Origin of the sequence: Jiangella asiatica (genome assembly GCF_004349065.1) — a bacterium.
In the GTDB taxonomy this organism is placed as follows: Bacteria; Actinomycetota; Actinomycetes; order Jiangellales; family Jiangellaceae; genus Jiangella; species Jiangella asiatica.
Window position 1 is genome coordinate 1 of the sequence record NZ_SMKZ01000036.1, and the last position, 57,671, is coordinate 57,671.

A 57,671-nucleotide genomic window follows, 5' to 3' on the forward strand; every position below is an offset into this window, starting at 1 on the left:
GGAGATGGGTATAAGAGACACCACCCGAACGTCCCCACGTGCCCGCGCCCGCCCGACCCGGGGCGGGGCCGCCCTCCTCCTGGCCGGCGTGCTCGCCGCCGCCGTCGTCGGCTGCGGCTCGGACGACGACGGCGGTTCAGACGGCGACGCGGACCCGGCCGCGGCCAGCGGCGACCCCTCGTCCGGCGCGCTGACCGAACCGGTCACCGTCGACAACTGCGGCGTCGAGGTCAGCGTCGACGCCCCGCCGGAGCGCGTGGTGACCATCAAGTCGACCTCGACGGAGATGATGCTCGCGCTCGGCCTGGGCGACCTGCTGGTCGGAACGGCCTTCGCCGACGGCCCCCTGCCCGACGAGTACGCCGGCCAGCTCGACGCCGTCCCCGTGCTCTCGGACAACGTGCCCGGTCAGGAGGCGCTGCTCGACGTCGAACCGGACTTCGTCTACGGCGGCTGGGAGAGCAACTTCGCCGCCGACACCGCGGGCGAGCGTTCCTCGCTGGCCGACTTCGGCATCGACACCTACGTGTCGCCGGCGGCCTGCCAGGACCCGGCCTACCAGCCGGACCCGATGACGTTCGACGAGCTGTTCGCCGAGATCCACGAGGTCGCGTCCTTCTTCGACGCCGAGGACCGGGCCCAGGACCTGGTCGCGGAGCAGCAGGCGCTGCTGGACCAGGTGGCCGAGCCCGGTGCCGGGCTCACCGCGTTCTGGTTCAGCTCCGGGGAGGATGCGCCGTTCGTCGGCGGCGACATCGGTGCACCGGCGATGATCATGCGCGAGCTCGGCCTGGAGAACATCTTCGCCGACGTCGACGCGACCTGGTCCAACGTCAGCTGGGAGCAGGTCATCGACCGCGACCCCGACGTCATCGTCCTGGTCGACGCGGCCTGGAACACCGCGGACGACAAGATCGAGCGCCTGGAGAGCAACCCCGCCACCGCGGCACTGCCGGCCGTCGCCGAGCAGCGGTACCTGCGCCTGCCGTTCGCGGCCTCCGAGGCCGGGGTCCGCAACGCCCAGGCCGTCGTCGACCTGGCCGCCCAGCTGGCCGAGCTGGGGCTGTGACCATGACCGCCGCTCCCGCGACCACGAGCCCGCCGGCACCGGCGCCCGCACCGGGCGCCGGTCGGCGTTCGAGCGGCGCCCGGACCGCGGCCTGGGTCACCGCGATGACGGCGGTGCTCGTCGCCTCGATCACCCTCGCGGTCGTCATCGGGTCCGCCGACATCGCCCCGCTGGACGTTTGGCGCTCCATCGGCGACCACCTCGAGCTGACGTCGTCGTCGCTGTCGCAACTGCGCGACGGCATCGTGTGGGAGCTGCGCCTGCCGCGCGTGCTGACGGCAGCCGCCGTCGGTGCGGCGCTGGCGCTGTGCGGCGCGGTCATGCAGACGCTGACCCGCAACCCGCTGGCCGACCCATACCTGCTGGGACTGTCGTCCGGCGCGTCGGTCGGCGCCGTGGCGGTGCTGGTGCTCGGGGTGGGCTGGCTGGGTCTGCCGGTCGCGGCGTTCGCCGGCGCCCTGCTCGCGCTCGTGGTCACGTTCGCGCTGGCCAACCGGCGCGGCGAGCTCGCGCCGACGCGCACCGTCCTGGCCGGGCTGGCGGTGTCGTACCTGTGCTCGGCGGCGACGTCGTTCGTCATCTTCTGGTCCGCCACCGGCGACTCCTACCGCGAGATCCTCAGCTGGCTGCTCGGCTCGCTGGGCGGCGCATCGTGGACCGACACCGCGATCGTGACGGTGGCGCTCGTGGTGGTCGGCACGGCGCTGGTGTCGCGGAGCCGGACGCTGGACGCGTTCGCGTTCGGCGACAGCACCGCGTCCACGCTGGGCATCGACGTCAACGTCACCCGGTGGACGCTGCTGACCCTGGTGGCCCTGCTGACCGGGGCCGCGGTCGCGGTCAGCGGCGCCATCGGGTTCGTCGGGCTGATGCTGCCGCACGCCGTCCGGTTCGTCGTCGGCGCCGGGCACCGCCGAGTGCTGCCGCTGTCCGCGCTGGCCGGCGCCAGCTTCATGATCTGGGCCGACACGCTGGCCCGCACCCTGTTCGACCCGCGCGAGCTGCCGGTGGGCGTCGTCACCGCGTTCCTGGGCGCTCCCGCGTTCGCCGTCCTGCTCCGTCGCCGGAAGGTAGGCCGATGACAGTCACCGAGTCCCCCGTCCGGAGCCCGGCAGCCCCGGCGGACGAATCGTCCACGCTGCGGGTGGCCGACGTCTCGTGGTCGGCCGACGGCACCCTGATCGTCGACGGCGTCAGCCTCGCCGTCCGCTCCGGCACCCTGACCGGGCTGCTGGGCCCCAACGGCGCGGGCAAGAGCAGCCTGCTGCGCGCCGTGGGCGGGACCAACCGGCCCGACGGCGGTGTCGTGCGGCTCGGCGATGACGATCTGCTCGCGATGCGCCGCCGCGACCGCGCCCGCCGGGTCGCCGTCGTCGAGCAGGAGTCGACGACGGACGTCCCGCTGCGAGTCCTCGACGTGGTGCTGTTGGGCCGCACCCCGCACCGGGCCGGCGACAGCGACGAGGCACTGGCGCTGGACAGCCTGGACACCGTCGGGATGCGTGAGCTGGCCGACCGCGACTGGCACACTCTGTCCGGCGGCGAGCGGCAGCGGGTGCACCTGGCCCGGGCGCTGACCCAGCAGCCGAGACTGCTGCTGCTGGACGAGCCGACCAACCACCTCGACATCCACTACCAGCTGGCGCTGCTGGGGTTCGTCCACGACCTCGGCGTCACGTCGCTGGCCGCGCTGCACGACCTCAACCTCGCGGCCGCCTACTGCGACGAGGTGGTCCTGCTGCGCGACGGCCGGGTGGCCGCGGCCGGGTCGCCGCGCGACGTCCTCGTCCCCGAGGTGATCCGCGACGTGTTCGGCGTGGACTGCGACGTCCACCCGCACCCGCGCACCGGCCGCCCCGTGCTGACGTTCTCGCCGCTCTCCGGCTGACCGGCGCCGCCGCCCCCGAGACCGGCCAGCCCTCGCCCCGGCAGCCGCGTCGATCTTGGAGTTTTCGCCGAGTTGCCGCCCCTTTCGTCCGAGAGATTCCGCGGAAACTCCAAGATCAACGGTGTGGCTGACGGGGCGAGGGCGATGCCGACGGCCCAGGGCTCAAACGGCCAGCTTGGGAAGGACCTCGCGGCCGAAGGTGTCGATCCAGGTGCGCTGGTCCGATCCGGCCTGGTGCAGGTAGACGTGGGTGGCGCCGAGGTCGAGGTAGCTCTGGATCTCGTGCCGGTGGGCGTCGAGGTCGGCGGAGATGAGCACGCGGCCCTCGAAGTCCTCGGGCCGGACCATCCGGGCCAGCTGCTCGAAGTCGTGCGGCGAGCGGATGTCGGCCTTGGAGAAGCGCATGCCGCCGTTGGGCCACTCGGCGACCGCCTGCGCCGCGGCCTGCGCCGGGTCCGGCGCCCACGACAGGTGCACCTGGACGATCTTCGCCAGCACCGCCGGGTCCTTGCCGACCGACCGGGCGCCGTCGTCGAACCGCGCGAACAGGGTGGCGACCTTCTCCAGTGTGGACGCGACCGTGATCATCCCGTCGCAGGTGGCGCCGGCCCGGCGCGCGGTCACCGGGCCGGAGGTGGCGACGTAGACCGGCGGCGGTGCGGCCGGCATGGTCCACAGCCGGCTGCGCTCCAGGGTGAAGAAGCGGCCGTCATGGCGGACGTCGCGGCCGGTGAAGAGCTTCTGGATGATCTCGATCGCCTCGAACATGCGGGCGATCCGCTGCGGCGCCTCGGGCCAGTAGCCGCCGACGACGTGCTCGCTGACGGCCTCACCCGAGCCGACGCCGAGCCAGTGCCGGCCTGGGTACAGCTGCTCCAGCGTGGCGGCGGCCTGCGCGACGACCGCCGGGTGCCAGCGGAACGACGGGCAGGTGGCGCCGACGCCGACGGTGCCGCGGGTCCGCTCGGCCATCGCCGTCATGACGTTCCAGACGAAGCCCGACTGGCCTTGGTGCGGAGTCCAGGGCTGGAAGTGATCGTCGGCCATGACGCCGTCGAACCCTGCGTTCTCGGCCGCGACCGTCAGCTCGACGACCTCCGAGGGCGCGAAACGCTCCAACATCGCCGAATAACCGACCGGCGCCTTCCCCGAGGTCATCGGCTCCCTCTCGACCCTGCCCAGCGGACGAACGAACGCGGCTGCTCCGGCAGACTATCTCCTGACATCCTGGGCCGGCTCGCGACGGTGCCGGCCCAGGGCAGGCGGCGGCGTCAGGCCAGCGGCGCGCGCCTGGTCTCGTCCAACGGAAGGTGCAGGAGGGCGGCTCCGTCAGGTGCCGCGTTGCCGTCGGCGAGCGCCGCCACCTCGGCCGCCGACGCCGCGCGGTCGAGCAGCCAGGCCTCGTCGACGGCGCCGGTGAGCTGGTTGGCGCCGTCCGGGCGCACCCCGAGGTGCAGCCCGGCGGTGGCGTCGGCGGTGACGGTGCCCGTGATCGGCGCCGTCGTTGCGACCGGCGCCCCGTCGACGTAGAGGATGATCGCCTCCACGGACCGCACCAGCGCGACGTGGTGCCAGGCGCCGTCGGCGTAGCCGCCGGTCGCCGACAGCGACGCCGACGACGTGTCGGTGTCGACCAGCGCCCGGATGCGGTTCGCGCCGGGCTCGAGCCGCACCCACCACTGGTTGCGGTTGCTGCCGACGCCGTACGCCCAGAGCAGCGCCTGGTCGGTCTGACCGTCGCTGCGGAACCACGCCGCGGCGGTGAACGGGCCGGCGCCGACGTCGAGCCGCGCGCTCATCGGCACCGCGACGTGCTCGCCGGCGGCGAACTCCAGCGCACCGGCGAAGACGCCGTCCACCTGGTCCGGCGAGCCCGCGACCTCGCCGTCCTGGCCGTTGCCCGAGGCGTCCGGGGTGATCACGGCCGGCTGGCCGGGCGTGGGCCGGTCGAGCAGCACGGTCGGCACGCTGGCGTAGGTGATGCGCTCGTAGATGCCGGAGTCGCCGTTCTCGTAGAGCACACCGAGCGTCCGGCGGCCGACGTCGACCAGGTCGGAGTACGCGGCCGGTCCGTCGTGCAGCGTCAGGCCCTCCCGCCAGGTGTCGCCCTCGTCGAAGCTGTAGCGCAGGGTGAGCTCGGCGCGCGCGGACGGGTCGGCCGGGCCGGAGTAGACCAGCCGGTCCTCCTCGCCCGGCAGGCGGATCACCGACCCCTGCACGACCGGCGTCACCAGGCCCTCCACCAGCTGGTACGGCGCGTCGAAGGAGGCGCCGCCGTCGCTGCTGGTGGTGGAGCCGCGGGTGCCGAGGCTGCCGCCGTTCTGGTCGCGGGCGTTGAAGTACAGCGTACCGTCGGCCAGCTCTGTGACGGTGTTCTCGTTCGGGTTGAGCACACCGTTCAGCGGCGTGTCGATGCCGCCGATCTGCCAGGTCAGGCCGCCGTCGTCGCTGTACAGCGAGTGGGCACCGTAGTACTTGGCCTCCTGTCCGGTGTCGGCGGAGCCCGGCGCCGGGCTGGTGGAGTGGTTCGCGGGTGCGACCAGCCGGCCGGCGTGCTCGCCGTGCTCCAGCGCGATGGCGTGCAGCGGACCGGTGGCATACCAGCGCCACTCCGGCAGCTTCGTGTCGGCGGTGATGTCGACCGGCGCCGACCAGGTGGCACCGTCGTCGGTGCTGCGCTGGACCGCGACGCGGCGGCTCTGCTCGGGCGTGACCTCGCCACGCATGATCTCCGCCTCCGAGGCGTCGCCGGCGTTGTGCGTGCTGAGCAGGACGATGTCGCCGGTCGCTGGGTCGACGACGGGAGTGGGGTTGCCGAACACGTTGGGGCCGTTGTCGCCGACCACCTGGAGCGGCCCCCAGCTGTAGCCGCCGTCGAACGACCGGCGCAGCACCAGGTCGATGTCGCCGGTGTCGCCGCCACCGCCCACCCGGCCCTCGGCGAACGCGAGCAACGTCCCCTCGTCGGTACGGACGATCGCGGGGATGCGGAACGTGTCGTAGCCCGCGGTCCCGGACTCGAAGACGACGGTCTGCCGGATGCCGCGGGTGTCGGCGCTGGACGCTGACGCCGTCGACGGTAGCGTCGCCGCGCTGGCCGCGGAGAGGACGGCGGCAGGTAGAGCGGCGGCGAGAAGAGCAGCGGTAGCCGCGACGACGCCGCGCGGACGAGCCGATGTCACCACGAGAAACCTCCTTGGTCGGAGTTGTCCCCGTGGTAATAAATCCCACATCACATATGGGATATGTGTCAAGAATGTGTCAAGGTCTTGACGACGGGTGATTGGACTTGTTCTATATCCGACATCCCACTCATGTGGCGCACGGGGAGGCGGACATGACCCAGCTGAGCCGACGACGCACCCTGGCCCTCGGTGCCGCGGCCACCGGCGCTGCGTGGGCCGCCGGCACCGTCCCGGCCGGAGCCACGGGCACGACCGGAGCCGCCGGCGAGCGCGGCGCGTCGTGGACCCAGCTCGCCGACGTCCCCCCGAACACCACGGACTGGCACGAGGCCGTCCCCGTCGGCGAGCCCTACTGGGGCCAGCCCGGCCTGGCCGGCCCTATCGCCGGCACGCACGGCGACCATCTCATCGTCGCCGGTGGCGCAAACTTCCCGGAACCGGCCCGCACCGCCACCAGGACGAACACGCTCGGCAAGGTGTACTGGACCGACGCCTTCGTGCTGCGCCGCGACGGCGACGACCACCGCTGGCTCGACACCGACCTGCGGCTCCCGGACGCCGTCGGCTACGCGGCCACCGTCAGCACCGACGACGGCATGCTGGTGATCGGCGGCGAGGGGTTCCGCGGCGGACCCGCCGGCACCGCGCAGCGGCCGGCGGAGAAGTTCGCCGACGTCTACTACCTGCGCTGGAACGCCGGCCGCGGCACCCTGGAGCGCGAGGATCTGCCGGATCTCCCTCGGCCGATGTCGTACGCCGTGGCCGGCATCGTCGACGACGTCGTGTATGTCGCGGAGGGCGCGGACTTCGTCGCCCTCGACCTCGACCGTCCCGACCGCGGCTGGACCGCGCTGCCCACCTGGCCGGGCGACCCGCGCACCGTCGCCGTCGGCGCCGCACAGGACGGCCGGTTCTACGTCATGAGCGGGCGAGCACAGCACGCGGACAAGAGCTGGACCTTCTACCGCGACGCCTACGCCTACGAGCCGCGCCGGCACGGCTGGCGGCGGGTGGCCGACCTGCCGTGGTGCGTGACGGCAGGTCTCGCCCACGCCGTGGGCCGCACCGGCATCGTCGTCGCCGGCGGCGACAAGGACATCGACCGCTGGAACCTCATCGAGCACCACGTCGCGCTGCGCAACGCCGCGGCGCCCGGCTCGGAGGAGTGGAACCGGCACAACGACGTCGTCACCTGGATCTACGACCACCACACCGGCTTCAACGTGGAGGTGCTCCGCTACGACACGCGCCGCGACCGCTGGCAGCCCGACGGGTTCTTCCCCGGCCCGCCGCCGGCCACCACGCCCGCCGTCGACTGGGACGGTGACCTCGTCGTCGCCAGTGGCGAGATCGGCCCCGGCATCCGGACCCCGCGCGTCTGGAAGGCGCGCTTCTAGGCGCTGAGCAGGCCGACGGCGGAGGCGGCGGGCCAGTGCCCGACCATGTCGTGCCCGCCGACGACGAACGGCAGCCCAGAGTCGCTGCCGGACGGCTCGTAGTTGATCGGAGCGCCGTCGCCCTCGGCCGGGAGGTCGCCGCGGTCGACGGGCGCGCCGCCGGGGTCGCCGCGTTCCGGCGGGAACAGCTCGTCCAGCTCGTCGGCGGTGGGTGGATGCGCGCCGGCGACGGCGTCGGCGAGCGCCTCGCGGTCCACGGTGCCGACGCCCGCGCCGAGGGCGACCGCGACCCCGTCGTGCACGGCGACGTACTCGTGCTGGTCGCCGCTGACGCGGTACCAGCCGTCGCCCTCGGCGGTGCACTCCACGGCGGCCGCGGGATCGGCGGCCGTGGCCAGCGGCCGGGCCGGGCAGTCGGCGTCGGTCATGCCGCGCGGGTCGACGGTGAGCATCGCGACAGCGCCGTCCGTCGAGACGTAGGCGGCGTTGTAGCCGGAGTCGCCGTGCACACCGATCGACTGCCACGCCGGCGCGAACCCGTCCAGCGAGACCGCGTACATCATCTCCGGCGCGACGCCGATCTCGGCCGCCCGGTCGGCGAGCTGGTCGGCCGGCGCGGGCCCGGCCGCCGACTCCGTCCCGCATGCCGCGAGCGCCAGCACCGACAGCCCGGACAGCAGCAGGGTCCAGCGGCGGGCGTACGTCACGTCAGCCATGGTCTCAGGGCACCGCGACAGGCGAACGGCCCGGGCACACCATCGGGGCACCCGGGCCGTCGCCGGAACGGTTGAACCGGACCTCAGTGGCCGTGACCGTGGCCGTGGCCGCCCACGGGCTCGGGCTCCTCGGGCTTGTCGACGACGAGCACCTCGGTGGTGAGCAGCAGGCTGGCGATGGACGCGGCGTTGGCGACGGCGGAGCGCGTCACCTTGACCGGGTCGAGCACACCGTCGGCGATGAGGTCGCCGTACTCGTTGGTGGCGGCGTTGTAGCCGTGCCCGGCCTGGCCGGACTCGACCTTCGCCACGACGACGTAGCCGTTCTGGCCGGCGTTCTCGGCGATCCAGCGCAGCGGCTCGGCGAGGGCACCGCGGACGATGTCGGCGCCGGTGGCCTCGTCGCCGGACAGGTCCAGCGCGTCGATGGCCGGCCGCGCGTGCACCAGGGCCGCGCCGCCGCCGGCGACGATGCCCTCCTCGATGGCCGCCCGGGTGGCCGAGACGGCGTCCTCGATGCGGTGCTTGCGCTCCTTCAGCTCGACCTCGGTGGCCGCGCCGACCTTGATGACGCCGACGCCGCCGCCCAGCTTGGCCAGCCGCTCCTGCAGCTTCTCGCGGTCCCAGTCGGAGTCTGTGTTCTCGATCTCCGCTCGGATCTGCGCCACCCGGCCGTCGATGTCGGCCTGCGAGCCGCCGCCGTCGACGATGGTGGTGTCGTCCTTGGTGACCACGACGCGGCGGGCCGAGCCCAGCACCTCGAGACCGACCTGGTCGAGCTTGAGGCCGACCTCCTCGGCCACGACCTGGCCGCCGGTCAGCACCGCGATGTCCTGCAGCGTCGCCTTTCGGCGGTCGCCGAAGCCCGGCGCCTTGACCCCGACCGACGTGAACGTGCCGCGGATCTTGTTGACCACGAGGGTGGACAACGCCTCGCCGTCGACGTCCTCGGCGATGATCAGCAGCGGCTTCGCCGCCTGGACGACCTTCTCCAGCAGGGGCAGCAGGTCGCTCACCGACGAGATCTTGCCCTGGTTGATCAGGATGAGCGCGTCCTCGAGGACGGCCTCCTGCCGCTCGGCGTCGGTGACGAAGTACGGGCTGAGATAGCCCTTGTCGAACTGCATGCCCTCGGTGAACTCGAGCTCGGTGCCGAAGGTCTGCGACTCGTCGACGGTGATCACGCCGTCCTTGCCGACCCGGTCGAACGCGTCGGCGATGACCTCGCCGATGCCCGTGTCCTGGGCGGAGATGGCCGCCACCGACGCGATCTCGGACTTCTCGTCGACCGGACGGGCGGAGTCGACCAGCGCCGCGCGCACGGCCTCGACGGCCGCGTCGATGCCGCGCTTGATGGCCATCGGCGACGCGCCGGCGGCCACGGACTTCAGGCCGCGGTGGACCATCGCCTGGGCCAGCACCGTCGCGGTGGTGGTGCCGTCACCGGCAACGTCGTTGGTCTTGGTGGCGACCTCCTTGGCCAGCTGGGCGCCGAGGTTCTCGTACGGGTCCTCCAGCTCCACCTCGCGGGCGATGGTGACGCCGTCGTTGGTGATGGTGGGCGACCCGAACTTCTTGTCGAGGACGACGTTGCGGCCCTTGGGGCCCAGCGTCACCTTGACGGTGTTCGCGAGGGAGTCGACGCCGCGCTCGAGGCTCCGGCGCGCGTCCTCCTCGAATTCGAGGATCTTGGGCATGGGGAAACCGGTCCCTTTCGGATGTCTGACGGCCGGACGACGAGAGAACGCCCCGACCCGAGCGGCTGGCGAGCCGTCAGGTCAGGGCGTCGTCACTCACATGGATGACCGGCGCGTCACTTCTGCACGATGGCGAGAACGTCACGGCCGGAGAGGATCAGCAGCTCGTCGCCGCCGTACTTCACCTCGGTGCCGCCGTACTTGGAGTAGAGCACCACGTCACCGACCTTGACGTCGAGCGGGATACGCTTCTCGCCGTCCTCGTCCCAACGGCCCTCGCCGACGGCGACGACCTCGCCCTCCTGGGGCTTCTCCTTGGCGGTGTCAGGGATGACGAGCCCGGACGCCGTGGTCTGCTCCGCCTCCAGCGGCTTGACCACGATGCGGTCCTCGAGTGGCTTGATGGAGACCGACACTTGTCTGACCTCCCCTTTCGCGGGATGTCACGAATGATTGCTTGTGGACCGGCCGCATGCCGCCGTCGTCGCGGGTGCCGGCGGAAGGACCGTTGGCACTCTCGAGGTGAAAGTGCCAACACTCAACGTAGTCCGTGCTTAGCACTCGGTCAAGGTGAGTGCCAGACGAACCATGTCGATCTTTCGACCTGGCCGCATCAAGCCTGGTCACCGCCGTCATGACGACCGGCGACGACGACGCTTGGAGCCACGAACGGCTCGCGTGGTCCCCATCAGGTCCCCCAACACCCGATTCATGTGTTCAAGACCGCTCCGATTCTCACTCGACGGCAGGAAGTGCGTACGTGTCGAGCGTCAGCGTCGCGCTGCTGTGGCCGAGCCAGGCTTGTACAGTCTTGGGCGGGACGCCGCTGGACAACCACATTGTCGCGGCCGTGTGCCGCAGGTCGTGCACCCGCGCGTTCGAGGAGCGCCATTCACTGGCTCAGCCGGAACCAGTAGTTGACGGTCGGCCCTTCTGACGCCAACCCACCACCCTCAGCGTCGTAGAGGGCACGCGCGGCGAGGTTGTCCGCGCCGGTGGTGAGAAACATCTTCGTTGCGCCGGCCGTCGCTCCCGCTGCCATGAACGCGCAGAGTAGCTTCCGGCCGATTCCAGAACGACGATGCGCCTGGTCGACCTCGAGCTGATGGAGGTACAGCATCGATGAACCGTCGGGTCGGACTAGGTGATACCCCCACGCCCACCCGCAGGTGGTGGTACCGACAGACGCCACGAACGCCAGAGTGCCTGGTGCGTCGGTGAAGGCAGCGCCGGCATCGGTGTCCATGAACCGGCGAACGGCCAGTGTGAGCGAGCCCGGGTCGGCCGGCGTGATGCGAACGTTCATACGCTCACCACCGTGACTCAAGCTGATCGACCCATCCGGCCCGGACGAGGATCTCGCGAGCAACTTCGGCGACGCTGCGGTCATTGGCGACGACGAAGTCCTCAACGGCGGCCGCTTCAAGCTCCGCCTCGTGCCGCGTGAGTGTCGAAAGTAGCCCTTCGAGCTTCGCCCCTTCCTCTCGTGCGCGGAGACGCCGGCGGACGGTATCGGTCGGGGCCACCAGCCGACACATCGTGACCTCACATCCGGTAAGGCTCGCGATGTACTCCTCTCGCACGGCGAGATGATCAATGCAGCCAGCCACCACAACGAAGCGGGCGCCCAGCTCTTTGAAGTTCGTCCAGACCGAGGACACGTTGGCGCACTTCAAGCGGTCGTAAAACGCTCGGCGGTCCGCCAGCGGTTCGCCCTCCATCGCGGGCCCGAACTGGGCAAGCGCGTCAGCGTCTACAAGGGCGATGACCTTTCCGGCGGCGACGAGAGACCGGCCGATCTCGCTCGAGATCGTCGACTTCCCAACACCAGCAACGCCGCTGAGCAGCAATCCTCGATGCACGAAGACCTCCAGTTACAGCCCGAACGTTAACCAATCGACGCGAACCGACGTCGTTGGGTCCCCGAGAGGTCCCCGCACGACGACGAGAGCAGCAACAAGCGGCCGATACGCAACGGGATCAACGCCTGTCACGTGCCGCGTCGCGCGGTGCAGGGTGTGCACATCGCAGTCAAGGTGAGTGCCAGACGACCCCTCCGGGGGCGGAGAACGGCTCGAAACGGTCGTCGTTCTCCACCACGATCTGCGTCCTGGAAGCCCTTCTCGCGCGGGAACGGGCGCGGGGAGTCCCGCCGGACGTCACCGAGGCGCGCCCGCGCGGCAGGAACACCTCCTGGATCGCCGGCTGTTCCGGCGGAAGCCGACCCGTGGAGCGATCGAGCGCGATCGTAGGGTCGGCTCCGGCGTGACCGCTTCGCGTTCCCGACCTGGTGGCACTACGACGGGCGCTGGACAACCGCCATCCCGGCGCGATGCCGGTCAACTGGACGAGGGCGAGGGACGGCACCAGCCGATGGAACGCCCTGCGTGCGCTGCGCGTGCTGGACTGGAGCTTCGCACGGGGCTGAACCGGGTTCCCGGAGCCGGCACGAGGCCGCGCCGGCCGGAAGGTCCGCTGAGCGCGCCGCGGGCCTGTGCGAGGGTGTGGCCGTGGACGTCGAAACCCTCCGCACGCTCAGCTCACCAGCCGGGTCCGCGCTGCTCGCCGAAGCGTCCGCGGCGTACGGCCGGGAGGACGAGTTCGCGCTGGGCACCCGGCTGCGCCGCCGACACCCGCCGGCGCTGGTGGCCACGGCACTCACCCAGGCGCGGCTGCGAGCCCGCGCCGTCGACAAGTTCGACGCCGCCGACGCGGCCCGGCTGCTGTTCACCGTCGACGGCTACGAGCAGGCCACCCGGGCCGCCGTCGCCCGGCACCGGGCCGCCCGGATCGCCGCGACGCTCGGAGCCGGTGCGCGCGTCGCCGACCTGTGCTGCGGCATCGGCGGCGACCTGATCGAGCTGGCCCGGGCCGGCCTGGACGTGACCGCGGTGGAGGCCGATCCACTGACCGCGCACGTGGCCGGCGCGAACGTGGCCGCGCTCGGCCTGGCGGCGTCGGTCGTCGAGGCTGACGCCGCCGCCGTCGACCGGTCGGACTTCGCCGCCGTCGTCTGCGACCCGGCGCGGCGCACCGGCCGCGGCCGGGTGTTCGACCCCGACGCCTACCGGCCGCCGTGGCCGTTCGTCCTCGAGCTGCTGGCGTCGACGGCGTGCGTCAAGGTCGCGCCCGGCATCCCGCACTCGCGGCTCCCGGACGGGGTCGAGGCGGAGTGGGTGTCCGAACGCGGCGAGGTGAAGGAGGCGGCGCTGTGGTCTGGCCGGTTCGCCGCCGCCGGGGTACGGCGGCGGGCCACGCTGCTGCCGTCGGGCGCGACCCTCACCGACGCCGACGACCCGGGCTCCGGCGTCCGCGACCCCGGCCGCTACCTCTACGAGCCCGACGGGGCGGTGATCCGGGCCGGGCTGGTGACGGCGGTCGCGGACGCCGTCGGCGGCGCGCTGGTGGACCCGACCATCGCCTACGTGGCGGCCGACCGGCACGTGCCGACCCCGTTCGCGCGTGCGTACCGGATCACCGACCGGCTCCCCTACGACGTCAAGGCGCTGCGCCGGCACGTCCGCGAGCACGGGATCGGCACCCTGACGGTGAAGAAGCGCGGCGTCGACGTGCTGCCGGAGCGGCTGCGCGCGGCCGTCCGGCCCCGCGGCGACGCGGCGGCCACGTTCGTCGTCACCCGGGTGTCGGGGCGCGCGACGGTGCTGGTGGCGCAGCCCGTATGACCGGGAACCTACGGCAGACTCGTGCCATGGCGGGCAAGCGGAGCGCGGGCATCGTGCTGTGGCGGACCGGGCCGGACGGCGTCGAGGTGCTGCTCGGGCACATGGGTGGGCCGTTCTGGACGCGCAAGGACGCCGGAGCCTGGTCCATCCCGAAGGGCGAGTACGACGACGACGAGGAACCGGCGGCGGCCGCGCGCCGCGAGTTCACCGAGGAGCTCGGCCTGCCGGTCCCGGACGGCGACCTCGTCGAGCTCGGCACGGTGAAGCAGTCCGGCGGCAAGACGGTGACGGCGTGGGCGCTGGCCGGCGACCTCGACCCGGCCGCGGTCGTCCCCGGGACGTTCGAGTTGGAGTGGCCCCCGCGCTCGGGGCGGCGGCAGGCGTTCCCCGAGGTCGACCGGGTGGCGTGGTTCGACTTGGGTACCGCCCGGGAGAAGATCGTCAAGGCCCAGGCGGCCTTCCTGGATCGCCTCGGCGCCCAGGTGTGAGTGCGAACCGCCACACGGCCGCACGTCACCGAAGGGCTGCGATCGCGGCCAGCATGCGCTCGACGTGGTTGCCGTAGACGGCGTCGACGCCGGTGGCGACGAGCCGGGTCAGTGCCGAGCGGCTGTGCGCGTCCCAGCCGAACGCGTACACGCCCGCGTCGTGGAAGAGCCCGACGTACAGCTCCGTCCAGTCCAGCCAGTGCAGGTTGACCGCGTCGATGCCGCGCGCGGCCAGGGTCGCGGCGCGCTGGCGGACCCCGTCGGACATCCGGCTCACCCGGGTGGAGTCGACCAGGCGGACATCCAGGGCCAGCGACCGCCACGACGCCAGCAGCTCCAGCTCCGGGTGGCACAGCCAGAGGCGGCGCGGCACGTCGGGCCCGGCGGCCCGGGCGATCTCGACGATGCGCGGAACCGCTGCGGGGTCCTTGACGTCCAGGGACAGCTCGAAGCCGGTGCCGCAGACGGCGTACAGCTCGTCGAGGGTCATGACGTGGCCGGGCAGGTCGGTGCGGGCGATCTCGGCCATCGGGCGGCGCCGCGGCCGGCGGCCGACGATGCCGTCGTGGTCCAGCGCCACCTGCCCGTCGGCCGTCAGCCAGGCGTCGCTCTCCAGGCCGGTGGCGCCCTGCCGCAGCGCCAGCTCGAACGCCTCGCGGGTGTTCTCGCGCGCCTGCGCCATGGCGCCGCGGTGCGCGAAGGCGATCGGCGGGTTCCTCACGACGCCAGCGACCTCCGCGCGCCGTCCAGTGCGGCGCTCGCCTGCATCACCATGCGATCGATGATCTCGCGGACCGGCGCCACGTCGTGCACCAGCGCCGCGGACTGACCGGCAAACGGCAGGTACTCGTGCAGGCGGCCGGCCCCGATGGCGTCGAGGATCTCGCCGCGCAGCCGGCCGGACGCCGCGGCGGCACCGTCGGGATCGGCGTTCCAGCGGTCGACGAACGGCGTGCGCAGCACCCGTGGCACGGCCCGATACCCGCCGGGGGACAGCGGCGGCAGCACCGCGTCGGCGAAATCGGCCTTCACCGCGTCCGTCGCGTCGGCGGCGACGAGCGACTCCTTCCAGGACGCAGCGACGGACGCCTCGGCGCTGGCCAGGAACCGGGTGCCGAGGCTGATCCCCTGCGCACCGAGCGCGAGCGCCGCCGCGAGGCCCCGACCGTCGGCGATGCCGCCGGCCGCGACCACCGGGATGTCACCGGCGATGTCGACCACGGCCGGGACGATGACCATCGTGGACACCTGGCCGCCGTTGCCACCGGCCTCGCCGCCCTGCGCGACGATGACGTCCACGCCCAGATCCACGGCGCGGCGGGCCTGGTCGAGGTCGAACACCTGCTGCATCCAGCGGATCCCGGCGTCGTGCGCCCGCGCCACCAGATCACCGGGGTCGCCGATGTGGAAGGAGATGACGGCGGGACGCTCGGTCAGCGTCGCTTCGAAGGCGTCGCGGTCGAGAGGGCGCATGGTGTGGTTGATGGCGAACGGCCGGCCGGTGAGCCCGCGCAGCCGCGCCCACTGGTCGCGCAGCACCGGCAGCGGCGTGACCGCGGTGCCGAGGCTGCCCAGACCACCGGCCTCGCACACCGCAGCCGCCAGCTCGACCTGTTCCCACGGCCCGAACGGAGCGCAGATCACTGGGACGTCGATTCCGAGCACGTCGCACAACGGGGTCCGCATCATGGCCTGCCTCCTTGCCCGTGCCAACGCCGCGATGGTGGCGCAGGACTGCTCGCAAGGCAAGGTCCGCGTCTTGTCAGCGCTCCGACCCGAGTGCGAAAATGGATCTTCACCAGCCCACGGGTGTGACTCGCGCTCCCCGGACGCAGTTCCGCGACTCGCACTCTCGGCCGAGCGATGCCTTTTGTCATCTCGTTCAGTCACTTTCTGTAATAAACGACGTGAGACAGGGCGTTCCATAATTACCGGGATACATGTCACACTCCGGGCATGCAGATTCCTTTTACGCCGTCCGATCGCAGCAGTCTGGGTGTCGAATGGGAACTGCAGTTGGTCGACATAGAGACCCGCGAACTCACCGCCGGCGCCGTCGAGATCCTCGAGGAGATCCGGCCGGCCGGCGCCGAGGAGCACCCCAAGGCCAAGCACGAGCTGCTGCAGTCGACGGTCGAGGTCGTCACCGGCGTCTGCGGCACCGTCGCCGAGGCACGGGCCGATCTGGCCGCCACGGTCGGTACCGTCGCCGCCGCCGCGGAGCGCCGCGGGCTGGGGCTCATGTGTGCGGGCACCCACCCGATCAGCAACTGGGCCAACCAGAAGATCAGTCCCAAGCCACGGTACGAGCAGCTGGTCGAGAACCTCCAGTGGCTCGCCCGTCGGCTGCAGATCTTCGGCGTGCACGTCCACGTCGGGGTCCGGTCACCGCGGAAAGTCATCCCGATTGTCAATGCGCTGACCACGTACGTGCCGCACTTCCTGGCGCTGTCCGCGTCATCGCCGTACTGGGTGGGTCACGACACCGGGCTGGCGTCGTCGCGCAGCAAGGTGTTCGAGTCGCTGCCCACCGCCGGGCTGCCGTACCAGCTGTCGGGCTGGGACCAGTTCGAGAGCTACATGGACACGCTGATCTCGACCCAGACCATCGAGTCGGTCCGCGAGGTGTGGTGGGACATCCGGCCACACCCCGACTTCGGCACCGTCGAGCTCCGGATCTGTGACGGGCTGCCCACCCTGGACGAGGTGTGCACCATCGCCGCACTCGCCCAGTGCGTCGTCGAACGGCTCGATCGGGAGCTGGACCGCGGCTATACGCTGCCGGTGCCGAAGAACTGGGTAGTGCGCGAGAACAAGTGGCGCGCGGCCCGGTGGGGCCTGGACGCGGAGGTCATCGTAGACGACCAGGACACCGTGGTGCCGCTGCGCCAAGCTTTGCTCGATTTGGCCGACGAACTCATGCCCATTGCCCGTAGACTGTCCTGCGCTGAAGAGCTTGCGGGTATTGAACGCATTGTCGCGCACGGCGCGAGCTACCAGCGACAGCGAACAACTGCAGAGGCGAACGGCGGTGATTTGACGAAGGTCGTCGACAGCCTCTTGGAAGAGATGGCGACGGGGTTGACGTAAGTGGCCTATGACTGGCTCGCGAGCTGGCTGGACCTTCATACCGACGAACTGATCGCGCTACGGCGCATGGTGCACGCACGGCCGGAGCTCGGCCTCAACGAGTACCAGACGACGGACCTGCTCGTCCGGCAGCTCGCCGCATCCGGCCTCGAGCCGCGGGTGCTGCCGCGCGGCACCGGTGTCGTCGTCGACATCGGCTCCGGTCCGCGCACGGTCGCGCTGCGAGCCGACATCGACGCGCTTCCGCTGCCCGACCTCAAGGACGTGCCGTACCGCTCCACCGTCGACGGCGTGTGCCACGCCTGCGGCCACGACGCGCACACCGTGATGGCACTGGGCGCGGCGATGGCGCTGGCGAAGGTGCCGAAGCTGCCGGGCCGGGTCCGGGTCATCTTCCAGCCGGCGGAGGAGATCATGGCAGGCGCCCGCGAGGTCATCGCGGCCGGCGCCCTGGACGGCGTCGAGCGGGCGTTCGCACTGCACTGCGATCCGCGGCTGCCGGTCGGCCAGGTCGGCATCCGTCCCGGCCCCATCACCGCGGCCTGCGACCTCGTCGAGGTGCGCGTCGGCGGCCCAGGCGGGCACACCGCGCGGCCGCAGCTGACCGTCGACATCGTCGACGTCCTGTCGCGCATCGCCGTCGACACCCCGGCCCTGCTGGCCCGTCAGATCGACATCCGCGCCGGGTTCTCGTTGGTGTGGGGCGCCATCCAGGCCGGCGGCCCGCCCAACGCCATCCCGTCCGAAGGCATCCTGCGCGGAACCGTCCGCGTGCTCGACCACTCGGCGTGGGCCGACGCGGAGAAGTTCGTGCGCGCCGTCGTCCGCGACATCGCCTCGCCCAGCGGCGCCAGCGTCGACGTGCATTACGAGCGCGGGGTCCCGCCGGTGGTCAACGACGAGTCCTGCGTGCGGCTGCTGCGCCAGGCCGTCACCGCCGAGCTGGGCGAGTACTCGCTCACCGGCACCGAGACCAGCATGGGCGGCGAGGACTTCGCCTGGTACGGCGAGCGGGTGCCGCTGGCGCTGGCCCGCGTCGGCGTGCACGGCAGCAGCCTGCCCAAGATGGGCGACCTGCACCAGGGCGACTTCGACATCGACGAGAAGGCGCTCGCTTACGGTGTGCGGGTCATGGTCAGCACGGCGCTGACGGCTCTGGCTGCGTCGTCCACCCCGCCGCGTCCCTGACACCCTGCCGATACTGGGGGCCGATATTGGGGCTCGCGACCGATCTGTGTGGTTCTTGCGGCCGTTACGAGGACTTCTCGCGCCTCACGAGGCTTGCAAGCATGGTGCGACACGAGATCTCGTGCTGAACGTGATCATTTCGAGGGTCCTACGCATCCCACGGAAAGCGGCAGGAGAGCCTCATTCCCCGGGCGACGCGGGGCGGACGGGGGTCGGTGACGTGCGGTCGGTCGTGCTGCCGTCGCCGAGCTGACCGCGGTCGTTCGCGCCCCAGCAGGACAGCGCACCGGTCACGCTCACCGCACAGCTCTGGAACTGCCGGCTCGCCAGCGCCGCCACGGCACCGAACGGTTCGCCGTCCGCCGCAAGCACGGTGCCGGCGACGTCGCGGTCCGCGGTGCGGCCGTCGCCGAGCTGGCCGCTCTCGTTGAGGCCCCAGCAGGTGGCGCCGGCGGCGGCCGTGACGGCGCACGAGTGCAGCCCGCCGACGCCCAGGCCGGCGATACCGGCGAGCGGCTCGCCGGTGGCACCGTCGACCACCGGAAGCGGCACCGAGCTGTTGGCCGGCGCGGCGGCGTTGCCGAGCTGCCCGTACGCGTTCTGGCCCCAGCAATGCGCGGTGGCGTCGGCGAGGACGGCGCAGGTGTGCACGTTGCCGGCGCCGATCTCGGCGATGCCGGTCAGCGGCTCGCCCGAGGCGCCGGCGACGACGGCGGAGGGCAGCGTGGTGGGCCCGGGGTTGGCCCGGCCGATGCCGAGCTGACCGGCGACGTTCCAGCCCCAGCAGTACGCCGCGCCGCCCTCGACCACCGCACACGTGTGGTAGCTGCCCGCGCTGAGCTGGGTCAGCCCGGAGAACGGGCGACTGGTGTCGGCGGGGTCGACGACGGCGGCGGGCACGGTTCGCTGCCCGATGGACCCGGTGCCCAGCGCGCCCCAGTAGTTGTAGCCCCAGCAGCGGGCGGTGCCGTCGCTCAGCAGGGCACAGGTGTGCGTGCTACCGGCCACGATGTCGACGACGCCGGTCAGCGGGGCCCCGCCGGCCTCGGAGGCCACCACGGTGCGCGGCTGGGCGGAGCTGACCTCGTCGCCGGTGCCGAGCCGGCCCGCGCCGTTGAAGCCCCAGCACGACACCGTCGTGTCGACGTGCAGGGCGCAGGTGTGCTCGGAACCGGCGGCAAGGTCGGTCACGTCGGTGAGCACCCGGACCGGCACAACGGTGGGCTCTTCGCCGGACGTGCCGGTGCCGAGCTGACCGGAGAGGTTGTGGCCCCAGCAGTACGCCGTGCCGCCCTCGACCAGCGCACAGGTGTGCTCCTCGCCCATCGCGATGTTCTCCACGCCCAGCACGTCCAGCGGCAGCTCGGCCGTCGCGGTGGAGCCGCGGGCATCGGTGACCGTGACGGCGACCGTCGCCGGTGCGGCGTCGGTGACGGCCGGCGCCGCCGCGTCGGTGCCGATCAGGCCCGACGACGGGGTCAGTGTCAGGCCGGGCGGCAGGCCGGTCGCGGCCCAGGTGTACGGCGCCTCGCCGCCGGAGGCGCGCAGGGTGGCGCCGTAGGCCTCCAGCACGTTCAGCGGCGGCAGCGCGGTGGTGGTGACGGCGAGCCGGCCCGGCTTCGGGTCGATCTCGATCTCGACTGGGTCGGCGCAGGTGTCGGTGCCGGCCACGCAGAGCCGGTACTCGAACGTCGTCACCGCACGGACCCGGCCCAGCTCATCGGTGTACGCACCATCGTTGGCCGTGGTGGCCAGCAGCTCCCCGTCGCGGTAGACGTCGAGCTCGTCGCCGGGTGCGCCGGCCCACGTCAGGTGCGTCCGGTAGTAGAACGGCCGGACCCGTTCCGCCTCGACCGCCAGCTCGAACGCGGCCGGCTCGGCCACCGTCAGCGTCGCCGGCACGGCCACCAGCGGCCGTACGGGGTCGTCAGTCTCCACGCACAGCGTCGCGGCGTGCTCTCCCGCCGGCAGCCCGGCGGCGTCGTAGCCGATCGTCACCTCGCTGGTCGCGCCCGGCGCCGTAGTACCGGCGGCGGGCGTGGCCGACAGCCACTCCGGCAGCGTGCACACCGGCCGCTCGCCGCCGGTGACCGCGAGCACCAGGTGCATGTCCGGCGAGCCGAGCTCGGCCACGGGCGTCGGCTCCGGGGTGTCGCACCCGGCCGCGGCCGCGTACGTCGGCGCGGTCTCGCCGGCGGCGTTGGAGCCGGGGTAGAACGCGCCGGTACCGGACAACGTCGGTGCCACGATCTCGACGACCAGGGTGGAGCCGGCCGGCGCCCAACCGGTCACCGGCACGCTCACCATGGTGAACGCCTGGAACTCAAGCTCCTGGGTGGCGGTGCCGATTCGGGTCAGGTTGGCGTAGGTCAGCTCGCCGTCCAGCGTGTAGAGGTTCACCGTGATCGGCGCGGTGGTGTTGAGCCGCTGCACGCCGAAGGTCACCTCGGAGACGTCGAAGTCGTCGACGATGCCGAAGTCGGCCAGCGTGAACGTGCGCAGGTACGCGGTCTCGTCGGTGGTCCCGAGCGGGCCGCTGCAGGCGAGGCTGTGGTCGCGGACGATCTCGGTGGACGCGGAATGGGTCAGCGTCACCTGGTCGCCTGGCGCCGCGAACGGCTCGGCCGGCGCGGCCGCGTCGCCGCCGCCGGCCTCGGTGTCGGTGCCGAAGCCGGTCGGGCTGTCGGTGCCGGCGACGGTGTCCGGGACGGTCGCCGGTCCGGCCGGGTGCAGCACGGAGCCCGTGCCGGCGGCCGCCGCGCCGTCGGTGCCCAGGACGCTCCAGGTCAGCGGCGCCTCGCCGGTGTTGCCGATGGCGACGGTGTCGGTGCCGGTCTCCCCCGCCACGACCTCGGCGCTGAGCGCGTCCGGCGTCACGTCCGCGGCCGGGACCGGCGGGGTGCCGGTGCCGGTGAGGGTCAGCGGCAGCCAGTCGGTGCGCGCGTCGCTGGTGACGGTGACCGTGCCGGTCGCGCGGCCGTCGACGGACGGGGCGAACGTGTAGTCCAGCGTGCAGCTGGCGCCGGGTGCCAGCGTGAACGGTGCCGCGCCGCAGGTACCGCCCGCGGCTTCGAACGGCGCGTCCGGCGCGGTCACGGACGCGACGGCGATGTCGTCGTCGCCGGCGTTGGTCAGCGTCACGCGGGTCGGTTCCGTGCTCGCACCGATGGTGACGGTGCCGAACTCCACCTCGGCCGGCGTCGCCACCAGGTCCAGCGGACCGTAGGACGCCAGGTTCCAGGCCGGCAGGCCGCCGCTGGTGCTGAACGACCCGCCCACCGTCAGCTCGTCGCCGCGGGCCAGCAACGCGGACACCGCGCCGTCGGTACCGTTGCCGGCCGGCCCGGTCAACGCGGACCAGGCGGTGCCGTCCCAGCGCGCGACCCGGTCGGCACGCACCCGGCCGGCCTCGACGAAGGAGCCGGCCGCGATGAGGTCGCCCTGGAACTCGATGAGCTCGGTGGCGGAGTTGTTCAGGCCGAGGTCGAGCGGCGACCACGCTTCGCCGTCCCAGCGGGCGATCCGGTCAACCCGCTCGCCGCCGGCCTCGAGGAAGCCGCCGGACGCGATGATGTCGCCGTCGTACACGGCCAGTGCGTCGACCTGGCTGCTCGTACCGGCGCCCAGCGGCGACCAGGCGGCGCCGTCCCAGCGCGCGACCTTGTTGACCTCGACACCACCGGCCTGCGAGAACGCGCCGCCGACCACGAGGTCGCCGTCGTGGACGGTGAGCGCACGCACGCGGTCGTCAACGCCGTCGCCCAGCGGGGTCCAGGTCTCGCCGTCCCAGGACGCGATGCGGTTCGCCGGCACGCCGCCGGCCTCGGTGAAGGAGCCGCCCGCGACCAGGTCGCCGTCGAGCACCGCCAGGGCACGGACCTCGCGGTCGACGCCGCCGCCCAGCGACGACCACGTGCTGCCGTTCCAGCTGGCGAGGTTGCGGACCCCGGCGTCGCCGGCCCGGCTGAAGTTGCCGGCGGCCACGAGGACGCCGTCGTGGACGAGGAGGTCGTTGACGGCGAACCCGTCGATGCCGCCGCCCAGCGGCGCCCAGGTGGTGCCGTCCCAGCGGGCGATCATGCTCGCGACGGCGTCGCCGGCCGCGCCGAACGACCCGGCCGCCACGATGTCGCCGTCGTACTCGACCAGGTCGTGGATGACCGGGCCGCCGCCGCTCAGGCCGGTGGACCCGAGGCCGGCGAGCGCCGTCCAGGCCGCCCCGTCCCAGGACGCGAGGTTGTTCGCGACCGTCCCGCCGGCGGTGTCGAACCCGCCGACCACCACGAGCCGTCCGTCGTAGGACACGAGGCCGTTGACGGCCGCGCTGAACTCCGCGGCCACACCGGTGCCGCCGGCCCCCGCCAGCGGCGCCCAGGCGGCGCCGTCCCAGTGGGCGACCCGGTTGACCTGGGTACCGCCGCTGGTTCCGAAGGTGCCGCCGGCGTAGAGCGCGCCGTCCACCACGGTCAGCGTGTTCGCCGCGTTGTCGAAGCCGGCGCCCAGCGGGGACCACGTCGTGCCGTCCCACCGCACGACGTTGCCGGCCGCGACCGTCCCCATGCCGGAGAAGAACCCGCCGGCCACGAGGTCGCCGTCGAGCACGGCGAAGGACATGACGCTCGGGATGCCGAAGCCGGTCAGGCCGGTCCCGGCACCGGCCGGAGCGGTCCACTGCAGGCCGTCCCAGCGGGCGATGCCGTTGATCTGCGTCTCGCCGGCCTCGGTGAAGCGCCCGCCGACCATGAGGTCGCCGTCGTACACCGCCAGCGCCGTGACGGCGGCCGCGGACGGGACGTTCAGGTGCCGCACACCGGGGCGGGTCTCGCCCTGCAGGGGCGACCAGCCGGTGCCGTCCCAACGGGCGACGTGATTGACGGGGACTCCGCCGGCGTGGCTGAACGAGCCGCCGACCAGCAGCGCGCCGTCGTAGACCGTCATCGCCAGCACGGCCGGCTCGCGCTCGTGCGAGACGCCGGCGCCGGCCGGGCCGTCCAGCGGTGACCACCTGATGCCGTCCCAGCGGGCGATCTGGTTGACCCGCACGCCGCCGGCCCGGCTGAACGAGCCGCCGACGATCAGGTCGCCGTCGTACACCGCGAGCGAGTAGACCGAGCCGCTGACACCGACGCCGTCCGGCCCGGCCAGCGGCGTCCAGCTGGTGCCGTCCCAGCGGGCGATCTGGTTGACCACCTGCGAGCCGGCCGTGCGGAACAGGCCGCCGACATACAGGGCCGGGCCGGTGCCGTCGTCCCAGACCGTCGCCGCGGTGACGGTGCCGTCCAGGCCCGGGCCGAAGAAGGCCGCGTCCCAGCCGAGGACCGAGCCGCCGACGGGGTCCGCGACGCCGTCGGCGGCCGGATCGGCGGCCGGGTCAGCGGTGAGCGCTTCCGGCCCGGGCGGTTCGACGACCCCCACCGCCGGCCCGGGGGACAACGCGAGCACGGACATCATCGCGAGTGCCACCAGCGCCAGCACTCCTCCGCGCCGCGTTCGAGCCAAGCGGTAGGGATCGTCCATCAGCACAGGGTGCTGCATCGTCGTCCGGGATGACTATGACGAATAGTCGTCAATTTTGCTGGCCGCCCGTCTCGACCTGGCCGGCCTCGTCGCGCAGCCGGTGGATGATCGCCACCCTGGACGTGACGCCGAGCTTGCGCATGGCCGCGGTGATGTGCCGGGCCACGGTGTTGACCGAGAGGTACAGGTCGGCCGCGATCTCCTTGTTGGTGCGCCCGGCCGCGGCGAGCTCGGCCACCTCGCGCTCGCGCGGCGACAGCTCCGCGCCGTAGCTCGGCCGGCCGCCGCGGTGGTGCACCGGGACGGTGACACCGTGCTGCCGGGCCGCCTGCGCCACCCGGCCGGCGTCCCAGGACGCGCCCAGCTCGCGGAACCCGGCCAGCGCCGCCCGCAGCGCCCCGCCGGCGTCGTCGGCCCGGTCGGCCTCCAGCAGCGCCAGGCCGGCCCGCTCCCGCGCCTGCGCCGCCTCGTACGGGCAGCTCAGCGCGGCGTAGTGGTCGGCGGCCACGGTCAGCTCGCGCGCCGCCGACGCGGGGTCGCCGGCTTGGAGGATCCCGCGAGCGTGATGGAACGCAGGCACCGCCAGCGGGGTGTCCAGCCCGGCCACCGCGGCCTCGTACCGGTCGACGACGATGGCCGCCTCGGCCCCGCGCCCGGCGGCCACAAGTGCCTCGACCGCGGCGGGCAAGGCACGCACGCCCGCCGCCCAGACGCCCTTCGGTTCGACGACGGCGAGCAGCCGGTCCGCGGTGGCCGCCGCGAGCGCGACGTCGTCGCGGGCCAGGGCCAGCCGGATCAGCGCCGTCACCGGCAGCGGGAGGACGTCGAACCCGCCGAGCTCCTCGATCTGGTCGACCAGGTCGCCCAGCAGCCGGTGCGCCTCGTCCAGCTCACCGCGGGCCAGCGCCAGCACCGCCGGGACGACCTGGACGTCGATGCTCGCCCGCGGGTGGCCGGCCAGTTCGTCGATGAGCACGCCGACCTCGTCGCCCAGGCCGGTCCAGGAGCCGCGGCACAGGTCGAGCAGGGCGAGGGCCGAGCGCAGGCTGAGCGCCAGCCGCGCGCTCTCGCTGGCGTCGGCGACCCGCCGCCCGGTGGTGAGCAGCCGGTCGGCCACGTCGTAGTGGCCGGCGAAGCAGGCCTCGGCTCCGACCGACCAGTAGGCGTTCACCTCGCGCCGGTGCCGAGGCTGGCCGCCGGTGCGTGCCTCGATCCGGGCCAGCAGCTCGCGCCAGACCGGGTCGCCGATGGGCACGAGCACCATGGCGATCTTGCCGAGCAGGAACACCTCGAACGGCGGGTCGCCGACGTCGGGGATGACCTCGAGCGCCCGCATCAGCCACGGCCGGTACTCCGCGAGCGCGACGTCCGGCGTCACCGGGATGCCGAGCATGACCATGGCCCAGGCCTTGAGATCGGGCCGGTCGTCCAGCTCGTCGACGGCGGCCGCGAACAGCCGGGCTGCCCGCTTGGGATCGTCGCCGGCCTCGTGGAGCACCAGCCCGAGCCGGAACCGCAGCTCGCCGCGGACCTCCGGCGCCAGGTCGAGGTCGAGCACGGCGCCGACGAGGTCGACGACCTCCCCGGCTCGCAGCGCCTCGATGGCCGACCGGGCCAGCGTCACCGCCAGCGGCCCGGCCTGCTCCGGCGTGAGCGGCGCGTGTCGCAGCACCGCCTCCAGCAGCCGCACCGCCTCGGCGTCGTTGCCCAGCCCGATGGCCTGGTCGGCCGCCCGACCGGCCGCGACCGCCCACTCCTCCAGCCGGCCGGCGTAGCGCAGGTGGTGGGCGACCTGTCCGAGCGGGACCGGGGTGTTCACCCGCAGCGCGTCAGCAGCCCGGCCGTGCAGCTCACCGCGGCGCGGCTGCGGGATCGCCTCGTACACCGCCTGCGCGGCCAGCAGGTGCCGGAAGCCGTAGTCGCCGCGCTGCGCGGCCAGCACCCCGGCGCTCAGCGCCTCCTCCAGCGCCCGGTTGCCCTGCTCACCTGTCCAGCCGGCGGTGGCGAACAGCACCCCGTGTGCCACCGGCACCTGCAGGACGGCCGCGACCTCCACCAGCGTGCGCGCCGGCGTGGTCAGCCCGCTGACCCGCTCCAGGACGGAGTCGCGGATGCCGGCCGGCACGTCCAGCTCGTCCAGGGCGCGGCGGGCCCAGCCGCTGCCCCGCCGGATCAGGGTGCCGCGCGCCCGCATCAGCGCCAGCAGCTCCTCGATGGCGAAAGGCAGCCCGGACGTGCGTTCGCGCAGGTAGCCGGCGAACTCATCGGACACCCGGTTGAGGTCCATGATGGCCGCGGCCAGCTCGCCGGTGCGCTCGCGGTCCAGCGGAGCGAGCACGATCTCGGCCCGGCCGGTGGCCGCCGGCAGCGCCGCGGTCAGCGCCCGGATGCCCGGCTCGACCTCCTCGCCGCGGAACGTCAGCACCAGCGACAGCTTCGGCGGCGGCTCGGCCAGCAGGTAGCGGACGAAGTCGGCGGTCTGCTCGTCGGCCCAGTGGAGGTCTTCGAGCACCAGCACCGCCGGGCTCAGCGACTCCAGCAGCCCGACCAGCCCGCGGAACATGCGGTGCCGCTCGGCCGCGCGGTCGTCCAACGGCTCCGGCGCCGGCGGCAGCAGGTCGGCCAGCTCGGGCAGCAGCGGCCGCAGCGCCCCGGCCACCGGCGACAACGTCACCGCGGCCAGCGCCTCGCCCACGCCGCGCAGGGCTTCGATGACCGGGCCGAGGGGGAAGGACTCGCGGATGCGGTGGCAGCGCCCCACCAGCAGCCGCTGGTCGGCGACCTCGGGCCGGGCGGCCAGCTCGGTGACCAGACGGGTCTTGCCGATGCCCGCCTCGCCGTCGACCACCACCACCGACGGCGGCGACGACACCACGGCGGCTAGGCGCTCCAGCTCGGCGGAGCGGCCCACCAGCGTGGGCGAGACCACCCGCCTGCCGTCCGTGCTCGTGCTCACCGGCGCCACCTCGACGGCAGTGTAGCCCGCTGGTCACCGCCGTGCCGCGGTCTCATCGCGCCGGCCGGCGTGGACGGCCAGCGGACCAGGAGACGCTCAGACTTCGACCCAGCCGTCGTCGTCCCCGGGGTCCGGTGGCTCCCGCACCGGCTCTGGGACCGGTGCGGGAGCCGGTTCCGGCCCGTCCGTGGTGTCGTCGAACGCGGGCTCGTCGCCGCTGGCCATCGGGCGGCCGGGTTGGTTCAGGTTCACGGTCTTGACCACGTCACCCGTTCGTCACCAGGAGAAATAGCTGTCAACGCGGGTGGTCCAGCTGACCGACCCCCACACGTACCTCCGCGGAGCACCAGGCCGCGGGCCCAGCGGGCGCACTGGCCGGCTCGGCCGCACTGGCCGCGCCAGCTGCGTCGTCGGGTGAGACACAGACCTGGTACGTGTGGACCGTCCCCGGCCGGGGCCGGCCGAGCTGATCGGTGTACGTGCCGTCGTTGTCCGTCGTTGCGAGTAGGTGACCATCGCGTCGAACCTCCACTTCCTGCGATGTCGGCCCGGACCACTGGAGAACGGCGTCGTACCCGGTCCGGACCCTGGAGACGTCCGCGCTGAGCGTGACGTCGGCGGCCTCCTCCACCGTCAGGGTCACCGGGACGGTGACCCGCGGGGAGGCAGGATCGTTGCTGTTCACGCACAGCTGGGCGGTGTAGGCACCGGCGGCCAGGCCAGTGGCGTCCACGGTGACCGTCGCCGTGCCGGTGCTGCCGGCCACTGCGGTGCCGGCGTCCGGCGTGACGTCGAGCCACGCGATGTCCTCGGGGGTGTCGCACGCCGGCGCCGGGGTGGCCGTGCCGGTGACCGTGAACGGCAGGCCCAGCGCAGTCCCGGTGCCGGCGTCCACGACGGCCAGCCAGGTGCCGGAGGCGCCGAGCTGGCGGCCGTCGCCGGTCACCCGCTCGCCGGGGACGGTGACCGGCGGCTGCCACGGCCCAGTGCCGGAGTCCGCGGCGAACTGCCAGTCCAGCCAGTAGGTGCCCGGCTCCAGGTGGACCCCGGCCGCCGCCGTCACCGTCATGACCGGCCGCGCGGTGTCGAGGTTGGTCTCCGACACCCGGTAGGCGCCGGACCACGCGGTGTCGCTGCGCCGGTCGGTGGTGGTGTCGCCGAATACGACCTCGCTGCCGGGCGCGCCGGGCTCACCGTCCCAGATCCGCAGCGTCACCCCGTCGATGGTCGAGTCCGTCGACGACCCGGTCTGGTACGCGAGGAACGTGACGGCCTCGACGTCCCAGCCGTACGGGTCGGTGACGGTGAAGTCGTCGGCCAGGCGGTTGCCCGCGGACGCGCCGCCGTTGACGCCGAGCGTCGTCATGCCCAGCGTGACGTTCTGCATCACGCTGCGGTCCGAGCCGTCCGGTCCGGCCGCCGGGTGGGTGACGACCGGCCCGTTGTCGTACAGCGCTCCGTCCGCGGCCGTGGCGCTGTTCGCCGCCGGTGCGCCGGCCGCCGTCTCGATCGACCACTCCAGCAGGCCGTCGCCGACGTTGGCGATGGCGAGCTCGTGCTCGGTGATGGTGTCCGTCGGCTGCGCGACGTCGAGCGCCTGCGGAGCCACGTCGATGGCGGGGATCTCCTCGACGACCAGCCGCACCGGAACCGGGCGCAGCGGCCGGACGGCGTCGTTGCTGCGCAGGCAGAGCGTGGCGTCGTGAGTGCCGGCGGACATCCCGGCGGAGTCGAGCACCACCTCGACCTGCTGCTCGCCGCCGGGCCCGACGGTGCCCGACAGTGGCCGCACCTGCGCCCACGGCGTCTGCGCGGGAAGGTCGCACGCGGGGGTGTCGGCCTCGCCGATGACGTTCATGACGATGTGCATGCCGTCGCGGCCGATCTCGGCGACGTCGGTGGGCTCGGTCAGACCGCAGCCCGGCGCGGCGATGTAGGACGGTGCGCTCTGCCCCGCGCCGTTGGCGCCGATGAAGAACGCGCCGGCGCCGGCCGCGTCGGGCGCCGCGACCTCGACCACCAGCGTCGCGCCGTCCGGCACCATGCCGGTGACCGGGACCTCGACCATGGTCAGGCTCTGCGGCTCCACCTCGATGCTGGCCGTGCCGATAGGGGTGAGGTTGGCGTACGTCAGCGGCTGCGCGTCCAGCGTGTACAGGTTGACGTCCATGGTCTGCGGCGACCCGGCGACGGCTTCGACGCCGAACGACACCGCGGTCACGCCGAACTCGCCGGTGATACCGAACTCGCGCGGGGTGAACGTGCGCAGGTAGGAGTTCGCGACGGTGCTCTGGCCGTCGTCGGGGCTGCAGGCCGCGGAGGCTCCCGGCTGGATTCCCTGCGACGCGGAGTGGGTCAGCGTGGTCGTGTACTGGTCCGCCTGCGACGTCGACTCCGGGACGACGACGGCGCCCGGCTCGCCGCGGGTGCTGAGCTGGGCCGAGCCGTCACCGGTCGACGACGTGCGCGCGGTGGCGTCCTCGGCCGTCGCGATCGGGGCCGTCTCGACGACGGGCGTGCGCGGGCCCGCCTCGTCGGTCACGCTCCAGGTCAGGTCCGCGTTTCCGGTATTGCCGATGCTGAGCATGTGCGACGTGGTCTCGTCCGGCCCTTGGGTCGACGCGACCTCTCCGGGGTCCAGCGTCATCGACGGCGCCGCCGCCTCCGGCACGACGACCACCGGGTAGTGGGTGCCGGCCACCGCAGCACCGTCGGGGTGCGTGGCCGTCGTCTCCAGCCCGACGTCGCCGAACACCCGCTCGCCCTCCGGCAGGCCACTTACGTCGGCGGTGACGACCAGCTCTTGGGTCGCGCCCGGTGCCAGGGTGAACGTCTCCGGCGAGACCGTGACGGTCATGCCGGGCGGAGCCTCGATTACCGCGGTGTAGCTGGCCTCGACATCGGCGGCGTTGCGTACGCTGCGGGTCCAGTCGCAGGTCTCGACGCAGCCGTTGCTGACCAGGGCCGGCAGGTTCAAGGTCTTGGGGTCGCCGCCGATGGCCGGGTCCGCGGCGGCGAAGTTCGCGTGGGTCTCGTCCATGACCAGCCCGACCCGCCCGGCTTGCTCCAGGTCCAGCCGGCCCGAGCCCATCGCCATCGGGGTCGCGGCGGTCCGGCCGTCCTCGGCCAGCACGCTGTCGTCGTCGGCGGTCGACGCCAGGGCGGACCGGATCTCGGCCGGCGACCAGTCCGGGTGCAGCGCGGTCAGCAGCGCCCCCGCGCCGGCGGCGTGCGGCGACGACATGGACGTGCCCTGCAGCACCAGGTAGTGGTCGGCCTCGTCGCTGCTGCCGGCGCCGGCGGCCAGGATGTTCACGCCCGGCGCGGTGAACGTCGGCGCCAGCATCTCGAACCGGGACGGGCCGCGCGAGCTGAACCCGCCCATCACGTCGTTCCAGCTCTCGTCGAACTGCAGGGTCACCGCGGCGCCGAGGCGCACGGTCACCGACGCGGCCGTGGCCAGCTCGCGCAGCGCCTCGCCGGCATCGCGCGTCGTCATCACGGACGGGATGGCGGAGGTCTCCAGGTCGCCCATGACGATCGGCGGGCTGTCGAACGTGTCATAGACGACGACGGCGACCGCGCCGGCCGCCGCCGCGTAGCCGACCTTGTCGGCGAACGTGCACCCGCCGCGCTCGATCAGGGCGATCGCACCGTCGAAGATGGCGCCGGCGAACGGAGCGCAGGCGGTGCGGTTGGCGTCGTCGGCGACGCGCAGCTCGCCCTCGAGGTCGGCGGTGATCGCCGGGCCGGTGCCGGGGACCGCGGGCAGCCCGGCCGGGCCGTCCGCGGGGGCGGTCACGTCCAGCTCCTGGGCGAAGATCCGGCTGTGGCTGCTGGCCGCGACCGAGGCGTTCCACGGGCCGCTCTTGGCGACGGTGCCGGCTCCCGGTCCGTCGTTGCCGGCCGACGCGGAGACGTAGATCCCGGCCTCGAAGGCGTCCAGGAACGCCAGGTCGACCGGGTCGTGCCACGGGTCGTCGGTGCCGGAGATCGAGTAGTTGAGGACGTCGACGCCGTCGGCGATGGCCTGGTCGACCGCTGCCAGCACGCTCGACGACGGGCACTGCGGCGAGCACACCAGGTACGAGATGATGTTCGCCCGAGGTGCCACGCCCTGCACGGTGCGGGTGATCGTGTCGGCCCCGGCCTGGACGGCCGCCTCGTGCACGTTGCCGGCGGCGGTGCTGGCGGTGTGGCTGCCGTGGCCGTCGTCGTCGCGGGCATCGTTCGCGGCCGGGTGGAAGGCCCAGGCGCCGATGAGCTTGTCGTTGCAGATCGCCTCGTGCTCGGGGTGGTCGGGGTCGCAGACGCCGAGGTAGGTGCCCGAGCCGAGCGGGTTGGTGTGCGTGTACCCGTCGCCGTCGGTGGCCGCGAACGCGGGGTGCTCGGGGTTGATGCCGGAGTCGATGACGCCGACGACGACGCCCTCGCCGCGGGTGCCGGTCCCGGACGCCGTCTCGCCCTCCCACACCGCGGCCGAGCCGATGAGCTCGTGGCTGACGTCGGTCTCCAGCTCGCGTTCGGTATCGGGGTAGACCGCGACGACCCCGTCCAGCCCGGTGAGCGCCGCCGCCTCGTCCGCGTCGACCTGAAGGGCCAGGCCATTGAACGCGTTGAGGTAGCGGTGCTCCACGGGGACGTCGCGGCCCAGCTCGTCGTCGATACGCTCGAGCACGTCGTCCTGCTCCGCGCGCAGGTGGTCACGGTAGGCGCGGCTGGCCGCGGTACCGGTGTCCAGCTCGTCGGCGCCGGTCAGCCGTGGGCTGGTCGCGGCCAAGCCCTCGACCTCGCCGCCGTAGGCCGCCACCGCGGGCTCCTCCAGCTGGACGATCCACAGCCCGGTGGTGTCGTCAGGCAGCGTCTCGGCCGTGGGTTCGTCGCCGGGTTCGTCGCCGGTTCGGAGGTCGGCCGGCGCCTCCGGCTGCGCCGCCGCGGATCGCACGTCGGCACCGGCCATCAGCGAGAGCACCAGCACGAGTCCCGCCGCGAGGCAGGGCCGCAGGACGCTGTGAGCGGGGAGGACGCCGGCCTTCTCCATTCCGGCAGTCTGTGGCCGCGCACCTTTCCCGATCCATCACCAATGGTCACCATTTTTGCTGTCCGCTTGGTGAGTGGTCACTTCCCAGCTCGCCGGCCTGGGGCGTCGCCGCCCCTGCTGGCCCCTTGATCATCAACGATCGCCGACATCACGAGGATCGTGTGTGCTCCACCACGCTCGTAACCCTGGTGAGGCACAGGAACGCCTGGTGATGTGGGGTCAGCCGGGGCAGCCCTGCTGTTCGACGCCGTCGACGAGGACCGGCAGCATTCCGGCGGCCGGTGCGGCGCCGCGGAGCACGTCGACGAGGGCCCGGAACGCTCCCGGCGTCCGGCCGTACAACGCGATCCGGACCCGGGCGTCGCTCGCGCCCAGCGCGTACGGCGTGTCCAGGGCGACGACCACGTCACCGGCGCCGGAGTCGGTGCCGCCCAACAACCGCACCACCTCGCCGCTGGAGCCGACGGTGAGCCCGGCCGCCTGGGCCGCCTCGGTGAAGCGGGCCCGGTCGAGGTCGGTGCCGCCGACCACCTGGACCGTGTCGCCGACCAGCGGACCCTCGCAGGCACCGGCCACCACCGTCACGCCGGCCAGGGACTCCTCGTACGACAACCCGCCATTCGACCCCACCACGCCCGGGTCCGGCGGTGCTCCAGCGGCTGCCTGGTGCAACATCAGCGCGATCCCTCGGATGGCCGCCTCCGCCAGCCGCTGGGCGGGCAGCTCCCCGGAGGCGACGGCGTCGACGATGGCCTGGTGGGCGGCCCGGGGATCGGCCGGCATCAGCACGATGTCGGCGCCGGCCGCGAGCGAGCGCACCGCCGCGGCACCGGAGCCGTAACCGTCGCTGATGGCGGCCATGTCCTGCGCGTCGGTGACCACGACGCCGTCGAACCCGAGCTCGTCGCGGAGCAGCCCGATGACCGCCGGCGACAGCGACGACGGCACGCCCGGGTCCACGGCTTCCACGTCGATGTGCGCGACCATGACGGCTTCCGCGCCGGCAGCGACCGCGGCCTGGAACGGCACGAAGTCGCGGGCGCGCAGCTCGTCGAGACCGGCGCTCTGCACGGGCAGCTCCTCGTGGCTGTCCGCCGGCACCGAGCCGTGGCCCGGGAAGTGCTTGGCGACGGCGACGATGCCGGACTCGGCGTACCCGGCCAGCGACGCCGAGACGATGTCGGCGACCAGCGCAGGATCCGACGAGGCCGAGCGGCTGCCGATGGTGGGGTCGTCCGGGCCGGTGGTGACGTCGGCATCCGGCGCGAACACCATGGTCAAGCCCATCGCGCGGAGCTCCTCGCCGCTGGCGCGGGCGGCGTCGGTGGCCATCGCGGTGTCGCGGGAAGCGCCGAGCGTCATGTAGGCCGGGAACTCCGTGGCCGGTTCGCGGATGCGGGCGACCGAGCCGCCCTCCTGGTCGATCCCGACGATGACCGGGTAGTCGCCGGCACCGGCCTCCTGGATGGCGGCGCTCGCCCGGCTGACCTGTTCCGGCGACTCGACGTTGTCGCCCATCAGGATGACGCCGCCCAGGCCCAGCTCAGCGATGAGGTCGACCGGCGGCTCCAGCCCGGCGTACCGGGCGACGATGACCTGCCCGGCCTGCCGCTCGACCGAAAGGTCCGAGACGATCCGCGCGGCTTCGTCGTACTCGGCCTGGGTCGGCCCCCACGCCAGCGGCGGCGGGGTGGGCGTCGGCGACGGTGTCTCGGACGGGCTCGTGGTCGGCGGGCTGGCCGTGGGCTCGGTGGGCTGGGTCGCCGGACCGGAGCCGTCGTCGGAACAGGCCGCCAGCACCAGGGCGCCGACGAGTAGGAGGAGCAGTCGCCGCATTGACGCCAGTCTGCCACGGCCCGCAACCGGCCGGGCCGGAACGCTGGCGGCGACGGGTCGGCGCTCGTAGCGTCAGAGGTATGCCCAGCCGCTCGCTGCCCGTGGTCGGCGACCTGCTCACGTTCCAGGCCGACCGGCTCGGCTTCGTCACCGCGGTCCAGCGCGAGCACGGCGACGTCGCCAGGTTCCGCCTCGGCCCGTACCCGGTCTGGCAGCTCAGCCACCCCGACCACGTGCGCTCGGTGCTGGTGAGCGATGCCGCGCGATTCCGCAAGGGCATGGTCCTGCAGCGAGCCCGGGTGGTCCTCGGCGACGGACTGCTCACCGCCGAGGGCGACGTGCACCGGCAGCACCGCGTGGTCGTCCAGCCGGCCTTCCACTCCCGGCGCGTGGACGGGTACGCCCGGGTCATGGCCGAGCGGGCCGCCGTCACGTCGACGTCGTGGCGGCCCGGCGAGCCGGTCGACGTGCACGCCGCGACGGTCCGGATGACGCTCGAGACAGCGGGCGCGACCCTGCTCGGCACCGACCTGGACGCCGACGTCGCCACGGTCGAGGCTGCGCTCGCCGACCTGCTCAGCGCGTACAAGCTGGCGTTCCTGCCGTTCAGCGAGCGGCTGCAGGGGCTGCCGGTCGGCCCGCTGCGGCGGCTGCGGCGGGGCCGGACCAGCCTGCACGACCTGGTCGACCGGATGCTCGCCGACCGTGAGCGCTCCGGCGAGGACGGCGGCGACCTGCTGTCCGCGCTGCTGCTGGGCTCGGGGAACGGTGCCGGGGACGGGGTCACCGGCGGCTCGCCGGTCGCCCGTTCCGCCGTCCGCGACCACGCCGTCACCCTTCTTCTGGCCGGTCACGAGACGACGGCCAACACGCTCGCCTTCGCGCTGCACCTGCTGGCTCACCACCCGGCCGTACAGGCCCGGGTGCATGCCGAGGTCGACGCGGCCGCCGGGGACGAGCCACCGGACCTGGACCGCTTCCCGCTCTGCCGGGCGGTCGTCTCCGAGGCGCTGCGGCTGTATCCGCCGTCGTGGATGATGGGCCGCCAGGCCATCGCCGACCACGAGGTCGACGGGCAGGTCATCGCCGCCGGCGACCTCGTCGTGCTGCCGCAGTGGGTGGTCCACCACGATCATCGCTGGTGGCCGCGGCCCTACGCGTTCGAGCCGGACCGCTGGCTCGGCGACGGCGACCCCGGCCGGCCGCGGTGGGCGTTCTTCCCGTTCGGCGCCGGGTTGCGCCGGTGCATCGGCGAGGGCTTCGCGTGGACCGAGGCGGTGCTCGGGCTGGTCACCATCGCCCGGCGCTGGCGGCTGCGCCCGGTGCCGGACCGCCCCCTGCGCCTGGACCCGCTGATCACCCTGCGCCCGCGCCGCGGCCTCTGGCTGATCCCCGACCCCCGTTGACCTTCGATCCCCCCGTTGAGTGAGCGCGGCTGGCGCTAGCGTGGCCGCATGGATGCTGTGGTCTTCGACCTGGACGGCGTGCTGGTCGACTCGGAGCGGGCGTGGGACGAGGTGCGGCGGTCGGTGGTCGCCGCGCACGGTGGCGCCTGGACCGACGCCGCCACCAGGGCCATGCAGGGCATGAGCACCCCGGAGTGGGCCGCCTACCTGGTCGAGGGACTGGGCGCACGGCTCGCCCCGGACGAGGCCGCCGAGCGGGTGGTGACCGAGATGGCGCGCCGGTACGCCGCCGGTCCGCCGGTGCTGCCGGGCGCGGTCGAGACCGTCCGGGCCGTCGCCGCGGCGCGGCCGGTGGCGATCGCCAGCTCGTCGCCACCGGTGCTGATCAGGTCGTTCCTGGGGTTCGCCGGCCTCGACGACGTGGTGCGGGTCGCGGTGTCGAGTGAGGAGGTGTCCGCCGGCAAGCCCGCGCCGGATGTGTACCTCGAGGCCGCGCGGCAGCTGGGCGTCGACCCGGGCCGCTGCGTCGCGGTCGAGGACTCCACCAATGGGCTGCGCTCGGCACTGGCCGCCGCCATGACCGTCGTCGCCGTCCCGAATCCGCACTTCCCGCCGGACCCGGACGTGGTGAAGGAGGTGGCGGTGGTGCTGGACGACCTGGGCGAGCTGCCCGCCGTCGTCGACCGCCTCTAACCGACCAGCACCTCGGTGACCGGGAGCGAGGAGTCCGAGGCGAAGTCCAACGACGACGGCGGCAGGCCGCGCTCCACGACGGCGGCGCCCAAGGCCGCGATCATGGCGCCGTTGTCGGTGCACAGGGAGAACCGCGGCTGCCGCAGCTCGATGCCGGCGTCCGCGCACCGCTGCTGGGTCAGCTCCCGCAGTCGAGCGTTCGCTGCGACGCCTCCGGCCAGCACCATGGTCGAGATGCCGCGCTCCTGGCAGGCCAGCACGGCCTTGCGGGTCAGCACGTCGGCGACGGCCTCCTGGAAGCCGGCCGCCACGTCGGCCACGGGCACCGCGTCGCCGTCACGTTCCGCCGTCTCGACCCAGCGGGCCACGGCGGTCTTGAGGCCGGAGAACGAGAAGTCGTAGCGGTGCCGGTCCATGTCGCGCGGGCTGGTCAGGCCGCGCGGGAACCGGATGGCCGAAGGGTCGCCGTCGATGGCCGCGCGCTGGATGCTGGGGCCGCCCGGGTACTTCAGGCCGATCAGCCGGGCCACCTTGTCGAACGCCTCGCCGGCGGCGTCGTCGAGGGTCTGGCCGAGCAGCTGCGCGGCGGTGGCGATGTCGTCGACCTGCAGGATCTCGGTGTGCCCGCCGGACACCAGCAGTGCGACCACCGGGTCGGTGAGCGGGCCGTTCTCCAACTGCTCGGCGGCCACGTGCCCGACCAGGTGGTTGACGCCGTACAAGGGCTTGTCCAGCGCCACCGCGAGCGCCTTGGCCGCGGACACCCCGACCATGAGCGCTCCGGCGAGCCCGGGCCCGGCCGTCACGGCGACGGCGTCGACGTCACCGAGGGTGACCCCGGCCTCGTCCAGTCCACGGTGCAGCGTCGGCACGATGGCCTCCAGGTGCGCCCTGCTGGCCACCTCCGGCACGACGCCGCCGAAGCGGACGTGCTCGTCGACGGAGCTGGCGACGGCGTTGGCCAGCAGCGTGGTCCCGCGCACGAGGCCGACACCGGTCTCGTCGCACGAGGTCTCGATGCCGAGGATCAAGGGTTGGTCGGTCACGGTCACCGATTATCCGGCAGCCGCTTGCGCAGGACGAAACCGTCGCGCCGCCCGGCGTAGTAGTTGCGTCGCACCGCGATGCGTTCGAAGCCGTGCCGCTGGTAGAACGCTTGGGCCGGCTCGTTGTCGGCGCGCACCTCGAGCAGCAGCTCCGCGGCACCGCGCCGCCGTGCCTCGCCGGACAGGGCGTCCAGCAGAACGGTGCCGATGCCGGAACGCTGGGCCGAAGCGGCGACGGCGATGGTGAGGACGTCCGCGGTGTCGCCGGGCATCGCGGGTGCGGACAGCCCGGCGTAGCCGACCAGCTCGTCGGCGGCCTCGGCCACCACGTACCAGCGCGTGTCGGGCACGCCGGACAGCTCGGACCAGAACTGCTCCGCGCTCCACGGCGGGTCGCCGGCGAACAGCTCTTCCTCCAGTGGGAGCACCGTCTCGATGTCCCACCACCGCATCGGCCGCAGCCGCACCGTCGACGTCAGGCGAGCACGCTCTTCCGGGCGGCCGGCGGGGTGGCGTCGGGCCGGCGCAGGTACAAGGGGTCGGGCGGGAGGATGTCGGCGGCCTTGTCGACGACGACGGCGGCGAGGTCGGCCGCGGCGGGGTACTCCGGCTCCAGCGCCGGCCCGAACGCCTCCGGGTACAGCCGCGCCCCGGCGCCGGCGGCGGGCAGCACGGCCCCGAGCTCAGCGGCGATCGCGGTGGCGGGCCCGACCTCCGGGCCGACCGTGCGCGTGCCGGACGCGTCGTACGCGGCCCAGTACACCTCGCGGCGACGGGCGTCGGTGGCGACGACGAACGGCCCGGCCGGCGACTCTGCCGCTACGGCGCCGTGGGCGACGACGTCCAGGCCGCAGACCCCGCGCACCGGGATGTCCAGGACCGCGCCCATCGTGCGGGCGGCGGCAAGGCCGACCCGCAGCCCGGTGAACGGGCCCGGCCCGACCCCGACGGCGATCTCGGTGAGGTCGCCGCGGGCGGCCCCTGCGTCCCGCAGCACCGACGTGACCAGCGGCATCAGCAGCTCGGTGTGACGGCGCGGGTCGACCGTGGTCGCGTGCGCGAGCACCCGCCCGCCGTCGTGCAGCGCGACGGTCACCGCGGGCGTCGACGTGTCCATGGCCAGCAACAGCACCCGCCTACCCTACGTCGCCCCCGTCGCCGGTGAACGACCCGGACCGCTAGCACGGGTTACGTGCAGCGCGTATCCTGTGCTGGGAGGCGACGATGACGAACCTGACTCTGAAGATCGACGACGATCTCCTGCGGCTCGCGCGAATTCGCGCCTTGGAACGGGGCACCTCGGTCAATGCCGTGATCCGGCAACGCCTCGAGGAGTTCGTGGGCGACGATCCCCGCGCGGAGAGCCTGCGGCGGTTCGTCGACCTGGCGAGCACGTCGCACTCCGGGAGCGGCGAGGACGGGCGGACGTGGCGGCGAGACGACCTCTATGACCGGTGACCTGCCGGCGGCGCTCGCGGGCCCGGGCCGCATCTTCATCGACACCAACATCCTCGTGTACAGCTACGACCACGATGAGCCGCGGAAGCAGCGGGCGGCGACTCAGACGCTGCTCGCGATCGGTGGCGAGCGAGCGGTGCTGAGCGCCCAGGTACTGAACGAGTTCTACATCACGGTCACCCGCAAGCTGAAGCGGCCGCTCGACGGGTTCCGCGCCCGGGAGGCGATCGACGTACTCGGCCAGCTCGACGTCGTCCCGATCGACGCCGGCCTCGTCGCGGCCGCAGTGGTCCGGTCGCAGCAATCGCAGCTCTCGTTGTGGGACTCCCTCGTCGTGGAAGCGGCCAGGCGAGCCAGGTGCGGAGTCCTGCTGACCGAGGACCTGAACGCAGGTGCTGTGTTCGGCGGCGTGCGAGTGGTCGACCCGTTCGCCTGACCGCCGTGAGAGTCAGCCGTCGACGACGATGCCGAGCTGGCCGAGGATGGCCGCGGCCTGGCTCGCGCTGATCGTGGCGCCGGAGAGCAGGTGGGCGTCCTGGAACGCGAAGTCGCCGAGGTCGGCGCCACGCAGGTCCGCGCCGTCCAGCTCGGCGGCGCGCAGCAGCACGCCGCGCAGGCGGGAGTCGGTCCACACGGTGTCACGCAGGTCGGCGCCGGACAGGACGGCGTCGTCGAGGCGCAGCCCGTCGAGCTCCTGCCCGCGCAGGCTGATGCCGTTCAGGCCGGCCAGCATGAGGTTGCAGCGCCGGAACGTGCAGCCCAGGCCGCGGGACTCGTCGAACCGGGCGCCCACCAGGCGGCACCCGGTGAACGCGGTTCCGGCGATCATGGTGCCGCGCCACGTCGTGTTGGCGAGATCGACGCCGGTGAACGTGGCGTCGGAGACGTCGCCGGAGGAGAAGTCGGCGCGGGCGGCCGAGCCGCCGGTGAACGTGGCGCCGTCGAGCACCGCGCGGCGCAGGTTGGCACCGTCGAGCGTGCACGCCTCGAACGTCGCGCTCAGCAGGGACGCCCGGGACAGATCCGCCTCGGTGAGGTCGCAGCGCCGGAACACCCGCGGCTGCGGTGCCGGCGACTCCAGCAGGTTGGACAGGTCCTGGCCGGTGAGGTCGGCGTCGACCAGCTCACCGCCGGCGGCCAGCCGCTCCGCGACGGCGTCGTCGCTCATCGGCGCACCACCGCCGCCAGCTCGCGCTCATCCCAGCGGCCGCCGACGGGCGTGACCCGCACGTGGCGCACCTCGCCCTCGTCGGCGTCGTGGGGGCGGTCGATGTGGATCTCCAGGCGGTCGCCGGCCAGCCCTTCGGCCACGCCCTCGCCCCACTCGACGAGCGTCACGGCCTCGTCGAGCGTGGCCTCGAGGTCGATGTCCTCCAGCTCGTCCCAGCCGCCGAGCCGGTACGCGTCGACATGCACCAGCGGCGGCCCGCCCACCAGCGACGGGTGCACGCGGGCGATGACGAACGTCGGCGACGTGACCGGGCCGCGCACGCGAAGGCCCGCGCCGACGCCCTGCGCCAGCGTCGTCTTGCCGGCGCCGAGGTCGCCGCCGAGCAGCACGAGGTCGCCGGCGCGCAGCAAGCCCGCGAGCCGTTCGCCCAGCGCCGTCATGGTGTCCGCGTCCGGGACGTCGAGGTGGATCACCGGGTTCCCTTCCCACGTTTCGGCAGCTTCGCGGCGCTCGTCGCCCGCCTGACGGCCGCGATCCGGGTGCTGGTGCGCCACGGCCGGCTCCTGCCGCGGCCGGCGCGAGCGACCCGCTCGACGAGGTCGCGCAGACCCTGGGTGACCAGCTCGTTTCGTTCCAGCAGCACCATGTGGCCGGCGTCGGTGGCCTCGATGTACTCGACGTCGGCCAGCGCCTCGGCCAGCTCACGGCCGTGCCGGACCGGCGTCATCTGGTCGTGCTCGGCGGCCACGACGAGCACCGGCGCCCTGGACAGCACCGGGACCGCGCCGGCGGCGTCGAGCTCGCCGAACAGCGGGTAGAACCTCGCCACGACGTCGAAGGGCACGGCGGCGTTCATCATCGCGGTGAACTCGACCAGTCGCGGCGAGCCGCCCTCGGCGAACGCGTACCGCCGGGTCAGCACGTAGGCGAGGTCGCTGCCCATGCGCCGGCCCCGCTCGACCAGCTCGGGCCGGCGGGCCAGGACGGTGACCGCTCCCGGCGCCGCCCGGCCGGCGAGCTTGCCGAGATACCCGGGCAGCCCGAGACCGGACACGTCGAGGCGCTGTCCGCTGGTGGCGATGAGCGCGACGCCGACGATGCGGTCGCCGAACAGCTCCGACCGGGCCTCGGCCAGCGCCTGGAGGGTCATGCCGCCCATCGAGTGGCCGACCAGGATCACCGGCCCGGCCGGCGCGACGGCGTCGACGACCTGGCCGAGGTCGGTGCCCAGCCGGTGGAACGACAGCTCGGCGTCCTCCGGCAGCGCGGCGGAGCGGCCGTGGCCGCGTTGGTCCCAGAAGACCAGCCGGGCGGTGCCGCGCAGGTCGCGACGCTGGAAGTGCCAGGCGTCCTGGGTGAGTGCGAAGCCGTGACAGAAGACCAGGGTGAGGTCGGTGTCGCCGTCGGCGGGCTCGTCGACTTCGACGTGCAAGTCGACGCCGTCGTCGGTCGTCACCACCCGCGGCTCGCCTCGCAGCGTGCCGAACGGCTCGGTGGCGTGCGGGTCGTCCTTCTTCAGCGACCGGCCCATGACGTAGCGTTCGGCGGCGAACCCGACGGCCGCGCCCGCGGTGGCCACGCCCAGCCAGGTGCCGATGAGCCCGGCGGTCCGGCCAGCGGCGACGAGCTTGCTCACCGCGGCTCCGCGAGGGCGGCGTCGACGTACACGCGCGGCAGCCGCGGCGCGAACCGGGTGACGATCTCGTAGGAAATGGTGCCACAGGCCTCGGCCCAGTCCTGCGCGGACGGCTCACCGGCCGCCGGGTCGCCGAACAGGACGACCTCGTCGCCGGCGCTGACGTCGTCGTCGCGGAGGTCGACCACGAACTGGTCCATGCACACCCGGCCGGCGATGCGTCGCGTGACGCCGGCCACCAGTACCGGAGCACCGGGGCCGGCCGAGCCGCCCGAGCCGTGCCGGGGCACCCCGTCGGCGTAGCCAAGCGGCACCAGGCCCAGCGTGGACTCGCGGTCGGTGACGTAGAGGTGGCCGTAGGACACCCCATGCCCGGCCGGCACCCGCTTCACCAGCGCCAGCCTGGCCCGCACCGACATGGCCGGCCGCAGCCCCACGTCGGCCGGCGACACCACCGCCGGCATCGGCGACAGCCCGTACGCGGCCAGGCCGACCCGGACGAGATCGAGGTGGGAGTCGGGCATGGTGAGCGTCGCCGCGGAGTTGGCCAGGTGCACGACCTCGGGCCGGGCGCCGTGCCGCCTGGCCTGCGCCACCGCCTCGAGGAACACCGCCAGCTGGCTGTCGTTGGCCGGATGCTCCGGCTCGTCGGCGCAGGCCAGATGCGACCACAGGCCGACGACCTCGACCAGCCCTTCGGCCTGGGCCTTCAGCGCCGTGTCCACCAGCTCCGGCCAGCCGCTCACCGGCACTCCGGAGCGGCCGAGCCCGGTGTCGACCTTGAGGTGCAGCCGCGCGACCCGGCCGGTGTCGCGCGCGGCGGCGGCGATCTCGGCGACCGCCCACGGCGCGGACGCGGACACATCGACGTCCGCGGCCAGCGCGTCGGCCCACCGCTCTCCGGGCGAGCTCAGCCACGCCATCAGCCGGCCGGTGACCCCGGCCGCACGCAGCGTCAGCGCCTCGGCCAGCACCGCGGTGCCCAGCCAGGTGGCCCCGCCGGCCTGGGCCGCGCGGGCCGCGGGCACCAGGCCGTGGCCGTACGCGTCCGCCTTCACCACCATCATGACCTCGGCCCGGCCGACACGGACCGAGAGCTCCGCCACGTTGTCGCGGATGGCGGCGAGGTCGACCCGCACCTGCGCGTGCGGCACGGGCCCTCGGCCGTACTCGTCGGTGACCACGGCACCGATTGTGTCAGCCGGTGCCGACAGGGGCGGCCACCCCTCGCAGCGCGCCGTCCGCCGACCGTGGTCCCCGCGACGCGCTGTGCAGTCGCGAACCCTGTCCCGCGGGGGAATCCGGCGGCCGACAGACGAGGTGAGCCCGGCGTCACCCCTGCGCGGTGTCCGCCTGGCGCAGGGAGCCGAGCACGGCAGGCAGCTGCTGGAGGACGTCGCCGGCGCTCGGGTAGCCGCCCGCCGCGGCCGCCCGCTGGCCGGCCAGCCCGTGCACATAGGCCGCCACACTGCCGGCGTCCAGCGGCTCCAGCCCCGCGGCCAGCAGCGATCCGGCGAGCCCGGCGAGCACGTCGCCGGTGCCCGCGGCCGCCAGCGCCGACGTGCCGGTGGAGTTGACCCGGACCCGCCCGTCGGGTGCCACCACGAGCGTCGTCGTCCCCTTGAGCAGGACCGTGGCGTTCCAGCGTCCAGCGGCGGCGCGGGCATGATGCAGCCGGCGCGCCTCGATCTCCGCCCGCTCGACGCCGAGTAGCCGGGCCAACTCGCCCGCGTGCGGGGTCAGCAAGGCGGGCCCGGCGAACCGGTCCGGCAGCGACCGCAGCCCGTCGGCGTCGACCAGGACCGGCAGCCCTGCCCCGACCGCGGCGGCGACATCGGCACCGCGGCCGTCGCCGAGCCCGGAGCCGACGGTCCACGCCTGCACCCGCCCGACCTCCGCGACCGACGGCCCGGCGATCGTCTCCGGCCAGCGAGAACGCACCGTCGCGGCGACGGCGTCCGGCCCGGCGTAGCGGACCATACCGGCGCCACCGCGCAGCGCACCGCCGACAGCCAGCAGCGCCGCGCCCGGGTACTGCCCGGACCCGGCCAGCACCCCGACGACCCCTCGCGAGTACTTGTCCGACTCGCGGCCCGGCTCCGGGAGCAGCGCGGCGACGTCGGCGTCCTCGAGCACCGTCGTGCGCGGCCCCGGCAGGTACGGCGCCAGTCCGATGTCGACGGCGTGGACGGCGCCCGCCGCGGCCGCCGCGGGGTCGACCACGAGCGCCGTCTTCCCGGTGCCGAAGGTCACGGTGACGTCGGCGACGACGTGCGCGCCGGGTGCCTCGCCGGTGTCGGGGTCGACACCGCTGGGCAGGTCGACCGCGATGATCAGGCCGGCATCGGCCCGGGCCCGGGCGGCCAGCTCAGCGGCGTCGTCGGACAGGCCGCCACGCCCGCCGATGCCGAGGATGCCGTCGAGGACCAGGTCGGCCCGGGCCAGCGCGGCACCGGCGCGGACGTCGTCGCCGGCGGTCACCCGGCCTCCGGCGTCGCGGAAGGCCGCCAGACCCTCGGGGTGCGCGCGGTCCGGACGCAACAGGACGGCGTCGACGCTGGCACCGCGGCCGGCCAGGCGGGCGCCGGCCCACAGCGCGTCGCCGCCGTTGTTGCCGCCGCCGGCCAGCACGACGACGCGGGCACCGTACGGCCCACCGAGGATGCGGGCGCAGGTGGAGACCAGCCCGGCCACCGCGCGTTGCATGAGCGCGCCCGGCGGCAGCGTCGCCATCAGGGCGTCCTCCGCGGCCCGGATCTCCTCGACGGTGTGGACGGTCCTCACACCGGATCTCCTTCCAGCACGACCATGGCCGACGCGACCCCGGCGTCGTGCGACAGCGACAGGTGGAGCGTCCGGACCCCCAGCGCGTCGCACCGCTTGCGGACCGAGCCGCGCACCTCGAACCAGGGACGTCCGTCGTCATCGCTGACCACCTCGGCGTCCTGCCAGAGCAGGCCCTCGGGCGCGCCGAGCGCCTTGGCCAGCGCCTCCTTCGCGGCGAACCGGGCCGCCTGAGACGCGATCGACCGGGCCCGCTCGCCGGGCGTGAAGACGCGCTCGGCGAACGCCGGCGTCCGTTCCAGCGTCTCTGCGAACCGCCGGATGTCGACGACGTCGATTCCCACGCCCACGATCACCCGCACCACCCTAGACTGACTGTGACCACGTGGTTCCGCATGCCGATACGGCACGCTCGACCTAGACTCCGCGTATGGGCGAATTGACTCTCGTGGGCGGAATGGCCGGCGAGCACGTCGTCCTGCGACCGGTGAGCGCCGACGACGTCCCGGTCCTGCTGCACATCATCAGCACCCCCGAGGTCAAGCAGTGGTGGGACGCCGCCGACCTCGACGCCGGCTGGCCGCTGTCCGACGGCTCCGCCTCGACCCGCTTCACCATCCTGGCCGGTCGGCGCATCGCCGGGCTCATCCAGTACTGGGAAAACGACGACCCCCGTGACCGGCACGCGGGCCTGGAGATCTTCCTCGACCCCGACCTGCACGGGCGCGGGCTGGGCCGCGACGCCGTCCGGACGCTCGCCCGGCACCTGTTCGGCGAGCGCGGTCATCACCGCATCGTCATCGACCCGGCCGCCACCAACGAGGTGGCCATCCGCTGCTGCGCGGCGGTCGGCTTCCGCCCGGTCGGCATGATGCACCGGCGCGAGCGGCACACCAACAGCGTCCGCGACGGCCTGGTCATGGACCTGCTGTCGTCGGAGTTCGGCTGAGCGTGGAGCTCGCCGACGTGGTGACGGCCGCCGTCGCGGTCGCGCACGTCGGGCTGGCCGCGGCGTGGCTGGGCTCCATGCTCTACGGCCTGCTCATCGTCCAGCCGCGGCTGGCCCGCCTGCTGTCGGCGGACGACGAGCTCCTGGAGGAACTGCTCACCCGGCTCGGCGCCGGCAACCGGCGGCCGGTGCTCGCCATCATCGTGGGACTGCTGGTCACCGCGCCGCTGCTGGCGGTGGCGGTGGATGCCGACGGAGCCCAGGTCGCGCTGCTGGCGGCGGACGGGGCGCTGGTGCTGGCCGCGGGCGGCACGTTCGCCCGAGTGTCGTGGCGGCTGTGGCCGCGCCGCGTGTTCGCCCTGCCGTCCGAACGCCCAGCACACCGTGCGGCTCTGCGCCGCCACGCCCTGTTCATGGTCGCGCTCGTAGGCGGCGCCTTCACCGCCGCCGTAACCGCCCTGGCCATCAGCTGACCCATCGCCCACCAGAACGGCATCGACGGCGACCCGCACCCGCCCAGCAAGGACGACGGGCACGCGGCCGCCCGGGCTGGGTGATGCCGGCCAGGGTTCGGTCGGGCATCGGAGGCGAGGAACGAGCCGACGCGGGCGCGGCGGCGGCTGGCGCTGCTCGACAGGGTTCGGTCGGGCATCGGAGGCGAGGAACGAGCCGACGCGGGCGAGGCGAGCAGCGCCAGCCGCCGCCCGCCCACAGCACCCCAGCGGCCCTACTCCACCGTGACGCTCTTGGCCAGGTTGCGCGGCTGGTCGACGTCGAAGCCGCGAGCACTCGCCATTTCGCAGGCGAACACCTGAAGGGGCACCGTCGACACCACCGGCTGCAGCAGCACCGGGCACTCCGGCACCCGGATCAGGTGGTCGGCGTACGGCACGACGTCCTCGTCGCCTTCCTCGGCGACGACGATGGTGCGTGCGCCGCGAGCGCGGACCTCCTGGATGTTGCTGACGATCTTGTCGTGGAGCACGGACCGGCCCTTCGGCGACGGCACGACGACGATGATCGGCACGTTCTCCTCGACCAGGGCTATCGGGCCGTGCTTGAGCTCGCCGGCGGCGAAACCCTCGGCGTGCATGTACGCGAGCTCTTTGAGCTTGAGCGCGCCCTCGAGCGCGACCGGGTATCCGACGTGGCGGCCGAGGAACAGCACGGACGTGGCGGAGGCGAGGTTGCGGGCGAGTTCGCGGACCGGCTCCATGGTCTCCAGGACGACGTCGACCTTGGCCGGCAGGTCGGACAGGTCGCGCACGACGGAGCGGATCTCGTCGCCCCACTTGGTGCCGCGGACCTGGCCGAGGTAGAGGCCGACGAGGAAGCAGGCGATCATCTGGGTGAGGAACGCCTTGGTGGAGGCGACCGCGACCTCGGGGCCGGCGTGCGTGTAGAGCACGGCGTCGGACTCACGCGGGATGGTGGCGCCGTTGGTGTTGCAGATGGCCAGCACCCGCGCGCCCTGCTCGCGGGCGTAGCGCAGCGCCATCAGGGTGTCCATGGTCTCGCCGGACTGGCTGATGGCGATGACCAGGGTCTGCCGGTCGACGACGGGGTCGCGGTAGCGGAACTCGCTGGCGAGCTCCACCTCGCAGGGCAGCCGGGTCCAGTGCTCGATGGCGTACTTGGCCACCATGCCCGCGTGGTAGGCGGTGCCGCAGGCGACCACGACGACCTTGTCGACCTCGCGCAGCTCGTCGTCGGAGAGCCGCATCTCGTCCAGCGACAGCAGGCCGTCGTTGCCGACGCGGCCCAGCAGGGTGTTGGCGACCGCCTTGGGCTGCTCCGCGATCTCCTTGAGCATGAAGTAGTCGTAGCCGTCCTTCTCAGCGGCCGAGGCGTCCCAGTCGACGTGGTAGCGCTTCTCCTCGACGACGGCGCCGTAGAAGTCGGTGAGCGTGACGTCGTCTGGCGTGATCTCGACGACCTGGCCTTCGCCGATCTCCAGGGCCTCGCGGGTGTGCGCGATGAAGGCGGAGACGTCGGAGGCGAGGAAGTTCTCGCCCTCGCCGAGGCCGACGACGAGCGGGGAGTTGCGCCGTGCCGCGACCACGCGTTCAGGAGCGTCGGCGTGGACGGCGAGGAGCGTGAACGCGCCGTCGAGCCGCCGGCACACGGCGCGCATCGCCTCGACGAGCTCCGAGCCGGCGGCCACCTCCGCGGCGAGCAGGTGGGCGACCACCTCGGTGTCGGTCTCGGAGGTGAACCGGACACCGGCCTCCTCGAGCTCGGCGCGCAGCCGGGCGAAGTTCTCGATGATGCCGTTGTGGATGACCGCGACCTGACCGGACTCGTCCAGGTGCGGGTGGGCGTTGCGGTCGGTGGGCGAGCCGTGCGTGGCCCAGCGGGTGTGCCCGAGCCCGGTGCCGGACGTGGGCAGCGGCTGCTCCTCGAGCGCCTTCTCGAGGTTGACCAGCTTGCCGGCCCGCTTCACCGAGGCCAGCGCGCCGTCGGCGACGACCGCTACGCCGGCGGAGTCATAGCCGCGATACTCCAACCGACGCAGCCCTTCGACGACGACGTCGAGCGCTGACCGGTGTCCTGCGTATCCCACGATGCCACACACGGCGGTCAGCGTAACCGCACCAGACCCCGAATGACGCATCGCCCGGACAAGTCGGCCAGAATGAGGCCATCATGGCTGTTGTCCACGACTCCTCGCCGTTCGTCGACCTGTCCCGCGCCGACTGGGCCCGGCTGCGTGACGAGACCCCGCTGTCGTTGACGGCGGCGGAGCTGGAGGAACTCCGCGGCCTCGGCGACTTCGTCGACCTGGACGAGGTGCGCGATGTCTACCTCCCGCTGTCCCGGCTGCTCAACCTGCGCCATCGCGCCGCCGTGCGACTACACGAGGCCACCACGACCTTCCTGGGCGGCTTCGCCGAGCGGACCCCGTTCGTCATCGGGATCGCCGGCTCGGTCGCCGTCGGGAAGTCGACGACGGCGCGCCTGCTGCGGCTGTTGCTCGCCCGCTGGGCCGAGCACCCGCGGGTGTCGCTCGTCACCACCGACGGCTTCCTGCTGCCCAACGCCGAGCTGGAGCGGCGCGGCCTGATGCAGCGCAAGGGCTTTCCGGAGTCCTACGACCGCCGGGCGCTGCTGCGGTTCGTCTCCGCGGTGAAGTCCGGCGAGCAGGTCGTGACGGCGCCGGTGTACTCGCACCTGACGTACGACATCGTCCCCGGTGCGCAGATCACCGTCGAGAGCCCCGACATCCTCCTGATCGAAGGGCTCAACGTGCTGCAGCCTGCCCGGGCCCGCCCGGACGGCGTCGCCGGCCTCGCGGTCAGCGACTTCTTCGACTTCTCCATCTACGTCGACGCCTCGGCCAAGGACGTGCGCCGCTGGTACGTCGAGCGTTTCCTGCGGCTGCGCGAGACGGCCTTCCAACGGCCGGAGTCGTACTTCCGCCGCTACGGCGACCTCGACCACGACGCCGCGGTCAAGCAGGCCGAGCAGCTCTGGGACACCATCAACGGGCCCAACCTGGCGCAGAACATCCTGCCGACACGCGGCCGTGCCACCCTCAGCCTCGGCAAGGGCCCGGACCACTCCGTGCAGCGCATCCGCCTCCGCAAGATCTGAATGTGATCGGGCACGACGCCGGCTGAGAGCGGGCGGTCAGAGCGTGCGCTGGTACCCGGCGGACCATCCGGCGACTCGGTACCCGAGCGTCTCGTTGATGGCGATCATGTGGCCGTTGGAATCGGCGTTCCACGTCCAGATCGACTTGATGCCCGGCCGGTCCGCGAGCACCTCCCGTAGGTTGGCCGCCTTGACCAGCAGACCGAGCCGATGACCCCGGTGCGCCGGGTCGACGATGGTGGTGTCCTGGAAGCCGGTTTCGTCGCTGTCGGCGGAGAGCCCGATGATGGTCAGCCCGGCCATGGTGCCGTCGGCCGCGAACGCCGCAGCGTTCCAGGAGCTTCGTCGCATCCGTTCGCGGCGAGCCTCGCCGGTGCGGACCCGTGCCTCGTCCCACACCTCGACCTCGTACTCCAGCTCACCCAGCGGCGGGTCGGTGCTCATGCGAGCCTGTAGGCGCGCGTACTCGTCGAGGTACTCGGCGGGGACGGCGTCGCGCCAGGTGGCGATGCGGTAGTCGGTGGCGTGCGGCCGGGCCGCCTCCTCGGCCGCAGCGATGCCCTCGAGGTCGAACGGGGGCCGTTGCACGCGCGCGATCTCGGTGATGCGGCGCGTGAAGCCGTTCTTCTCGGCGAAGGCGGTGCCGGTGGATTCGGTGGTGTCGACCGGGCCTTCGAGGTATGTGAGCAGGCTGGTGCGACCGGCGGACTCGGCGGCGCTCTCGAGTTCGCGCAGCAGCGCCGTGCCGATGCCGCGGCGCCGGTGCTCCGGACGGACGTAGACCTCCGGCTCGCCGAGGCTGAGGTTGTCGCGCAGCGGAAGCCCCAGGAGCGCGGCGCCGACGGCCTTGCCGTCGTCCTCGGCCAGCCAGAGCAGCGCGTCGTGCTGGTCGGAACCCTCGTAGATGACCTTCAGCTCGTGTTCGAGCCAGCGCGGGCCGTCCGGGTAGTCGGCGTCCCAGGCCGCGACGTACACGTCGTACCACCCGGCGAAGGCGTCGTCCTGGGCGTTGATCGGTCGGATCTCCACCGGACGAGCGTCCTCGGTCGCGACGCGGGTACGCAACAGGTTTTCCGGCCGTCCGGCGCCGTGCCTACAGCTCTTGACGCCCGCGCCGACAGGCCTGTTTCCCACGCGCTCTTGCCGTCGTGCCGTCCTGCGGGGCTCGCGCACGCTGAACGTGATCATTCGAGATGATCACGTTCAGCAGGATCACCCGAGCCTCACCATGATTGCGAGCATGGTGCGACACGAGATCTCGTGCTGAACGTGATCATTCGAGGCCACGCGCACCTACGGAAGCTGCCGAAGATCCTCATTCGGGGAGGGTCATAGGGCGAGCTCGGCTTGCACGGTGGCGGCCAGACGGCGGGCGACGGAGTCGGCCTGCTCGGCGGTGGGGGCCTCGACCATCACCCGGACCACCGGCTCGGTGCCGGAGGGACGCAGCAGGACACGGCCGGTGTCGCCCAGCTCGGCCTCGGCCTCGGCGACGGCGACGCGGACGCCCTCGTCGACGGTCACCCGGCCCTTGTCGACGCCCTTGACGTTGATGAGGACCTGCGGGAGCCGCTGCATGACGGCGGCCAGCTCGCCCAGCGATCGGCCGGACGAGGCGACCTGGGCGAGCAGGTGCACCGCGGTCAGCACGCCGTCGCCGGTGGTGGCGTGGTCGAGCATGACGACGTGGCCGGACTGCTCGCCGCCCAGGGAGTAGCCGCCGGCCTTCATCGCCTCCAGGACGTAACGGTCGCCGACGGCGGTGTCGATGACCTCGATGCCCGCCGCGCGCATGCCCAGCCGGAAGCCCTCGTTGGACATGACCGTGGCCACGACGCAGTCGCGGCGCAGCGTGCCCTTCTCGCGCATCGCCAGCGCGAGGATCGCCAGGATCTGGTCGCCGTCGACCACCTCACCGGTGGCATCGACGGCCAGGCAGCGGTCGGCGTCGCCGTCGTGGGCGATGCCGAGGTCCGCGCCCGCGGCGACCACCTCGGCGGCCACCACGTCGAGGTGGGTGGAGCCGCAGTTGTGGTTGATGTTGAGCCCGTCGGGCTCGGCACAGACGGCGGTGACGTCAGCGCCCAGCCGGCGCAGCGCCTCCGGTGCGGCGCGGTAGGCCGCGCCGTGCGCACAGTCGACGACGACGCGCAGACCCTCGAGCCGAGCCGGCGCGGTGCCGACGATGTGCGAGATGTAAGTCTCCAGGCCCTCCGGGTGCTCGCGGACCCGGCCGACGTCGGCGCCGGTGGGGCGGCTCCAGGGCTCGCGCAGCCGCGCCTCGATGGCGTCCTCGATGGCGTCCTCGAGCTTCTGCCCGCCCTTGGCGAAGAACTTGATGCCGTTGTCGGGCATCGGGTTGTGGCTGGCCGACAGCATGACGCCGAGGTCGGCGTCGAGCATGCCGGTCAGGAACGCCACCGCGGGGGTGGGCAGCACGCCCACCTTCAGCACGTCGGCGCCGGCGCTGGCCAGGCCCGCCACGACGGCCGCCTCCAGGAACTCGCCGGAGGCGCGAGGGTCGCGGCCGACCACCGCCACCGGGCGGCCGTTGCCGAACGCGCCGGTCTCACCCAGGACGTGCGCGGCCGCGACGGAGAGGTCGAGTGCCAGCTCGGCGGTGAGGTCGGAGTTGGCCAGGCCGCGAACGCCATCGGTGCCGAAGAGACGGGCCACGGAGTGTGCTCCTTGCAGAGAGAACGGTGAGGAACGCCAACGGCCCCGGAGCCGTGCAACCCCCGGGGCCGTTGACGTGTCGCGCGGGATGCGCGGATCAGCGCTTGCTGTACTGCGGAGCCTTGCGAGCCTTCTTCAGCCCGGCCTTCTTGCGCTCGGTGACCCGGGCGTCGCGGGTGAGGAAGCCGGCCTTCTTCAGCGCCGGACGGTTGTTCTCGGCGTCGGCGGCGTTGAGGGCCCGGGCGATGCCCAGCCGCAGCGCGCCGGCCTGGCCGCTGACGCCGCCGCCGTCGATGCGGGCGACGATGTCGTAGCGGTCGGACAGCTCCAGCTCGACCAGCGGCGAGCTGACCAGCTGCTGGTGCACCTTGTTCGGGAAGTACGCCTCGAGCGTGCGGCCGTTGATGGTCCAGTTGCCACTGCCCGGTGCGATCCGGACGCGGGCGATGGCCTGCTTGCGCCGACCGGTGGCGGCCGCGGGCTCGATGGCCGAGTTGCGCGACGGCGCGGACTCGGACGTGTAGCTCTGCGGGGTCTCTTCGGTGTCGACCTCGTCGACGGTGGTCTCAGTCATGTCCTCACTCACTGCGCGACCTGGCCGATCTCGAACGGCACGGGCTGCTGGGCCTGGTGCGGGTGCTCCGGGCCCGCGTACACCTTCAGCTTGGTCAGCATCTGCCGGCCCAGGCTGTTGTGGGGGAGCATCCCCTTGACGGCCTTCTCGATGGCCCGGCGCGGGTTCTTCTCGAGCAGGTCCTGGTAGGAGGTGGAGCGCAGGCCGCCGGGCCGGCCAGAGTGCCGGTAGTCGACCTTCTGCTCGCGCTTGTTGCCGGTGAGCGCGACCTTCTCGGCGTTCACCACGATGACGAAGTCACCGGTGTCGACGTGCGGGGCGTAGACGGGCTTGTGCTTGCCGCGCAGCAGGGTCGCGGTCTGGCTGGCGAGCCTGCCGAGGACGATGTCGGTGGCATCGATGACATGCCACTGGCGCTGGACATCGCCGGGCTTGGGGCTGTACGTGCGCACGGTCGTAGGCCTTCGCTTGGTCGAGAGAATGAATCTGGTCAGTGGCTGGCGTGCCGCGCTCCGGTACGCACAACGACACGACAGAATACCTGGGCGGCCGCCACATGGTCAAAACGTCGGGAAACCCGCCGAGCGCCGGTCAGCCGTACGCACCATCTCATACTGCGCCAGCTCCTCGCGAACCCAGCCGGTCGCGGCGAAGAACTCCGCGCCGGCAGCCTCCGGGACCACCGGCGTCACCGTCCAGCTCCGTCCAGGCAGAGCGTCGCGCAACCCGGCAAGCAGCGCTCGTGCATGTCCCTGGCGCCGCCGCGACGGCGCCGTGTGGACGGCGGTCAGCGCCGCGGTGGTCTCACCGACGGTGACCAGCGCCGATGCCGGGCCCAACGCGTACGCCCGGCGCGGCGGCACGGCGGCGGCCAGCGTCTCCGGCGCCAGCTGCCACGGCGGCTCGTCGGCTCCGGCCAGGCCGGCGGCCACGTCGCGCGCGAATCGGACCGGGTCGATCTCCACCGGGCCTGACTGTGCCGGCCGGCCGTCCGCCCGCGCGTCGCCCTCCCACCGGTAACCCACCAGCCTCCGGGTGATCTGGAACCCGAGCCGCTCGTACAGTCGCACCGCCGCCGCGTTGCCGGCGATGACCTCGAGCGTCACCCTGGTCGCACCGGCCCGCGCGCACCGGGCGAGCGCCCGCTCCATGAGCGCCCGGCCCACGCCGCGCCCGCGGTACGCCGGTGCGCAGCCGAAGCCGCCGATGCGCGCCGTCGTCCCCCCGCCGGGTGACCAGGCAGATGCCGGCGAGCTCGTCGCCGTCGAGGTACACCTCGCTGAGGTATCGGTCGAGGTGCTCGGCACCGAAGCGCCGCTCGAAGGCCGGCCCGTCCAGGACGACCGGCACGACGTACCCCTCGAACGACCGCGTCATCGCCTCGGCGGCCTGGTCCGCGGTGAGGGTGGCGACCGGCCGCGCCGTCAGCGCGCCGGCCTGGGTGTGTACGACGGAGGTGGCATCGGGCATGACGACGATTCTGCCCCGCGACCGGTCCGCGGCCTCGCGCGTGCTGCGGTAGCTTGGCCACCAGGACGCCAGCGCGGCTCGTGGGGGCGCTCATGACCACAAACGAGGCACGAGCACGGGGCCGGGCCGCCTTCGACGGGCAGGCCTGGGCGGACGCGTACGCCCAGCTCTCCGCCGCCGATGCCCGCTCGCCGCTCTCCCCCGACGATCTCGAGCTCCTGGCGATGGCCGCCTACCTGTTCGGCAGGGACGACGAGTGCACCACCGCGTTGGACCGCGCTCACCACGAGCTGCTGCGGCTCGGCCGTACCGCGGCGGCGGTCCGGTGCACGTTCTGGCTGGCGACGTTACTGCTGAGCAGCGGCGACGTAGCGCGCGGCGGCGGCTGGCTGGCCCGCGGCGAACGCCTCCTCGACGAGTGCGGCCGCGACCGTCCCGAGAGCGGCTACCTGCTGACCGTGCGTGCCCGGCAGGCGCTGGATGGCGGCGAACCGGCGATGTCGGCGACGATGTTCGCCGAGGCGGTCGCGGTCGGCGAGCGGCACCACGACCTCGGGCTCACGACGCTCGGCCGGATGGGCCAGGGCCGGGCGCTGGTGGAGCTGGGCAAGGTCATCGAGGGCCTGGCTCTGCTGGACGACGCGATGGTGACGGTGACCGCGGGCGAGGTCGACCCCGTCGTCACCGGCATGGTCTACTGCGCCGTGCAGGACGCCTGCGAGGTGACGTTCGACGTGCGGCGGGCCCGGGAGTGGACGGAGGCGCTGAGCCGCTGGTGCGAGTCGCAGCCAGACCTGGTGCCGTTCCGCGGCGAGTGCGAGGTCCACCGCGTCCAGGTGATGCGGCTGCAGGGCACCTGGCCGGACGCGTTGGCCGAGGCCGACCGGGCGTGCCGGCGGCTCTCGGGACAACCGGCAGCCGGTGCGGCGCTGTACGAGCAGGCCGAGCTGCACCGGCTGCGCGGCGAGGCCGGCGCCGCCGAGGACGCCTACCGGCTGGCCAGCGCCTGGGGGCAGGAACCACAGCCCGGGCTGGGACTGCTGCGGCTGGCGCAGGGACAGGTGGCCGCCGCCGTAGCCGGATTGCGCCGCGCCCTGGACGAGACGCCGAGCGTGATAGCGCGCCCGGCGCTGCTCGCGGCGCTGGTCGACGCCCTGCTGGCGGTGGGGGACCTCGCGGCGGCCCGGTCCGCGGCCACGGAGCTGGCTGATGTCACCGACGGAACCGGGATGCCGGTGCTGGCGGCGATGACGGCGTACGCGGCGGCCTCGGTCCGGCTGTCCGACGGCGACCCTGCCGGCGCGCTGGGCGCCGCCCGCGGTTCGTGGAGCGTCTGGCACGAGTTCGACGCACCCTACGAGGCCGCCCGAGCACGGGTCCTCATCGGGCTGGCCTGCCGCGACCTCGGCGATGTCGATGCCGCCAGGATGGAGCTCGACACCGCCGAGCAGACCTTCCGCCGGCTGGACGCCGTGCCCGACCTCGCGCGGCTGCGGCGCCTGATGCACGACCCTGCCTCGGCCGGTTGGTCGGGCCGGCTGACCGCGCGCGAGCTCGAGGTGCTGCGTCTGGTGGCCGCCGGCCGGACCAACCGGGCGATCGCCGCCGAGCTCTACCTGAGCGAGAAGACCGTCGCCCGGCACGTCAGCAACATCTTCGCCAAGCTGGACGTCTCGTCGCGGGCGGCCGCCACCGCGTACGCCTATGAGCACGACCTGATCCAGCACCCGGTAGCCCCGCCTCCATGATCATGTTCCCTCGCGGCGCCTGAGCGACCGCAAGGGAACATGATCATGGAGGCGGGTGGTCGTACACAGATCTACCCATCCGCGCCACGGCACCGATCTGCATGGTCCTCCCGACGCGCCACGCGCCCGTCCTCCCTACCGTCGAAGCCTGGCCGCAAGCCTGGCCTATCGCGACATCGGGGAGGACACGATGGACAACCCGCAGCACATCGAGACGATCGTCGTCGGCGGCGGCCAGGCAGGGCTCTGCGTGGGCTATCACCTGGCGCGGCTCGGCCGGCCGTTCGTGATCCTCGACGAGCAGCGCCGCACCGGCGACAACTGGCGCCGGCACTGGGACTCCCTGCGGCTCTACACCCCGGCACGCTACGACGGGCTGCCGGGGATGCCGTTCCCCGGACCGCGGTCGGCGTTCCCGACGAAGGACCAGGTGGCCGACTACCTGGAAGCCTACGCGGCCCGATTCGACCTGCCGATCCGTCACGGTGTCAAGGTACGGGAAGTCACCGCGAACGGCCGCGGATACGTCGTCGACGGCGGGGACCAGCGGTTCGAGGCGGACAACGTGGTGGTCGCCACCGGCACGTTCGGCACGCGGAGGTACGTGCCTCCGTTCGCCGCCGAGCTGGACCCGTCCATCGACCAGCTGCACTCCAGCGAGTATCACCGCCTGTCGCAGCTGCAGCCGGGAGCCGTGCTCGTCGTCGGCGCGTCGCACTCCGGGGCGGACATCGCGTTCGAGGCCGCCCGCGAGCACCACACGGTCCTGTGCGGCCGCCCGACCGGGCAGATCCCGGTCCCGCTGGAGTCGCGCCGGGCCCGCGCCGTCTTCCCGGTGCTCTGGTTCCTTGCCCGGCACGTGTTCATGCTGCGCACGCCGATCGGGCGGAAGATGCGTCCGGAGATCCGGACGCACGGCGGGCCGCTGCTGCGGATCCAGGCGTCCGATCTCGCCGCGGTCGGCGTCGAGCGCGTCACCGAGCGGGTCGGCGGCGTGCGCGACGGGCGGCCGATGCTCGACGGCGGCCGAGTGCTCGATGTCGCGACGGTCGTCTGGTGCACCGGATTCCGGCAGGACCTCAGCTGGATCCGGCTGCCGGTGCTCGACGACGACGGCTGGCCGATCGAGCAGCGCGGCGTCGTGCCGTCCGCACCCGGCCTCTACTTCACCGGGCTGGCGTTCCAGCGGTCATTCAGCTCCATGCTGGTCGGTGGCGCCGGGACGGACGCGAAACACATCGCATCTCACATCGCCGACCACCGGGCCGCCGACGGTGTCACGGCTGCTCGAGCACGGCGACCGTCCGAGCAGGCACGCTGATCCCGGTGTCGGTCACGGCCGTCGAGCGGACGACGGGGTCCGTGCCGGCCGCCTGGACCGGGTGCAGCCGCAGGCCGGCCGCGTCGTCGACCGGGACGGTGACCTCCGACGGCGTCGCGTTGAACACGACGACGATGCGCTCGCGGTCCGGGTCGAGGTCGGTGCCGGCGCGATCGTCGATCTCCATCACGATGACCCCCGGCGCCTGGGACGGTCCGCCGTCGCCGAACGACACCCGATCCTCGACCAGCGACGCCGACCCGAGCCGGAACAGCGGCGAGGAGAATCGCAGCCGGAGCAGGTCCTGCGCCATCGCCGTCGACATCGTCATGGCGCCGGGCCCGGGCTTCAACGCCGGCGACCCGAGCAGCGGCCGCATGAAGTCCCACTTCGCCTCGTTGTCCGTCGCCGGAGGCAGCCCTGAGCCGAACGTGCTCTCCTGACCGGTCCAGTCGATCCGGTTGAACCAGTCGCCGGAGTCGTAGGAGTTGCGGTCCAGCGACTTCGAGCGCAGCAGGTCCGCGCCGGCGTGCCAGAACGACGGGCCCTGGCCGAGCGCCGTCGTCGCCAGCGCCAGGACGTTCATGCGGACCCGGTCGGCCATCGGGGTGTCGGCGGGCAGCTTGTAGGCCAGCACGTCGTACAGCGTCTCGTTGTCGTGTGCGTCGACGTAGGTGATGACCTCCTCCGGGTCGGCGGTGTAGCCGGCCGACGAGCCGTTGTAGTCGACGTCGGCGCCGGTCACCGTCGCGCCGGTGCGGTCGACGAACGTGTAGTCGCGCAGGTTGCCGGCGAGCCCGACCTTGATGAGGTCCTGGTGGTGCAGCAGCCGTTCGCGCTGCTCGTCGGGGGTCCCGTTCACCGGGGCGCCGTTCGGGTCGGTGAACAGGCCGCTGGCGAAGCCCTGCAGCCGCGGGTCCTCGTCGAACGGGCCGCCGCCACGGACCCCGTCGCGCAGCCGGTCGTTGAACGTGCCGATGCCGGCGCCGAACATCTCCAGCTGGGTGGCCTGCACGAACCGGGCGTTGTCGGCGACCTCGCCGAAGTTCCAGCCCTCGCCGTATACGTAGATGCTCGACCCGTCCACGCCGTCGGCTTCCGGGGTCAGCTCGTCCAGCGCCGCGCGCACCCGCTCCATCGTCGCCCGGCTGTGGTGGCCCATCAGGTCGAAGCGGAAACCGTCGACCTTGTAGTCGCGAGCCCAGGTGAGCACCGAGTCCACGATCAGCTTCTCCATCATGGCGTGCTCGGACGCGGTGTTGGCGCAGCACGTGGACGTCTCCAGCGCACCGGTCGCGGACAGCCGTTGGTAGTAGCCGGGCACGATCCGGTCCAGCACCGACTTCTCGTCCTGGCCGGCGGCGTGGGTGTGGTTGTAGACGACGTCCATGACG

The 57,671-nt window shown here is 73.1% G+C and carries 49 protein-coding genes and 1 pseudogene (1 of these 50 running past the window's edge); 19 read left to right on the forward strand and 31 right to left on the reverse strand.

The window, feature by feature from the left end:
- Positions 1-88 precede the first annotated feature (88 nt).
- Genes E1269_RS21700 through E1269_RS21710 form a run of 3 tightly spaced genes read left to right on the forward strand, consistent with a single transcriptional unit; the run spans position 89 to position 2,957 of the window.
- The gene (locus E1269_RS21700; RefSeq protein ID WP_203433958.1) at positions 89-1,069 is read left to right on the forward strand and encodes a putative F420-0 ABC transporter substrate-binding protein; all 981 of its coding nucleotides are present in this window, start codon (positions 89-91) and stop codon (positions 1,067-1,069) included.
- A 2-nt stretch (positions 1,070-1,071) separates the two neighbouring features.
- Entirely contained in the window at positions 1,072-2,151 is a 1,080-nt protein-coding gene (locus E1269_RS21705; RefSeq protein WP_131898434.1) for a putative F420-0 ABC transporter permease subunit, read from the forward strand.
- The gene (locus tag E1269_RS21710; RefSeq protein ID WP_131898436.1) at positions 2,148-2,957 is read left to right on the forward strand and encodes an ABC transporter ATP-binding protein; all 810 of its coding nucleotides are present in this window, start codon (positions 2,148-2,150) and stop codon (positions 2,955-2,957) included. The genes E1269_RS21705 and E1269_RS21710 overlap by 4 nt, the downstream gene beginning before the upstream one ends.
- Before the next feature lie 162 nt (positions 2,958-3,119).
- Here the strand turns inward: E1269_RS21710 and E1269_RS21715 are convergent, their stop codons facing one another.
- Positions 3,120-4,115, reverse strand: a complete 996-nt coding sequence (locus E1269_RS21715; protein ID WP_131898438.1) for a TIGR03557 family F420-dependent LLM class oxidoreductase — start codon at positions 4,113-4,115, stop codon at positions 3,120-3,122.
- 113 nt (positions 4,116-4,228) lie between these two features.
- On the reverse strand, positions 4,229-6,142 hold the full coding sequence (locus E1269_RS21720) for a sialidase family protein (RefSeq protein ID WP_239000986.1): 1,914 nt from the start codon (positions 6,140-6,142) through the stop codon (positions 4,229-4,231).
- Between the two features lie 152 nt (positions 6,143-6,294).
- Here E1269_RS21720 and E1269_RS21725 point away from each other — a divergent pair, with 152 nt between their 5' ends.
- The gene (locus tag E1269_RS21725; protein WP_131898442.1) at positions 6,295-7,539 is read left to right on the forward strand and encodes a galactose oxidase; all 1,245 of its coding nucleotides are present in this window, start codon (positions 6,295-6,297) and stop codon (positions 7,537-7,539) included.
- Here the strand turns inward: E1269_RS21725 and E1269_RS21730 are convergent.
- The 6 genes and pseudogenes from E1269_RS21730 to E1269_RS21755 form a co-directional block, all read right to left on the reverse strand.
- Positions 7,536-8,255, reverse strand: a complete 720-nt coding sequence (locus E1269_RS21730; protein WP_131898444.1) for a hypothetical protein — start codon at positions 8,253-8,255, stop codon at positions 7,536-7,538. The two genes, E1269_RS21725 and E1269_RS21730, sit on opposite strands and share 4 nt — an antisense overlap.
- Before the next feature lie 83 nt (positions 8,256-8,338).
- Positions 8,339-9,952, reverse strand: a complete 1,614-nt coding sequence (gene groL / locus E1269_RS21735) for a chaperonin GroEL (RefSeq protein WP_131898446.1) — start codon at positions 9,950-9,952, stop codon at positions 8,339-8,341.
- A 116-nt stretch (positions 9,953-10,068) separates the two neighbouring features.
- Complete coding sequence (gene groES / locus E1269_RS21740) at positions 10,069-10,368, reverse strand: co-chaperone GroES (RefSeq protein ID WP_026877429.1); 300 nt, start codon at positions 10,366-10,368, stop codon at positions 10,069-10,071.
- A 337-nt stretch (positions 10,369-10,705) separates the two neighbouring features.
- A pseudogene (locus tag E1269_RS34365) lies at positions 10,706-10,825 on the reverse strand (tyrosine-type recombinase/integrase); the annotation flags it as partial.
- 19 nt (positions 10,826-10,844) lie between these two features.
- Positions 10,845-11,258, reverse strand: a complete 414-nt coding sequence (locus tag E1269_RS21750) for a GNAT family N-acetyltransferase (RefSeq protein ID WP_131898450.1) — start codon at positions 11,256-11,258, stop codon at positions 10,845-10,847.
- Positions 11,259-11,262: 4 nt separating this feature from the next.
- Positions 11,263-11,814 carry an AAA family ATPase gene (locus E1269_RS21755; protein WP_162606558.1) on the reverse strand — a complete coding sequence of 184 codons (552 nt, stop codon included), beginning with the start codon at positions 11,812-11,814 and terminating at the stop codon, positions 11,263-11,265.
- Positions 11,815-12,242: 428 nt separating this feature from the next.
- Between E1269_RS21755 and E1269_RS32440 the strand changes: the two genes are divergently transcribed.
- The 3 genes from E1269_RS32440 (at position 12,243) to E1269_RS21770 (ending at position 14,123) form a co-directional block, all read left to right on the forward strand.
- Complete coding sequence (locus E1269_RS32440; protein ID WP_162606559.1) at positions 12,243-12,380, forward strand: hypothetical protein; 138 nt, start codon at positions 12,243-12,245, stop codon at positions 12,378-12,380.
- An 82-nt stretch (positions 12,381-12,462) separates the two neighbouring features.
- Positions 12,463-13,635 (forward strand): class I SAM-dependent methyltransferase, encoded by a 1,173-nt coding sequence (locus E1269_RS21765; RefSeq protein WP_131898455.1) that lies wholly within the window; start codon positions 12,463-12,465, stop codon positions 13,633-13,635.
- Between the two features lie 26 nt (positions 13,636-13,661).
- On the forward strand, positions 13,662-14,123 hold the full coding sequence (locus E1269_RS21770; RefSeq protein ID WP_131898457.1) for an NUDIX hydrolase: 462 nt from the start codon (positions 13,662-13,664) through the stop codon (positions 14,121-14,123).
- Positions 14,124-14,148: 25 nt separating this feature from the next.
- Here E1269_RS21770 and E1269_RS21775 read toward each other — a convergent pair whose 3' ends face one another.
- Both E1269_RS21775 and E1269_RS21780 read right to left on the reverse strand, forming a co-directional pair.
- On the reverse strand, positions 14,149-14,844 hold the full coding sequence (locus E1269_RS21775) for a glycerophosphodiester phosphodiesterase (protein ID WP_203433959.1): 696 nt from the start codon (positions 14,842-14,844) through the stop codon (positions 14,149-14,151).
- The gene (locus tag E1269_RS21780; RefSeq protein ID WP_131898459.1) at positions 14,841-15,812 is read right to left on the reverse strand and encodes an NAD(P)H-dependent flavin oxidoreductase; all 972 of its coding nucleotides are present in this window, start codon (positions 15,810-15,812) and stop codon (positions 14,841-14,843) included. Before E1269_RS21780 ends, E1269_RS21775 begins: the two co-directional genes overlap by 4 nt.
- A gap of 267 nt (positions 15,813-16,079) precedes the next feature.
- On the opposite strand from E1269_RS21780, the gene E1269_RS21785 reads away from it, so the two are divergent.
- Together E1269_RS21785 and E1269_RS21790 are read left to right on the forward strand one after the other, a co-directional pair.
- Positions 16,080-17,213, forward strand: a complete 1,134-nt coding sequence (locus tag E1269_RS21785; RefSeq protein WP_131898461.1) for a glutamate--cysteine ligase — start codon at positions 16,080-16,082, stop codon at positions 17,211-17,213.
- Positions 17,214-18,401, forward strand: a complete 1,188-nt coding sequence (locus E1269_RS21790) for an amidohydrolase (RefSeq protein WP_131898463.1) — start codon at positions 17,214-17,216, stop codon at positions 18,399-18,401. It begins immediately after the preceding gene.
- A gap of 180 nt (positions 18,402-18,581) precedes the next feature.
- Here E1269_RS21790 and E1269_RS21795 read toward each other — a convergent pair whose 3' ends face one another.
- The 5 genes from E1269_RS21795 to E1269_RS21810 all read right to left on the reverse strand — a co-directional run bounded on the left by E1269_RS21795 (position 18,582) and on the right by E1269_RS21810 (position 33,751).
- Positions 18,582-23,918 (reverse strand): choice-of-anchor D domain-containing protein, encoded by a 5,337-nt coding sequence (locus E1269_RS21795; protein ID WP_131898465.1) that lies wholly within the window; start codon positions 23,916-23,918, stop codon positions 18,582-18,584.
- Positions 23,919-23,967: 49 nt separating this feature from the next.
- Positions 23,968-26,874, reverse strand: a complete 2,907-nt coding sequence (locus tag E1269_RS33890; RefSeq protein WP_203433960.1) for a helix-turn-helix transcriptional regulator — start codon at positions 26,872-26,874, stop codon at positions 23,968-23,970.
- A gap of 96 nt (positions 26,875-26,970) precedes the next feature.
- On the reverse strand, positions 26,971-27,126 hold the full coding sequence (locus E1269_RS32445; RefSeq protein ID WP_162606560.1) for a hypothetical protein: 156 nt from the start codon (positions 27,124-27,126) through the stop codon (positions 26,971-26,973).
- A 43-nt stretch (positions 27,127-27,169) separates the two neighbouring features.
- Entirely contained in the window at positions 27,170-31,915 is a 4,746-nt protein-coding gene (locus tag E1269_RS33895; RefSeq protein WP_131898467.1) for a S8 family serine peptidase, read from the reverse strand.
- A gap of 219 nt (positions 31,916-32,134) precedes the next feature.
- Positions 32,135-33,751: a glycoside hydrolase family 3 protein gene (locus E1269_RS21810; RefSeq protein ID WP_131898469.1), complete on the reverse strand. Its 1,617-nt coding sequence runs from the start codon at positions 33,749-33,751 to the stop codon at positions 32,135-32,137.
- An 80-nt stretch (positions 33,752-33,831) separates the two neighbouring features.
- On the opposite strand from E1269_RS21810, the gene E1269_RS21815 reads away from it, so the two are divergent.
- Together E1269_RS21815 and E1269_RS21820 are read left to right on the forward strand one after the other, a co-directional pair.
- Entirely contained in the window at positions 33,832-35,157 is a 1,326-nt protein-coding gene (locus E1269_RS21815; protein ID WP_131898471.1) for a cytochrome P450, read from the forward strand.
- Positions 35,158-35,205: 48 nt separating this feature from the next.
- On the forward strand, positions 35,206-35,850 hold the full coding sequence (locus E1269_RS21820) for an HAD family hydrolase (RefSeq protein ID WP_131898473.1): 645 nt from the start codon (positions 35,206-35,208) through the stop codon (positions 35,848-35,850).
- Here E1269_RS21820 and tsaD read toward each other — a convergent pair.
- Genes tsaD through tsaB form a run of 3 tightly spaced genes read right to left on the reverse strand, consistent with a single transcriptional unit; the run spans position 35,847 to position 38,028 of the window.
- Positions 35,847-36,902 carry a tRNA (adenosine(37)-N6)-threonylcarbamoyltransferase complex transferase subunit TsaD gene (gene tsaD / locus E1269_RS21825; RefSeq protein WP_420810659.1) on the reverse strand — a complete coding sequence of 352 codons (1,056 nt, stop codon included), beginning with the start codon at positions 36,900-36,902 and terminating at the stop codon, positions 35,847-35,849. The two genes, E1269_RS21820 and tsaD, sit on opposite strands and share 4 nt — an antisense overlap.
- Positions 36,899-37,363: a ribosomal protein S18-alanine N-acetyltransferase gene (rimI, locus tag E1269_RS21830; protein WP_203433961.1), complete on the reverse strand. Its 465-nt coding sequence runs from the start codon at positions 37,361-37,363 to the stop codon at positions 36,899-36,901. The genes tsaD and rimI overlap by 4 nt, the downstream gene beginning before the upstream one ends.
- Before the next feature lie 8 nt (positions 37,364-37,371).
- Positions 37,372-38,028 carry a tRNA (adenosine(37)-N6)-threonylcarbamoyltransferase complex dimerization subunit type 1 TsaB gene (gene tsaB / locus E1269_RS21835; protein WP_131898477.1) on the reverse strand — a complete coding sequence of 219 codons (657 nt, stop codon included), beginning with the start codon at positions 38,026-38,028 and terminating at the stop codon, positions 37,372-37,374.
- A 92-nt stretch (positions 38,029-38,120) separates the two neighbouring features.
- Between tsaB and E1269_RS21840 the strand changes: the two genes are divergently transcribed.
- Together E1269_RS21840 and E1269_RS21845 are read left to right on the forward strand one after the other, a co-directional pair.
- Positions 38,121-38,354, forward strand: a complete 234-nt coding sequence (locus tag E1269_RS21840) for a hypothetical protein (RefSeq protein WP_131898479.1) — start codon at positions 38,121-38,123, stop codon at positions 38,352-38,354.
- On the forward strand, positions 38,344-38,790 hold the full coding sequence (locus E1269_RS21845) for a PIN domain-containing protein (RefSeq protein ID WP_131898481.1): 447 nt from the start codon (positions 38,344-38,346) through the stop codon (positions 38,788-38,790). The genes E1269_RS21840 and E1269_RS21845 overlap by 11 nt, the downstream gene beginning before the upstream one ends.
- A gap of 12 nt (positions 38,791-38,802) precedes the next feature.
- Here the strand turns inward: E1269_RS21845 and E1269_RS21850 are convergent, their stop codons facing one another.
- The 6 genes from E1269_RS21850 to E1269_RS21875 form a co-directional block, all read right to left on the reverse strand.
- Positions 38,803-39,522, reverse strand: a complete 720-nt coding sequence (locus E1269_RS21850; protein WP_131898483.1) for a pentapeptide repeat-containing protein — start codon at positions 39,520-39,522, stop codon at positions 38,803-38,805.
- A complete protein-coding gene (gene tsaE, locus E1269_RS21855) occupies positions 39,519-39,998 on the reverse strand; it encodes a tRNA (adenosine(37)-N6)-threonylcarbamoyltransferase complex ATPase subunit type 1 TsaE (protein WP_239000987.1) in 480 nt (159 codons plus the stop codon). The genes E1269_RS21850 and tsaE overlap by 4 nt, the downstream gene beginning before the upstream one ends.
- Complete coding sequence (locus E1269_RS21860) at positions 39,995-41,161, reverse strand: alpha/beta fold hydrolase (RefSeq protein WP_203433962.1); 1,167 nt, start codon at positions 41,159-41,161, stop codon at positions 39,995-39,997. The genes tsaE and E1269_RS21860 overlap by 4 nt, the downstream gene beginning before the upstream one ends.
- Positions 41,158-42,345, reverse strand: a complete 1,188-nt coding sequence (gene alr, locus E1269_RS21865; protein WP_203433966.1) for an alanine racemase — start codon at positions 42,343-42,345, stop codon at positions 41,158-41,160. The genes E1269_RS21860 and alr overlap by 4 nt, the downstream gene beginning before the upstream one ends.
- Positions 42,346-42,493: 148 nt before the next feature.
- The gene (locus E1269_RS21870; protein WP_131898487.1) at positions 42,494-43,945 is read right to left on the reverse strand and encodes an NAD(P)H-hydrate dehydratase; all 1,452 of its coding nucleotides are present in this window, start codon (positions 43,943-43,945) and stop codon (positions 42,494-42,496) included.
- On the reverse strand, positions 43,942-44,301 hold the full coding sequence (locus E1269_RS21875) for a holo-ACP synthase (RefSeq protein ID WP_131898526.1): 360 nt from the start codon (positions 44,299-44,301) through the stop codon (positions 43,942-43,944). The genes E1269_RS21870 and E1269_RS21875 overlap by 4 nt, the downstream gene beginning before the upstream one ends.
- Before the next feature lie 74 nt (positions 44,302-44,375).
- On the opposite strand from E1269_RS21875, the gene E1269_RS21880 reads away from it, so the two are divergent.
- Complete coding sequence (locus E1269_RS21880) at positions 44,376-44,894, forward strand: GNAT family N-acetyltransferase (protein ID WP_203433963.1); 519 nt, start codon at positions 44,376-44,378, stop codon at positions 44,892-44,894.
- A gap of 2 nt (positions 44,895-44,896) precedes the next feature.
- Positions 44,897-45,367, forward strand: a complete 471-nt coding sequence (locus E1269_RS21885; RefSeq protein ID WP_131898489.1) for a hypothetical protein — start codon at positions 44,897-44,899, stop codon at positions 45,365-45,367.
- A gap of 254 nt (positions 45,368-45,621) precedes the next feature.
- Here E1269_RS21885 and glmS read toward each other — a convergent pair whose 3' ends face one another.
- On the reverse strand, positions 45,622-47,469 hold the full coding sequence (gene glmS, locus E1269_RS21890) for a glutamine--fructose-6-phosphate transaminase (isomerizing) (RefSeq protein WP_131898491.1): 1,848 nt from the start codon (positions 47,467-47,469) through the stop codon (positions 45,622-45,624).
- Positions 47,470-47,540: 71 nt separating this feature from the next.
- On the opposite strand from glmS, the gene coaA reads away from it, so the two are divergent.
- Positions 47,541-48,488: a type I pantothenate kinase gene (gene coaA / locus E1269_RS21895; RefSeq protein ID WP_131898493.1), complete on the forward strand. Its 948-nt coding sequence runs from the start codon at positions 47,541-47,543 to the stop codon at positions 48,486-48,488.
- A gap of 36 nt (positions 48,489-48,524) precedes the next feature.
- Here the strand turns inward: coaA and E1269_RS21900 are convergent, their stop codons facing one another.
- The 5 genes from E1269_RS21900 to E1269_RS21920 all read right to left on the reverse strand — a co-directional run bounded on the left by E1269_RS21900 (position 48,525) and on the right by E1269_RS21920 (position 52,904).
- Positions 48,525-49,517 (reverse strand): GNAT family N-acetyltransferase, encoded by a 993-nt coding sequence (locus E1269_RS21900; RefSeq protein WP_162606561.1) that lies wholly within the window; start codon positions 49,515-49,517, stop codon positions 48,525-48,527.
- Between the two features lie 300 nt (positions 49,518-49,817).
- The gene (gene glmM / locus E1269_RS21905; RefSeq protein WP_131898497.1) at positions 49,818-51,164 is read right to left on the reverse strand and encodes a phosphoglucosamine mutase; all 1,347 of its coding nucleotides are present in this window, start codon (positions 51,162-51,164) and stop codon (positions 49,818-49,820) included.
- Between the two features lie 97 nt (positions 51,165-51,261).
- The gene (rpsI, locus tag E1269_RS21910) at positions 51,262-51,738 is read right to left on the reverse strand and encodes a 30S ribosomal protein S9 (protein ID WP_131898499.1); all 477 of its coding nucleotides are present in this window, start codon (positions 51,736-51,738) and stop codon (positions 51,262-51,264) included.
- Positions 51,739-51,746: 8 nt separating this feature from the next.
- Positions 51,747-52,190: a 50S ribosomal protein L13 gene (gene rplM / locus E1269_RS21915; RefSeq protein ID WP_131898501.1), complete on the reverse strand. Its 444-nt coding sequence runs from the start codon at positions 52,188-52,190 to the stop codon at positions 51,747-51,749.
- Between the two features lie 108 nt (positions 52,191-52,298).
- The gene (locus E1269_RS21920; protein WP_239000989.1) at positions 52,299-52,904 is read right to left on the reverse strand and encodes a GNAT family N-acetyltransferase; all 606 of its coding nucleotides are present in this window, start codon (positions 52,902-52,904) and stop codon (positions 52,299-52,301) included.
- On the opposite strand from E1269_RS21920, the gene E1269_RS33535 reads away from it, so the two are divergent.
- The 3 genes from E1269_RS33535 (at position 52,888) to E1269_RS21930 (ending at position 56,277) form a co-directional block, all read left to right on the forward strand.
- A complete protein-coding gene (locus E1269_RS33535) occupies positions 52,888-53,304 on the forward strand; it encodes a hypothetical protein (RefSeq protein ID WP_239000990.1) in 417 nt (138 codons plus the stop codon). The genes E1269_RS21920 and E1269_RS33535 overlap by 17 nt on opposite strands.
- The gene (locus tag E1269_RS33900; protein ID WP_131898505.1) at positions 53,301-54,956 is read left to right on the forward strand and encodes a response regulator transcription factor; all 1,656 of its coding nucleotides are present in this window, start codon (positions 53,301-53,303) and stop codon (positions 54,954-54,956) included. Before E1269_RS33535 ends, E1269_RS33900 begins: the two co-directional genes overlap by 4 nt.
- A 190-nt stretch (positions 54,957-55,146) precedes the next feature.
- Entirely contained in the window at positions 55,147-56,277 is a 1,131-nt protein-coding gene (locus tag E1269_RS21930) for a flavin-containing monooxygenase (protein WP_131898507.1), read from the forward strand.
- On the opposite strand, the gene pulA is transcribed toward E1269_RS21930, so the two are convergent.
- Positions 56,234-57,671: the 3' portion of a pullulanase-type alpha-1,6-glucosidase gene (gene pulA, locus E1269_RS21935; RefSeq protein ID WP_131898509.1), read on the reverse strand. The gene runs 4,334 nt beyond the window's last position; 1,438 of the gene's 5,772 nt are visible here — the last part of the coding sequence; the start codon falls outside the window, past its right edge; its stop codon occupies positions 56,234-56,236. The two genes, E1269_RS21930 and pulA, sit on opposite strands and share 44 nt — an antisense overlap.

What these genes read in the sequence shown, in the direction of transcription:
- E1269_RS21705 (WP_131898434.1), top strand. Translation starts at nt 1,072, where the DNA reads ATGACCGCCGCTCCCGCGACCACGAGCCCGCCGGCACCGGCGCCCGCA.
- E1269_RS21710 (WP_131898436.1), top strand. Translation starts at nt 2,148, where the DNA reads ATGACAGTCACCGAGTCCCCCGTCCGGAGCCCGGCAGCCCCGGCGGAC.
- E1269_RS21715 (WP_131898438.1), bottom strand. Translation starts at nt 4,115, where the DNA reads ATGACCTCGGGGAAGGCGCCGGTCGGTTATTCGGCGATGTTGGAGCGT.
- E1269_RS21725 (WP_131898442.1), top strand. Translation starts at nt 6,295, where the DNA reads ATGACCCAGCTGAGCCGACGACGCACCCTGGCCCTCGGTGCCGCGGCC.
- E1269_RS21730 (WP_131898444.1), bottom strand. Translation starts at nt 8,255, where the DNA reads ATGGCTGACGTGACGTACGCCCGCCGCTGGACCCTGCTGCTGTCCGGG.
- groL (WP_131898446.1), bottom strand. Translation starts at nt 9,952, where the DNA reads ATGCCCAAGATCCTCGAATTCGAGGAGGACGCGCGCCGGAGCCTCGAG.
- E1269_RS21750 (WP_131898450.1), bottom strand. Translation starts at nt 11,258, where the DNA reads ATGAACGTTCGCATCACGCCGGCCGACCCGGGCTCGCTCACACTGGCC.
- E1269_RS21770 (WP_131898457.1), top strand. Translation starts at nt 13,662, where the DNA reads ATGGCGGGCAAGCGGAGCGCGGGCATCGTGCTGTGGCGGACCGGGCCG.
- E1269_RS21780 (WP_131898459.1), bottom strand. Translation starts at nt 15,812, where the DNA reads ATGATGCGGACCCCGTTGTGCGACGTGCTCGGAATCGACGTCCCAGTG.
- E1269_RS21785 (WP_131898461.1), top strand. Translation starts at nt 16,080, where the DNA reads ATGCAGATTCCTTTTACGCCGTCCGATCGCAGCAGTCTGGGTGTCGAA.
- E1269_RS21795 (WP_131898465.1), bottom strand. Translation starts at nt 23,918, where the DNA reads ATGGACGATCCCTACCGCTTGGCTCGAACGCGGCGCGGAGGAGTGCTG.
- E1269_RS33895 (WP_131898467.1), bottom strand. Translation starts at nt 31,915, where the DNA reads ATGGAGAAGGCCGGCGTCCTCCCCGCTCACAGCGTCCTGCGGCCCTGC.
- E1269_RS21810 (WP_131898469.1), bottom strand. Translation starts at nt 33,751, where the DNA reads ATGCGGCGACTGCTCCTCCTACTCGTCGGCGCCCTGGTGCTGGCGGCC.
- E1269_RS21815 (WP_131898471.1), top strand. Translation starts at nt 33,832, where the DNA reads ATGCCCAGCCGCTCGCTGCCCGTGGTCGGCGACCTGCTCACGTTCCAG.
- E1269_RS21820 (WP_131898473.1), top strand. Translation starts at nt 35,206, where the DNA reads ATGGATGCTGTGGTCTTCGACCTGGACGGCGTGCTGGTCGACTCGGAG.
- E1269_RS21840 (WP_131898479.1), top strand. Translation starts at nt 38,121, where the DNA reads ATGACGAACCTGACTCTGAAGATCGACGACGATCTCCTGCGGCTCGCG.
- E1269_RS21845 (WP_131898481.1), top strand. Translation starts at nt 38,344, where the DNA reads ATGACCGGTGACCTGCCGGCGGCGCTCGCGGGCCCGGGCCGCATCTTC.
- E1269_RS21850 (WP_131898483.1), bottom strand. Translation starts at nt 39,522, where the DNA reads ATGAGCGACGACGCCGTCGCGGAGCGGCTGGCCGCCGGCGGTGAGCTG.
- E1269_RS21880 (WP_203433963.1), top strand. Translation starts at nt 44,376, where the DNA reads ATGGGCGAATTGACTCTCGTGGGCGGAATGGCCGGCGAGCACGTCGTC.
- coaA (WP_131898493.1), top strand. Translation starts at nt 47,541, where the DNA reads ATGGCTGTTGTCCACGACTCCTCGCCGTTCGTCGACCTGTCCCGCGCC.
- rpsI (WP_131898499.1), bottom strand. Translation starts at nt 51,738, where the DNA reads ATGACTGAGACCACCGTCGACGAGGTCGACACCGAAGAGACCCCGCAG.
- E1269_RS33535 (WP_239000990.1), top strand. Translation starts at nt 52,888, where the DNA reads ATGAGCGCCCGGCCCACGCCGCGCCCGCGGTACGCCGGTGCGCAGCCG.
- E1269_RS33900 (WP_131898505.1), top strand. Translation starts at nt 53,301, where the DNA reads ATGACCACAAACGAGGCACGAGCACGGGGCCGGGCCGCCTTCGACGGG.
- E1269_RS21930 (WP_131898507.1), top strand. Translation starts at nt 55,147, where the DNA reads ATGGACAACCCGCAGCACATCGAGACGATCGTCGTCGGCGGCGGCCAG.